The organism is Hymenobacter amundsenii (assembly GCF_002204745.1).
GTDB classification, from domain to species: Bacteria; Bacteroidota; Bacteroidia; order Cytophagales; family Hymenobacteraceae; genus Hymenobacter; species Hymenobacter amundsenii.
Map to the genome: position 1 here is coordinate 57,672 of NZ_NIRR01000011.1, position 47,765 is coordinate 105,436.

General features: G+C 57.8%; 48 protein-coding genes (1 of these 48 only partly in view). 32 read left to right on the plus strand and 16 right to left on the minus strand.

Translation table 11 applies throughout. The features are described from left to right. The 8 genes from CDA63_RS08810 to recJ form a co-directional block, all read left to right on the plus strand. Nucleotides 1-1,835, plus strand: the 3' portion of a protein-coding gene (locus CDA63_RS08810; RefSeq protein ID WP_088464082.1) for a pseudouridine synthase. Its footprint begins 64 nt before the window's first position; only the last 1,835 of its 1,899 coding nucleotides appear in the window; the start codon falls outside the window, past its left edge; its stop codon occupies nucleotides 1,833-1,835. A gap of 188 nt (nucleotides 1,836-2,023) precedes the next feature. Further along, nucleotides 2,024-2,767: a type III pantothenate kinase gene (locus CDA63_RS08815; RefSeq protein ID WP_165768246.1), complete on the plus strand. Its 744-nt coding sequence runs from the start codon at nucleotides 2,024-2,026 to the stop codon at nucleotides 2,765-2,767. After that, nucleotides 2,754-4,112 (plus strand): OmpP1/FadL family transporter, encoded by a 1,359-nt coding sequence (locus tag CDA63_RS08820; RefSeq protein WP_088464084.1) that lies wholly within the window; start codon nucleotides 2,754-2,756, stop codon nucleotides 4,110-4,112. The genes CDA63_RS08815 and CDA63_RS08820 overlap by 14 nt, the downstream gene beginning before the upstream one ends. Nucleotides 4,113-4,125: 13 nt before the next feature. Next, nucleotides 4,126-4,710 (plus strand): LPS export ABC transporter periplasmic protein LptC, encoded by a 585-nt coding sequence (gene lptC / locus CDA63_RS08825; RefSeq protein WP_088464085.1) that lies wholly within the window; start codon nucleotides 4,126-4,128, stop codon nucleotides 4,708-4,710. A 9-nt stretch (nucleotides 4,711-4,719) separates the two neighbouring features. Beyond that, complete coding sequence (locus tag CDA63_RS08830; protein WP_088464086.1) at nucleotides 4,720-4,995, plus strand: hypothetical protein; 276 nt, start codon at nucleotides 4,720-4,722, stop codon at nucleotides 4,993-4,995. Between the two features lie 316 nt (nucleotides 4,996-5,311). Next, a complete protein-coding gene (locus CDA63_RS08835) occupies nucleotides 5,312-7,441 on the plus strand; it encodes a peptidylprolyl isomerase (protein WP_242434615.1) in 2,130 nt (709 codons plus the stop codon). A gap of 150 nt (nucleotides 7,442-7,591) precedes the next feature. After that, nucleotides 7,592-9,427 carry a tetratricopeptide repeat protein gene (locus tag CDA63_RS08840; RefSeq protein WP_242434616.1) on the plus strand — a complete coding sequence of 612 codons (1,836 nt, stop codon included), beginning with the start codon at nucleotides 7,592-7,594 and terminating at the stop codon, nucleotides 9,425-9,427. Nucleotides 9,428-9,477: 50 nt separating this feature from the next. Next, on the plus strand, nucleotides 9,478-11,208 hold the full coding sequence (gene recJ, locus CDA63_RS08845) for a single-stranded-DNA-specific exonuclease RecJ (protein ID WP_088464088.1): 1,731 nt from the start codon (nucleotides 9,478-9,480) through the stop codon (nucleotides 11,206-11,208). Between the two features lie 151 nt (nucleotides 11,209-11,359). Here the strand turns inward: recJ and CDA63_RS08850 are convergent, their stop codons facing one another. Together CDA63_RS08850 and CDA63_RS08855 are read right to left on the minus strand one after the other, a co-directional pair. Next, the gene (locus tag CDA63_RS08850; RefSeq protein WP_088464089.1) at nucleotides 11,360-11,896 is read right to left on the minus strand and encodes a hypothetical protein; all 537 of its coding nucleotides are present in this window, start codon (nucleotides 11,894-11,896) and stop codon (nucleotides 11,360-11,362) included. 111 nt (nucleotides 11,897-12,007) lie between these two features. Further along, entirely contained in the window at nucleotides 12,008-12,367 is a 360-nt protein-coding gene (locus CDA63_RS08855; protein ID WP_088464090.1) for a DoxX family protein, read from the minus strand. Nucleotides 12,368-12,506: 139 nt separating this feature from the next. On the opposite strand from CDA63_RS08855, the gene CDA63_RS08860 reads away from it, so the two are divergent. From CDA63_RS08860 to CDA63_RS08875, 4 genes are all read left to right on the plus strand, one after another. Next, nucleotides 12,507-14,345, plus strand: a complete 1,839-nt coding sequence (locus CDA63_RS08860) for a M61 family metallopeptidase (RefSeq protein WP_088464091.1) — start codon at nucleotides 12,507-12,509, stop codon at nucleotides 14,343-14,345. Nucleotides 14,346-14,448: 103 nt separating this feature from the next. Continuing rightward, nucleotides 14,449-15,180, plus strand: coding sequence for an LPS export ABC transporter ATP-binding protein (gene lptB, locus CDA63_RS08865; protein ID WP_088464092.1), 732 nt, complete (start codon nucleotides 14,449-14,451; stop codon nucleotides 15,178-15,180). Nucleotides 15,181-15,375: 195 nt separating this feature from the next. After that, nucleotides 15,376-16,902: a GH3 auxin-responsive promoter family protein gene (locus CDA63_RS08870; protein ID WP_088464093.1), complete on the plus strand. Its 1,527-nt coding sequence runs from the start codon at nucleotides 15,376-15,378 to the stop codon at nucleotides 16,900-16,902. 32 nt (nucleotides 16,903-16,934) lie between these two features. After that, nucleotides 16,935-17,450, plus strand: coding sequence for a toxin-antitoxin system YwqK family antitoxin (locus tag CDA63_RS08875; protein WP_088464094.1), 516 nt, complete (start codon nucleotides 16,935-16,937; stop codon nucleotides 17,448-17,450). Nucleotides 17,451-17,865: 415 nt separating this feature from the next. Here the strand turns inward: CDA63_RS08875 and CDA63_RS08880 are convergent, their stop codons facing one another. The 6 genes from CDA63_RS08880 to CDA63_RS08905 form a co-directional block, all read right to left on the minus strand. Further along, the gene (locus tag CDA63_RS08880) at nucleotides 17,866-18,648 is read right to left on the minus strand and encodes a TIGR00266 family protein (RefSeq protein WP_088464095.1); all 783 of its coding nucleotides are present in this window, start codon (nucleotides 18,646-18,648) and stop codon (nucleotides 17,866-17,868) included. A 101-nt stretch (nucleotides 18,649-18,749) separates the two neighbouring features. Then, nucleotides 18,750-19,115 carry a hypothetical protein gene (locus CDA63_RS08885; RefSeq protein ID WP_088464096.1) on the minus strand — a complete coding sequence of 122 codons (366 nt, stop codon included), beginning with the start codon at nucleotides 19,113-19,115 and terminating at the stop codon, nucleotides 18,750-18,752. A gap of 158 nt (nucleotides 19,116-19,273) precedes the next feature. Then, nucleotides 19,274-20,818, minus strand: a complete 1,545-nt coding sequence (gltX, locus tag CDA63_RS08890; RefSeq protein ID WP_088464097.1) for a glutamate--tRNA ligase — start codon at nucleotides 20,816-20,818, stop codon at nucleotides 19,274-19,276. Between the two features lie 140 nt (nucleotides 20,819-20,958). Beyond that, nucleotides 20,959-21,570 carry a pentapeptide repeat-containing protein gene (locus CDA63_RS08895; protein ID WP_088464098.1) on the minus strand — a complete coding sequence of 204 codons (612 nt, stop codon included), beginning with the start codon at nucleotides 21,568-21,570 and terminating at the stop codon, nucleotides 20,959-20,961. Beyond that, entirely contained in the window at nucleotides 21,570-21,764 is a 195-nt protein-coding gene (locus CDA63_RS08900; protein ID WP_088464099.1) for a hypothetical protein, read from the minus strand. The genes CDA63_RS08895 and CDA63_RS08900 overlap by 1 nt, the downstream gene beginning before the upstream one ends. 80 nt (nucleotides 21,765-21,844) lie before the next feature. Continuing rightward, nucleotides 21,845-22,237, minus strand: coding sequence for a RidA family protein (locus CDA63_RS08905; RefSeq protein WP_088464100.1), 393 nt, complete (start codon nucleotides 22,235-22,237; stop codon nucleotides 21,845-21,847). A gap of 67 nt (nucleotides 22,238-22,304) precedes the next feature. On the opposite strand from CDA63_RS08905, the gene CDA63_RS08910 reads away from it, so the two are divergent. Continuing rightward, on the plus strand, nucleotides 22,305-22,970 hold the full coding sequence (locus CDA63_RS08910) for a 3-hydroxyacyl-CoA dehydrogenase family protein (protein ID WP_088464101.1): 666 nt from the start codon (nucleotides 22,305-22,307) through the stop codon (nucleotides 22,968-22,970). Nucleotides 22,971-23,102: 132 nt separating this feature from the next. On the opposite strand, the gene glmS is transcribed toward CDA63_RS08910, so the two are convergent. The 3 genes from glmS to CDA63_RS08925 form a co-directional block, all read right to left on the minus strand. Next, a complete protein-coding gene (gene glmS / locus CDA63_RS08915) occupies nucleotides 23,103-24,941 on the minus strand; it encodes a glutamine--fructose-6-phosphate transaminase (isomerizing) (protein ID WP_088464102.1) in 1,839 nt (612 codons plus the stop codon). A gap of 111 nt (nucleotides 24,942-25,052) precedes the next feature. After that, entirely contained in the window at nucleotides 25,053-26,594 is a 1,542-nt protein-coding gene (locus CDA63_RS08920; RefSeq protein WP_088464103.1) for a DUF4270 family protein, read from the minus strand. Next, on the minus strand, nucleotides 26,578-27,390 hold the full coding sequence (locus CDA63_RS08925; protein ID WP_088464104.1) for a glycogen/starch synthase: 813 nt from the start codon (nucleotides 27,388-27,390) through the stop codon (nucleotides 26,578-26,580). The genes CDA63_RS08920 and CDA63_RS08925 overlap by 17 nt, the downstream gene beginning before the upstream one ends. A gap of 120 nt (nucleotides 27,391-27,510) precedes the next feature. Here CDA63_RS08925 and panC point away from each other — a divergent pair, with 120 nt between their 5' ends. From panC to CDA63_RS08960, 7 genes are all read left to right on the plus strand, one after another. Beyond that, entirely contained in the window at nucleotides 27,511-28,362 is an 852-nt protein-coding gene (gene panC / locus CDA63_RS08930; RefSeq protein ID WP_088464105.1) for a pantoate--beta-alanine ligase, read from the plus strand. 61 nt (nucleotides 28,363-28,423) lie between these two features. Further along, nucleotides 28,424-28,771 carry an aspartate 1-decarboxylase gene (gene panD / locus CDA63_RS08935; protein ID WP_088464134.1) on the plus strand — a complete coding sequence of 116 codons (348 nt, stop codon included), beginning with the start codon at nucleotides 28,424-28,426 and terminating at the stop codon, nucleotides 28,769-28,771. 105 nt (nucleotides 28,772-28,876) lie between these two features. Beyond that, complete coding sequence (locus CDA63_RS08940) at nucleotides 28,877-29,926, plus strand: lysylphosphatidylglycerol synthase transmembrane domain-containing protein (protein WP_088464106.1); 1,050 nt, start codon at nucleotides 28,877-28,879, stop codon at nucleotides 29,924-29,926. Nucleotides 29,927-30,034: 108 nt separating this feature from the next. Beyond that, on the plus strand, nucleotides 30,035-30,514 hold the full coding sequence (gene rfaE2, locus CDA63_RS08945) for a D-glycero-beta-D-manno-heptose 1-phosphate adenylyltransferase (protein ID WP_088464107.1): 480 nt from the start codon (nucleotides 30,035-30,037) through the stop codon (nucleotides 30,512-30,514). 71 nt (nucleotides 30,515-30,585) lie between these two features. Further along, on the plus strand, nucleotides 30,586-31,272 hold the full coding sequence (locus CDA63_RS08950) for a zinc metallopeptidase (protein ID WP_088464135.1): 687 nt from the start codon (nucleotides 30,586-30,588) through the stop codon (nucleotides 31,270-31,272). Between the two features lie 213 nt (nucleotides 31,273-31,485). Next, nucleotides 31,486-32,625 carry an acyl-CoA dehydrogenase family protein gene (locus CDA63_RS08955; protein WP_088464108.1) on the plus strand — a complete coding sequence of 380 codons (1,140 nt, stop codon included), beginning with the start codon at nucleotides 31,486-31,488 and terminating at the stop codon, nucleotides 32,623-32,625. A gap of 157 nt (nucleotides 32,626-32,782) precedes the next feature. After that, entirely contained in the window at nucleotides 32,783-33,706 is a 924-nt protein-coding gene (locus tag CDA63_RS08960) for a helix-turn-helix domain-containing protein (RefSeq protein WP_088464109.1), read from the plus strand. Between the two features lie 145 nt (nucleotides 33,707-33,851). Here CDA63_RS08960 and CDA63_RS08965 read toward each other — a convergent pair whose 3' ends face one another. From CDA63_RS08965 to CDA63_RS08975, 3 genes are read right to left on the minus strand one after another with little or no spacing between them, the layout of a single operon-like run. Further along, nucleotides 33,852-34,679, minus strand: coding sequence for a geranylgeranylglyceryl/heptaprenylglyceryl phosphate synthase (locus CDA63_RS08965; protein WP_088464110.1), 828 nt, complete (start codon nucleotides 34,677-34,679; stop codon nucleotides 33,852-33,854). Further along, a complete protein-coding gene (locus CDA63_RS08970) occupies nucleotides 34,657-35,406 on the minus strand; it encodes a hypothetical protein (RefSeq protein WP_088464111.1) in 750 nt (249 codons plus the stop codon). Before CDA63_RS08970 ends, CDA63_RS08965 begins: the two co-directional genes overlap by 23 nt. Before the next feature lie 7 nt (nucleotides 35,407-35,413). Further along, on the minus strand, nucleotides 35,414-35,800 hold the full coding sequence (locus tag CDA63_RS08975; RefSeq protein ID WP_088464112.1) for a phage holin family protein: 387 nt from the start codon (nucleotides 35,798-35,800) through the stop codon (nucleotides 35,414-35,416). A gap of 143 nt (nucleotides 35,801-35,943) precedes the next feature. On the opposite strand from CDA63_RS08975, the gene CDA63_RS08980 reads away from it, so the two are divergent. From CDA63_RS08980 to CDA63_RS09030, 10 genes are all read left to right on the plus strand, one after another. After that, the gene (locus CDA63_RS08980) at nucleotides 35,944-37,158 is read left to right on the plus strand and encodes a J domain-containing protein (RefSeq protein ID WP_126546788.1); all 1,215 of its coding nucleotides are present in this window, start codon (nucleotides 35,944-35,946) and stop codon (nucleotides 37,156-37,158) included. 138 nt (nucleotides 37,159-37,296) lie between these two features. Then, entirely contained in the window at nucleotides 37,297-37,626 is a 330-nt protein-coding gene (locus CDA63_RS08985; protein WP_088464114.1) for a hypothetical protein, read from the plus strand. 273 nt (nucleotides 37,627-37,899) lie between these two features. Then, a complete protein-coding gene (locus CDA63_RS08990) occupies nucleotides 37,900-39,144 on the plus strand; it encodes a site-specific integrase (RefSeq protein ID WP_088464115.1) in 1,245 nt (414 codons plus the stop codon). Nucleotides 39,145-39,150: 6 nt separating this feature from the next. Next, entirely contained in the window at nucleotides 39,151-40,065 is a 915-nt protein-coding gene (locus CDA63_RS08995; RefSeq protein WP_088464116.1) for a hypothetical protein, read from the plus strand. A 138-nt stretch (nucleotides 40,066-40,203) separates the two neighbouring features. Next, nucleotides 40,204-40,566, plus strand: coding sequence for a helix-turn-helix domain-containing protein (locus tag CDA63_RS09000; protein ID WP_088464117.1), 363 nt, complete (start codon nucleotides 40,204-40,206; stop codon nucleotides 40,564-40,566). A gap of 1 nt (nucleotide 40,567) precedes the next feature. Continuing rightward, complete coding sequence (locus CDA63_RS09005; RefSeq protein ID WP_088464118.1) at nucleotides 40,568-40,966, plus strand: hypothetical protein; 399 nt, start codon at nucleotides 40,568-40,570, stop codon at nucleotides 40,964-40,966. Nucleotides 40,967-41,048: 82 nt separating this feature from the next. Beyond that, a complete protein-coding gene (locus CDA63_RS09010) occupies nucleotides 41,049-42,080 on the plus strand; it encodes an AAA family ATPase (protein ID WP_165768247.1) in 1,032 nt (343 codons plus the stop codon). Nucleotides 42,081-42,088: 8 nt separating this feature from the next. Next, nucleotides 42,089-43,138 carry a DUF6371 domain-containing protein gene (locus tag CDA63_RS09015; RefSeq protein ID WP_088464120.1) on the plus strand — a complete coding sequence of 350 codons (1,050 nt, stop codon included), beginning with the start codon at nucleotides 42,089-42,091 and terminating at the stop codon, nucleotides 43,136-43,138. A 20-nt stretch (nucleotides 43,139-43,158) separates the two neighbouring features. Next, the gene (locus tag CDA63_RS09020) at nucleotides 43,159-43,533 is read left to right on the plus strand and encodes a hypothetical protein (protein WP_088464121.1); all 375 of its coding nucleotides are present in this window, start codon (nucleotides 43,159-43,161) and stop codon (nucleotides 43,531-43,533) included. 1,055 nt (nucleotides 43,534-44,588) lie between these two features. Continuing rightward, nucleotides 44,589-45,056 carry a hypothetical protein gene (locus CDA63_RS09030; protein ID WP_126546789.1) on the plus strand — a complete coding sequence of 156 codons (468 nt, stop codon included), beginning with the start codon at nucleotides 44,589-44,591 and terminating at the stop codon, nucleotides 45,054-45,056. Nucleotides 45,057-45,176: 120 nt separating this feature from the next. On the opposite strand, the gene CDA63_RS09035 is transcribed toward CDA63_RS09030, so the two are convergent. Next, nucleotides 45,177-45,491: a hypothetical protein gene (locus CDA63_RS09035; protein ID WP_088464124.1), complete on the minus strand. Its 315-nt coding sequence runs from the start codon at nucleotides 45,489-45,491 to the stop codon at nucleotides 45,177-45,179. A gap of 201 nt (nucleotides 45,492-45,692) precedes the next feature. Here CDA63_RS09035 and CDA63_RS09040 point away from each other — a divergent pair, with 201 nt between their 5' ends. Both CDA63_RS09040 and CDA63_RS09045 read left to right on the plus strand, forming a co-directional pair. Continuing rightward, complete coding sequence (locus CDA63_RS09040) at nucleotides 45,693-45,989, plus strand: hypothetical protein (RefSeq protein ID WP_126546790.1); 297 nt, start codon at nucleotides 45,693-45,695, stop codon at nucleotides 45,987-45,989. Nucleotides 45,990-46,445: 456 nt separating this feature from the next. Then, nucleotides 46,446-46,862, plus strand: coding sequence for a hypothetical protein (locus CDA63_RS09045; protein ID WP_126546791.1), 417 nt, complete (start codon nucleotides 46,446-46,448; stop codon nucleotides 46,860-46,862). Nucleotides 46,863-47,088: 226 nt separating this feature from the next. On the opposite strand, the gene CDA63_RS09050 is transcribed toward CDA63_RS09045, so the two are convergent. Next, nucleotides 47,089-47,667, minus strand: coding sequence for an ATP-binding protein (locus CDA63_RS09050; protein WP_242434618.1), 579 nt, complete (start codon nucleotides 47,665-47,667; stop codon nucleotides 47,089-47,091). Nucleotides 47,668-47,765 lie beyond the last annotated feature (98 nt).

Here is a 47,765-nt window from a genome sequence, read left to right on the forward strand (position 1 = left end):
ACCGCCCCTTCAACAAGGACAAAGACGCGGGCAGCAAATTCATTCAGCCCGGCCAAGAGCGCGCCAACCGCGCTACCGGCAACAGCCGCTTCGGCGCCGACCGCGACAACAACCGTCGTGATGACAACCGCCGCGACGATTCGCGCCGTGGTTCAGACCGACCTTCGTTTGGCCGGCCCTCGGAGGGTGGCTTCGGTGGTCCCCGTAAGTTTGGCAGCGGTGGCGGCAGCAGCCCCGGCGGCCCGCGCAAATTTGGCACCGGCGGCGACAACCGCTTCGGCCGCGATGCCCGCCCCGCCCGCGACAACGACCGCCGCGAGGGAGGCTTTGGCCGCGAGAGCCGCGATGAGCGCCCGGCCCGGCCCGTGCGCGATTTCGAATCGAAGAAGACTTGGCAGGGCCAACCCTACCGCCGCGAAGACGGTGAGCTATCAGTACCCAGGGGCTTACCCGGCGAGCGGAACCGCAAATTCGTGAAGCAGAATCCGAATGCTGCCGATGAGCCGCGCCCGGAGGCGCCACGTCCGCGCCCGGAAGCCGACTACCAGGGCTCGAAGGACTACGGTCCGGAGCGTCCGGTACGTCCGGCCCGGGCTTTCGACCCCAACCGCCGGCCCGAGGACCTGGCCCCTCAGCACCCCGATTTCTCCGACGACAAAACCTACCGCACCACCCGCCGGGCCGAACAGGCCGGGGAGGAGCAGCGGCCCCGGGAAGAGCGCAACAGCTCCGACGACCGCCGCAGCACGGGCTTCGGTGGCGGCGCCAGCGGTGAGCGGCGCGGCAGCCGCGCCGGTAGCTTCGGCACCGACCGCCCGGAGCGGCGCGAGAGCACCGACCGCGACGACCGTCGCCGCGAGCGGCCCACGGGCTCGGACCGGCCGGAGCGCCGGGGAGCCTTCGGCGACGACCGCCGCCGTGATGACCGTAGTGCGCCCGAGCGCCCCCGCCGGGCCTACGATGAGCGCCCCAACCGTGACCGGCCTGCCCCCGACCCAACCCGGGCCGGTAAGCCCCGGCGCGGCGAAGTAGCCGGCGAAGCGCCCGACTATCAGAACCTGCGCCATTACGAGGAAGACAAGAACCGCGGCAACAAGCGCCGCCGCGATGAGGAGCCGGAAGAAGCCGGTACCACGCGCCTGAACCGCTACATCGCCAACGCCGGCATCTGCTCACGCCGCGACGCCGACGCCCTGATTGCGGCCGGCGAAATCAAGGTGAATGGCGAAGTGGTGACGGAGATGGGCTACCAGGTGCAGCCTTCCGATACTGTGCAGTACGGCAAGACCAACCTCAGCCGCGAAAAGCAGGTGTACCTGTTGCTCAACAAGCCCAAGGACTTCCTGACCACCACCGACGACCCCGAAGGCCGCCGCACCGTGATGGAGCTCATCAAGAGCGCCTCCAAGGAGCGGGTGTTCCCGGTGGGCCGCCTCGACCGTAATACTACGGGCCTGCTGCTATTCACTAACGACGGCGAAGTAGCCCAGAAGCTTTCCCATCCCTCGCACCGCAACAAGAAAATCTATCAGGTGGAGCTTGATAAGCCCCTGACCGAGGAGCACCTGCGCCAGATTGCGGCCGGCGTGGAGCTGGAAGACGGCAAGGCCGAAGTAGACGATGTGGCCGTAGTGGCCGGCAACCCGCACTTCGTGGGTGTGGAAATCCATATTGGCCGTAACCGCATTGTGCGCCGCATTTTCGAGCATTTGGGCTACGACGTAGTAACGCTGGACCGGGTGCAGTACGCAGGCCTGACCAAGAAGGACCTGCCCCGGGGCAAGTGGCGCTTCCTGAGCGAGAAGGAAGTCATTCGCCTCAAATATTTCATGTAGGCACGCAACCGCCCGGGGGCCAGAGGGCTCCCGGTAGTGTTGTTAGTTAGAACGTCATTCAGAGCGAAACGAAGAATCTCGCATGCTGATGTTGATAATCATTTCAACGGTTGGCGCGCGAGATTCTTCGCTTCGCTCTGAATGACGTTCTTTTCTCACTTCTCACTTCTCACTTCTCACTTCCCCGCTTGCGTACCCTCGCCCTCGATATTGGCAATACGGCCGTGAAATACGGCTGCTTCGAGCAGGATACGCTGTGCGAATCGGCTAGCGGGCAGACGACAGCGCAGGTGCTAGCGGCCGTGCAACGGCTCCGGCCCGAGCACGTGGTGCTGGCTTCGGTGGCCGAACCCACCGCCACCTGGGCCGCCGAGTTGCGGGCGCTGGTACCGGGCCGGGTGCTCGAATTCGTGCCCGCCACCACACCGCTGCCCATCGCCAATGCCTACGCTACGCCCCAGACCCTGGGAGCCGACCGGCTGGCGGCGGCGGTGGGGGCGGCCTGGCTGCTCCCGGGCCGCGACGTGGTGGTGGTCGATGCCGGGACGGCCATCAAGTGCGACTTGGTGGAGGCTGCTGGCGGTTTTCGGGGCGGTAGCATTGCGCCGGGGTTGGCGTTGCGGTTTCGGGCGTTGCACGAGTTTACGGGGCGGCTGCCACTGGTAGCGGGCCTACCCGACCCCACCGAAGCCGTACCGCTGACCGGCACCGATACCGCCAGCGCCATCCGAAGCGGGGTGCTGAACGGGGCCACTGCCGAGGTAGCGGGCCTACTGGCCGATTACGCCGCCCGTTACCCTGGGCTGGCCGTGGTGCTGGCTGGGGGCGACGCGCCTTTTTTTCGTGCCCGATTGAAAGGGCCTATCTTTGTTGTGCCGGAGCTGGTATTGATCGGGCTCCATCGAATTTTAGTACATCATGTCGCAACCTAACTTCGTCGGCCTAGCCGGCGGTCTTTCGCTATTGGGCCTGCTGGCTGCTTCTTCGGTGGCGCTGGGCCAGGGCCAGGGCCTGGGCAACTCCCCTTATTCGCGCCTGGGCCTGGGCGATGCCAGTCAGAATCTGGGAGGCGTCCGGCAGATGGGCATGGGCGGCGTGGGCGTGGCGGCCCCCAACGGTGTCAACGTCAACGAGCTCAACCCGGCCCTGCTCTATTATACTACCCGCACCACCTTCGAGGCGGGCTACACGGGGCAGTTCAAGCGGCTGGAAAACGACAAGGCCAGTGAGCGGACCGGTACCGGCACGCTGGGGTATGTGGCGCTGTCCCTGCCCATCAACCGCAACTGGGCCGCGGCCATCGGCCTCAAGCCCTACAGCACGGTCGATTACAAGGCACAAAGCGTTGATAAAAGCGTTATCAACGACACCGAGGCCCAGCTCGAACGGCAGTATACGGGCAGCGGAGGGCTGTCGGAAGCATACATGAGCCACGGCATCCGTTTGGCCAAGGGCCTGGCGATTGGGGTGTCGGCGAGCTACATATTCGGGAGCATCGACCAGGAAACCAGCACCCGCATTGGTACCGCGTTGTTTCCGCTGAGCGTGGCCAACCGAGAAACCTACCAGCAGCACATCCGGTATTCCGATTTTGCCTTCCGGGGCGGAATTCATTACCGGGGCAAAGTCACTGACAAAATCAACTTCAACGTGGGCGGCACGCATAGCTTCCGCACCCAGTTCAGCGGGGAGCGGACGTTGAGCCAGCTGCGCGAGGATGCCAATCAGGTGCAGATCGGTACGGTGGTGCTAAACAGCGACGAGACGGGCACGGCTCAGGTGCCGGCTCTTACGCAGCTAGGGGTGAGCTTCGACAACAACCGCAACTGGAGCCTTAACCTCGATGGCGCGTTGCAGCAATGGTCGCAGTTCCGGGCCTTTGGCGAGCAGGGGGGAAGCTCGGGCGTGCCCCTGAGCAACACTTACCGCATGGGCCTGGGTGGCGAGCTGACCCCCGATGCTACGTCGGTCGACCATTACCTAAAGCGCATTACGTACCGGGCGGGCCTGAGCGTGGCCCAGATGCCCTACCGCCCCGGCGGCAACGTGCTTTACGACCGGGGCGTGAGCTGGGGCTTTGCTCTGCCGCTGCCCACCGCTACCGCCCTCGATGCTACCACTGTCAGCCTGGGCTTCACCTACGGGCAGCGTGGCAACACCGATGTGCAGACGCTCGACAACGGCAGCATCGAGCGCAACGTGAAGGAGAACTACCTGCGGATGCAGCTGGGCGTCACGCTCAACAACCGCTGGTTTATCAAGCGTCGGATTGAGTAATCCGCGGCCTGATATGAAACGAACGAGCTGGCTGGCAACCGGGCTGGGCGCGGTGCTATTGCTGGCCGGCTGCCGCAAAAGCACCGACGAAGTGGTGGCCAAACCCATCGACTACAAAGGGCCTACCATCGAAACGCGCAACGTGCTCATGCTCGTGAGCGACTCGGCCCGATTGCGGGTGCGCTTGAAAACCCCGCTGGAGCAGGATTTTGAGTCGGGCGACCGGCTGTACCCCGAAGGTGTGGAGCTTACGTTCATGGATGCCGATGGCGAAACAATCATCAATACCATCACGGGCAAGTACGGGCGCTTCGAGCGTAACAAGAGCCTGTATACTCTGCGTGGCGACGTGCGCGTGACCAACGTGCCCAAGCAGCAGCGCATGAACACGGAGGAAGCCTTCTACGACCAGAACAAGGCCAGCATCTACACCAAGCCGGAAACCGAAATCCGGGTCACGACGCCCACCGAGGTGCTTACCGGCCGGGGCCTGACGGCCAACCAGGATTTCTCGCGCTACCGCATCCTGACGCCGACCGGCGTTTTCACCCTTCAGAACGCGCCCACCGCTGGCCCCGCGCCGGCGCCTGCCCGTTAACCTTGCCTTATGAAACGATTCTGGGACCCCGGCATCAGCCAAACCATACTGTTCGTTTTTGGCGTATTCACGTTCGTAATTGCCTCCTACGGGACGCTGGTTAAGGGGGGTATTGAGGGACTCTACGACAACTACCTGCTGTTCATGATTTCGTTTGCCTGCATTCTTGGGCTACGCTACCTACGCCAGCGCGACAAGGAGGCCGCTGCCGAAGCCGCTGCTGCCCGCCAGGCCGAGCTGAAAAAGGCCTCGAAGCCGACTAAAAAAGGTAAAAAGCGGAAGTAGCGGGAGTTTTAAAGCTTGAAGCTAAAATGTAGCTCCCCTCCTTGGAAAGGAGGGGCCGGGGGTGGTTGATGTTATATGAACAGTTTTTTAGGCTAGTTTCTAATTATCGTTTAAACGTCGTCCACCACCCCAACCCCTCCTTTCCAAGGAGGGGAGCTAGTTCTAGTACTAACGACCTTTGGCGTTTCAAATCATTACTTAGGCTCGCCCCAAGCGCTGCCAAGGGCTATCTGACAGAGAATCTACTTAATGACCATCTTTTTTGGTTATTTTGCGCCTCATTCACCTTTTTCTACCCGCGCTTTTTTTCAAGTACATGGCATTAATTAACACGATCCGGGAAAAATCGGGCTGGGCCGTCGGGGCTATCGTCATCGGCTTGCTCCTGTTTATGGTGGGCGGCGACCTGTTTACGGGCCAGAACAGCTTTTTTGGCCGCGACGACCGCTCGGTGGGCGAAATTGCCGGCCAGAAGGTAGAATACGACGAGTTCAACGCCTCGCTGGAACAGGCCAAGCAGGCCTTCATTCAGCAGCAGGGCCGCCAGCCCGACGAGCAGGCCATGGGCTACCTGCGCGAGCAGGCCTGGAACCAGCTCCTCTACCGCATCGCCTTCCAGAAGCAGTTCGAGAAGCTGGGCCTGAAAGTATCGGACGATGAGCTGACCGACATGGTGCAGGGCAACAATATCCACCCCAGCATCCGCCAGGCCTTCACCGACTCGACCGGCCAGTTCGATGTGCTCAAAGTGAAGGAGTACCTGCGCAACCTCGACAAAATGGACCCGCGCAACCAAGCCGCCTTCGCCTCGTTCGAGCAGAACCTGCGCCCCGAGCGCCTAAGCAGCAAGTACACCAATCTGCTCAAGATGAGCACCTACGTAACCTCGGCCGAAGCCAAGCGCTTCAACGAGGCCCAGCAGGCTCAGGTGAACCTGCGCTACCTGTTCGTGCCCTACTTCGCGGTGTCCGATTCGAGCATCAAGGTAACCGACGAGCAACTACAGGCTTACATTGATAAAAACCAGGGCCGCTACAAAGTAGAGGATGGCCGCAGCATCGAGTACGTGGCTATTCCGGTTACGGCTTCGGTGGAAGACAGCAGCGAGGTGCGCCAGACCGTGAATCAGCTGGCTACCCAGTTTGCCTCGGCTCCCGCCGATTCGGTTTTCGTGAAACTCAACTCCGATAACCCCACGGCGCCCGCCTATCTCTCGGCCGCCGATATGCCCGAGAAGCTGCGCGAGCAGCTACCGTTGCAGGTGGACAAGGTGTATGGCCCCTACGCCGAAAACGGCACGTTCTCGCTCTACAAAGTAACCGGCGAGAAAACCGGCGAACAGGCTGCCGCCCGCGCCAGCCACATCCTCATTAAGGCCGACGGCACCACGCCCGAAGCTGATGCCGCCGCCAAAGCCAAGGCAACCGACGTGCTCAACAAAATAAAGGGCGGAGCCGATTTCGCCGCTATGGCCCGCCAGTTTGGTTCCGATGGCACCACCGCCACCGGCGGCGACCTGGGCTGGTTCCAGCAGGGCCGCATGGTGCCCGAGTTCGAGAAGGCCGTGTTCGGCGCTTCCTCGGCCGGCCTGCTGCCTAGCCTCGTCAAAACGTCGTTCGGTTACCACATCATCAAGGTAACGGCCGCCCCCACCAAGAAAACCTACCGGGTAGCCACGGTGCAGAAGAGCATTCAGCCCACCGACGGCACCCGCGACGCGGCCTACAACCAGGCCCAGCAGTTGAAGGGTGCCGCCGCCGACCTCGAATCGTTCCGTAAGGCCGTAGCCGCCGATAAGAGCCTTCAGAAAGTGGAAGCCAAGAACCTCGGCCGCGCCGACCAAGCCGTGAACAACCTGCAAGGGGCTCGCGCTGTGGTGCGTTGGGCCTTCGGGGCCGACGACTCGGAAGGTGCCGGGGCTAAAGCCGTGGGCGACGTATCGCGCGTGTTTGAGATTGGCGACAGTTACGTAGTAGCTGTGCTGACTGGCGAGCGGAGCAAAGGCACCGCCGACGTAGCCAGCATCAAGCCCGAAATCACGGCGCAGGTGCGCAACGAGTTGAAGGCCGAGCAGATCAAGCAGAAGCTGGCTTCTGCCAAGGGTACACTGGAGCAGATGGCCCAGGCCTACGGCGCCAGTGCCCAGGTAAAAACGGCCGATAACGTGATCCTCAGCCAAGGTATGATTGCCGGTGTGGGTAGTGAGCCTACCGCCGTAGGTCGCGCCTTCGGCCTGAAAGTGGGGCAGAAGTCGGAGCCGATTGCCGGCGACCAGGGCGTGTTCGTGGTGGAACCTACCAGCATCCAGCCAGCCCCGCCCACCACCGACCTGAAAGCCGCGCAGCAGCAGCTGGTGGCCCAGCGCACGGCCCGCGCCGATGGTCTCATCTTCGAAGCCATTAAGCAGCACGCCAACGTAAAAGACAACCGCACGAAGTTCTTCTAGGCCACCAAAGCCGGCTTCCCAACAAGCAAAAGGGCCGTACCTTCGGGGACGGTCCTTTTTTTGTGGCTGAGTAACTCGGTGAACGTCATTTACCGAGTCACTCCTTCACCACTCCGGCACTTTCCGGCCGCTGTTTTTCGTTAACTACTCATGAAAAAATCGTTGCGTGGAATGATGGGCGGGGCCGGGCTGCTGGCGCTGCTGGCGGTGGCCCCGACAGCCCGGGCCCAGACGGCGGCGGCCGAGGATGGCAGCATTCAGCTGGCCCGCGAGTACGAGCGCAAGGGCGAGCACGAGAAGGCTGCCTACCTGTTCGACCGGTTGCGCAAGGACGAGCAGACGGCCCCCAACGTGCTGCCCAACTATCTGGCCGCATTGCAGGCGCTGGGCAAGTACAAGGATGCCGAGAAGCTGGTGAAGCGGGCCATCAAGCAGCGCCCCCAGGACCAGGCGTTGGGCGTGACGCTCGGGCTGGTGTACGCCAAAAACGGCGACCAGCCGGCCGCCGACAAGCAGTGGGAGCGGGTGGTGGAACTGCTCAGCCCCGAACAGGTGGTGCCAGTGGCCAACGAGTTTCAGCAGGCCAACCTCGCCGATTGGACCGTGCGGACCTACCTGCGCGGCCGAGCCATTGTGGGTACCGACACCGAGTACGCTCCCCAGCTCATCCAGCTCTACACCCAGTCCGGTCAGCGCGACAAGCTGGTGCTGGAAACCCTACGCCTCGTGCGCGACGATGAGCAGCAGTTGCCCTTCGTGCGCAATATGCTCCAGAACAGTCTCCAGGAAGAAGCCAGCTTTGAGGCGCTTGAAAAAGAGTTGCTAACCCTGGTGCAGCGCAACCCCGACAGGGCCGTGTACAGCGAGCTGCTGCTCTGGTTGCAGGTGCAGCGCCGCGACTTTACCGGGGCGCTGGTGCAGGCCAAAGCCCTCGACCGCCGGGGCCGCACCGAGGGCCAGCGGGTGCTGGAAGTGTCGGAAATTGCCCGCCGCAACAAGGATTACGAAAGCGCCATTGCTGGCTACCAGTACCTGACCCGCGAGTACGCCGGCCGCGGCTTCTACGCCCTGGCTCGCCAGCGCCTGGTGCAGACCCGCGAGGAGCAGGTACGCACTACCTACCCCGTGGATATAGCCCAGCTGCGGAGCTTGCTTCAGGAGTACCAGCAGGTGCTCACGGACCTCGGCCGCACGCCCGAAACGGCCCCCGTGCTGCGCAGCATGGCCGCGCTGCTGGCCTTCCAACTCGGCGAACAGGCGCCAGCCATGAAGCTGCTGGAAGAGGTAATTGCCATGCCCCGCGCCAGCAGTGATGTGGTGGACCAGGCCAAAATAGACCTGGCCGATATTTACGTGTTGCGGGCCGAGCCTTGGGAAGCCACGCTGCTGTATTCGCAGGTCGAGAAGTCGCACAAAGACACGCCGCTGGGCTACGATGCTAAGCTGCGTAACGCCCGCCTGAGCTACTTCGCCGGCGACTTCAAGCTGGCCAAGTCCCACCTCGACATCCTCAAGCAGGCCACGACCCGCGAAATTGCCAACGATGCCATGCAGCTCAGCCTGCTCATCACCGACAACACGGCCATGGACACGGCCGGCGTGGCCCTGCGCGACTACGCCGCCGTCGAGCAGCTCGTGTTCCAGAACAAGCTGCCCGAAGCTCTGCGCGGCCTCGATGCACTGCTGGTGAAGTACCCCGGCCACGCCCTCCAGGACGAAGCCTGGTACCTGAAAGCCCAACTGCAACGCCGCACCAGCGACTACGCCGGGGCCCTAAGCACCTTGGAGCGCATCACGACCAACCCCAAGTACGACGTGCTTAGCGACGACGCGCTGTTTCTGGCTGCCACCATTCAGCAGGAAAACCTGCAGGACCGCGACAAAGCCCAGCAGCTCTACCAGCAAGTCATCACCAAGTACCCCGGCAGCATCTACGTGGCCGAAGCCCGCAAACGCTTCCGCCAGCTGCGCGGCGATGCGCTATAATCCGCGATAATGGGTACTTTTGAATAGATGCCTATTCAGGGCCCAAGCTGATGATTGAGAAACGATGGATTCGGAAGGACGCGCCCGACGCGGAGCAGGTGGCACATCTGGCGGGGGCGTTGCGCGTGAACGAGGCCATCGTCCGGCTGCTGTGCCAGCGCGAAATCGGGACCTTCGAACAGGCCCGCGCCTATTTCCGCCCCGATCTGAGCCAGCTCCACGACCCGCTGCTGATGCGCGACATGGACCGCGCCGTGGACCGCCTCGTGCGGGCCCTGCACGCGGGCGAGCGGGTGCTCGTGTTCGGCGACTACGACGTGGACGGCACGACTTCGGTGGCCCTGGTGTACAGCTACCTACGCCGGTTTTTCGGTCCCGAGCGCATTGACTATTACATTCCCGACCGTTATAAGGAAGGCTACGGCGTATCGGAGGCGGGCATTGACTTCGCTAAAGCAGAAGGTTTCCAGCTCATCATCGCCCTCGACTGCGGGGTGAAATCGGTGGACAAGGTGGCGTACGCCAACGAGCGGGGTGTCGACTTCATCATCTGTGACCACCACTTGCCCGGGGCCGAGCTGCCCGCCGCCGTGGCCGTGCTCGACCCCAAGCGGGCCGACTGCGCCTACCCGTTCAAGGAGCTTTCGGGCTGCGGAGTCGGCTTTAAGCTGATGCAAGCTTTCACCGAACACCAAGGCCTGCCAGAAGCCGAGCTGCACGAACTGCTGGACCTGGTGGCCGTGAGCATTGCGGCCGACATTGTGCCGATTTACGGGGAGAACCGGACGCTGGCCTTCCACGGCCTGCGACTGCTCAACGACAAGGCCCGGGCCCAGCGGCCCGGCTTCGAGGCGTTGCGCGAGCTGGCCGGCTTACGCGAGTCGGAGCTAAACGTGAGCAGCCTCGTGTTCGGCTTCTCGCCCCGTATCAACGCCGCCGGCCGCATGGGCGACGCCAAGCGGGCCGTGGCCATGCTGCTGGCCGACAGCGCCGAGCAGGCCAAGGAAAAGGCCGGCGTGGTCGACAAAACCAACCAGGAGCGCCGGGGTTTTGATACCAGCATCACGAAGGAGGCGCTGGCCATGATTGAGGACGACGCCGCGCTGCGCGCCGCCGCCAGCACCGTGTTGTTCAAGGAAGACTGGCACAAGGGCGTGGTGGGCATTGTGGCCTCTCGCTGCATCGACAAGTACTACCGGCCCACCATCATCCTCACCGAAAGCAACGGCAAAGCCACCGGCTCGGCCCGCTCGGTGGTGGGGTTCGATGTGCACCAGGCCATTGAGGAGTGCGCCGATCTGCTCGACCAGTTTGGGGGCCACATGTACGCCGCCGGCCTCACGCTGCCACTCGAAAACGTGCCCGCCTTCCAGGCCCGGTTCGAGCAGATCGTGGCCGGCCGCATCAAGCCCGAGCAGCTTATCCCGCCCGTCGATATTGACTGCACGCTGCCGCTGAGCGACATCACGCCCTCGTTTTACAAGCTCCTGAGCCAGATGGAGCCCTTCGGTCCCGGCAATACCAACCCAGTGTTTGCCTCCGAAAACGTGTACGCCGCTCCCGATTCGGCCCGTATCGTGGGCAACTCCCACCTCAAACTCGCCCTCACCCAAGACGGCCACCACCGCCTCGACGCCATCGGCTTCGGCTTCGGCGACTACTACGACCGGATTCGGGAGGGCCAGCCGTTCAGCGTGTGCTATACCTTGGAAATCAACGAATACCGCGGTACCAAAACCCTGCAGTTGCGGGTTAAGGATATTCGATGGGAAGAGGCTTGATAGTCAGGGCGCGGCCGAAATACCCGAAGCACAGCGTGGCTAACCGATCCGGCACCAAGCCTCTGAACCGTTCAAACGCAAAGCCCCTGACGTGCGTACGTCGGGGGCTTTGCGTTTGAACGGTCGGTCCAAAAAGTGGGTGGGCTGGCTCTTACCGCACCTGCTGCACATGCAGGGCTTCGGGCAGCAGGTAGTTTTTGCCGTTCCAGTTAATGTAGCCGCCCCGGGCATAAGTGCCGTTGAAAACCGCCGGACTCAGGGGTGCCGCTAATTTTAGGTCCTGCGGTCTTCTCAGGCGGATCCAGAGTTCCGACCCATTGAGCCACCGTTCTTCCAAAATGGTGCGGTTGTTCAGGTAAGCGGTATACTTCTCCTGTATTCGCCCGTTACGGCGATAAATGGTGCGGTGCTGCCAGATCAGCGTCTTTTTCCGTCCGTCGGAATCAGTCTGCTTAGCGTTTGCAGCATAGCCTCTGATGATATGTCGACGGGTTCTGTTAGGCGTTTGCAAGTCAACCCAAGTTTGCTCGGCCAGCTCAAAACGGGTGGCGGCGGCCATTTTCAGCAGGGAGTCGCGGGCCGCTAAGGCGCGGGCCGCCAAGGGGCGGGCAGGTTCCGTAGTCAGTTGCGCGGAAGCCAGAAAAGGGCCGCCAGCCAGTAAACCAGTGAGGATAATTCTGCTAAGCATAAGAGGATGCAAAAGGAAGAAAAAAATGGTTGAGATGCCGTATAACAAGCTGCGTGGCGGCTTGTAGCAAAATAAAGACCGTTTTTAACCCTTCGCGGGAACTATTTTTCTCTAGCGCCGCACCCACCATGCCCAGCCGATAAGCACCAGTTGCAGCGGCAGGCGCAGCCAGAGGGCCCATTCGGGCACGGCTATGCCTGCGCCGTGGCTTTGCAGCATGTACACATTGGCCGGAAACACGGCAATCAGCAGCGCAATCAGGCCCCAGGCGGCCAGGCGGCGGGTGGCGGGTACCAGCAAACCCAGTGCTCCGGCAATTTCGGCGGCCCCACTGAGTTGCACTAGCAGCAACGGGTTGGGCAAATAAGGAGGCACAATGCGCACGAACCCATCGGGCCGCAGAAAGTGCATGAGGCCGGCTGTGAGGAAAAACAGGGCCAGTACGAGGCGTGCGGGTTCTTTTAAATTCATAAGTCGGAGCTACAAGCTGTCAGCCACAAGCTGCAAGCTAGGCAGAGAGTAAAGGAACGTCATTCAGAGCGAAGCGAAGAATGACGTTCACACACTACGTACCTTCGTGGGGGCGTTAGCCTGTCATTCTAATTGCTATATGAAATCATTCCCACTAGCCTTCGGGCTTAGCTTGGCTGCCGCCACGACGGTAGTGGCCCAGCAACCCGCTGGCTACCGCATCAACCTCGATTTAACGCACGTCAGCAACGACCGGGTGAAGGTTGTTATCAACACGCCGGTCATGCAGGAAGACCAGGCCACGTACGTGATGCCCTCGGTGGTGCCGGGTTCGTACTCCAAGAAGGATTACGGCCGTTTTATATCGAGCTTCAAGGCGTTCGATAAGAACGGCAAGGCGCTGAAAGTCAAGAATGACGGTCCCAACCTGTTCGTCATCAGCAACGCCCGCCAGCTCGCCCGGCTCGAATACCTCGTCGACGACACCTGGGACGCCAAGCAGGACGACCAGTTCATCTTCCAGCCGGGCGGCACCAACATCGATGCCGGCCGCAATTTTACCATCAACCACTACGGTTTCTACGGCTATTTCGAGGGCTACAAGCTGCTGCCCTACGAGGTGAGCGTGGAGAAGCCCGCCGACCTGTACGGGGCCACCGCCCTGGCCGTGCGTCGCGAGTCGGCCACCCGCGACGTGCTGACGGCTCCCGACTACGTGACGCTGGCCGACGGCCCCGTACTGTACGCCCGGCCCGACACGGCCAGTTTCAGCACCGGCGGGGCCCGGATTTCGGTGGCGGTGCGCTCAGAAACCGGGGCCGTGAAGGCGGCAGACATCAGCCAGATGCTGCGGCCCATGTCGGAGGCCCTGACCAAATATTTTGGGAAGATGCCGGTGCCCCGCTACCAGTTCCTGTTCTATTTCCCCAGCCTCGATTCACCTTTGAGTAGCGAGAAAGGCGGCTATGGCGCTATGGAGCACAGCTACTCCTCGCTCTATTTCCTGCCCGAAATCCCGGATTCGGCCCGCTTGCAGAGCATGGTGCTGGAGGTGGCCTCGCACGAGTTCTTGCACATGCTGGCCCCACTCAACATCCACTCCCGTGAAATCGGCGACTTCGACTTCCGGAGCCCCAAAATGTCGCAGCACCTGTGGCTGTACGAGGGCGTGACCGAGTACGTGGCCCAGCAGGTGCAGGTGCAGGCCGGCCTGATTACGCCCGCCGAGTTTCAGGACCGGATGAAGCAGAAAATCGACAAGGCCGACACCTACGGCCCGGCGGTTTCGTTCACCGAGATGAGCAGGCGCATTCTGGAGCCGCCCTACAAGGACATGTACGAAAACGTGTACAACAAAGGGGCGCTGCTGGGTTTGCTGCTCGATATTCGGCTGCGCGAGCTGAGCCAGGGCCGCCAGACCCTGCGCGACGTGCTGCTAGCCCTGCGCGAGAAGTACGGCCCCACCCGCTCCTTCGACGACGACGCGCTCATCCCCGAAATCGTGGCCCTCACGAACCCCGAAATCGGGACGTTTTTCCGGCGCTACGTGCAGGGGGCCGAACCGCTGCCGCTGGCCGAGTATCTGGGCAAAATAGGCTGGGTATACCAGCCCACGGCCCAAAGCCGCATTAAGGCCTTTGGTAACCTGGGCTTCGCCTACGACCAGAGTCTGAATCAGTTTCGGGCCGCCCAGACCCAGCCCGAACGGAATGCCTTTGGCCTGGCCGAGGGCGACGTTATTGTGGCCGTCGATGGGCAGGCCCTGACCATGCAGAACGCCGAGCAGCTGCTGCGCCCCCTCGTGGAGCCCGCCACGGCCGCTGCCGTGCGCCTAAAATTCCGCCACGGTACCGGTCCGGTACAAGAGCGCGAGGCCACGCCCCAGGAGTTCGACGTACAGGTGAAAAACCTGGTCGAATCGGTGCCCCGCCCTACGCTCACCCAGCAAAAGCTTCAGGATGCGCTGCTGAAAGGGTAGGGGATGAGATAAATCTGTTATCCTTCGCTCGGCGGACACCAGATGAAGGATGACAGTATCTTTGTTCTGTTCAGCCATTCGGCTATTCACTTTTCCTGCCCCCATGATCCTACGCGCCGAACACTTGGTAAAGAAGTACAAGGCCCGCACGGTGGTCAACGATATGAGCCTGCACGTGGAGCAAGGCGAAATTGTGGGCTTGTTAGGGCCCAACGGCGCGGGCAAAACCACGTCGTTCTACATGACGGTGGGCATGGTGAAGCCCAACGCGGGCAAGGTGTTTCTCGACGACCGCGATATTACGAAGCTGCCCATTTACCAGCGCGCCCGCCTCGGTATCGGCTATCTGGCCCAGGAGGCGTCGGTTTTTCGGGATTTGACGGTGGAAGAGAACGTACTGTCGGTGCTCCAGATGACGGATATGCCCAAGCAGGCCCAGCGCGATAAGGTGGAGGAGCTGCTCAACGAGTTCAGCCTAACCCACGTGCGCAAGAACCTGGGCCGGGTACTGAGTGGCGGCGAGCGGCGGCGCACCGAAATAGCCCGCGCCCTGGCCGTCGACCCCAAATTCGTGCTCCTCGATGAGCCCTTCGCTGGCGTCGACCCCATTGCGGTGGAAGAAATCCAGGGAATCGTGGCCAAGCTCAAGCACAAGAACATCGGCATCCTCATCACCGACCACAACGTGAACGAAACCCTCAGCATCGTCGACCGGGCCTACCTGCTCTTCGAAGGCAAGCTGCTCAAAGCCGGCACCGCTGAGGAGCTGGCCGCCGACGAAATGGTGCGCCGCGTGTACCTGGGCAAACATTTCGAGCTCAAGCGTAAGGTGTGATTTTAGAGCTTCCTTGTTAGTGCTTAGCCGTTGAACGTCATTCAGAGCGAAGCGAAGAATCTCGCGTGCTAATCGTTGAATGATAACCGGACAACGACAACACGCGAGATTCTTCGCTTCGCTCTGAATGACGTTCTTTGCTGACCGCTGACAACTATCAATCAAGCTCTTCAACTAAGCACGAAGCTCTAAACAATGATTGGCACCGTTCTGACCTGGGCCGTGCAGCGCCGGCTGGCCAGCATCGAGCATTTCCGCCAACACCCCCACGAGGTGCAGGAGCAGCTGCGGCGCGAACTGCTGCGCACAGCTCGCGCCACCGACTGGGGCCGTCGCTACGGCTACGCCGATGCACCCTCAGCCCGCGAATTTGCCCAGCGCGTACCCGTCAGCAGCTATGAGGAGCTATACCCGCAGCTGGAGCGGGTGCTGCTCGGCGAGGCCGACGTGCTCTGGCCCGGCCGGGTCGAGTGGTTCGCCAAAAGTAGTGGCACCACCAACGCCCGCAGCAAGTACATCCCCATCACCCGCGAATCGTTGTATGAGGGCCACTACCGCGCCGGCCGCGACATGACGGCTCTGGCCACCCTGCACTACCCCGAAACCGACGTGCTGGGCGGCAAAACCCTCTCGCTCGGCGGCACCCACGGCCCCAACCCCCTGCGCCCCGAGGCCGCCAATTCCCGCGCCGGCGACGTGTCGGCCGTGATTATGCAGAATCTGCCCGCCTGGGCCGAATACATTCGCACCCCGCCTCTGGAGCTGGCTTTGCTCGATGAGTGGGAAGACAAGATTGAGCGCATTGCCCGGCATGTGCTCACGGCCGATGTGCGGGTGCTGGCCGGGGTGCCCACCTGGATAATTGTGCTGCTGCGCCGGGTGCAGGAGCTGGCTGGCACCGACAACCTGTTCGAAGTCTGGCCCCGGCTGAGCCTGTTCCTGCACGGGGCGGTGGCCTTTGGGCCCTACCGGGAGCTGTTTCGCCAGCTTCTGCCGAGCCGCCAGATGAACTACCTCGAAATCTACAACGCCTCCGAAGGCTACCTGGGCCTCCAGGATGAGCCTGATTCCGAGGACCTGCTGCTGCTGCTCAACCACGGTATTTACTACGAATTTCTGCCCCAAAGCCAATGGGATGAGCCCGAACCCCAGGCCATTGGGCTGGAGGAAGTGGAGCTGGGGTGTGCCTACGCCCTCATCATTAGCACCAACGCGGGCCTGTGGCGCTATAAAATCGGCGATACGGTACGCTTTACTTCCCTGGCACCCTACCGCATCCGCATCTGCGGGCGCACCAAGCACTTCCTCAATGCCTTCGGCGAAGAAGTAGTGATTGAGCACGCCGATGCCGCATTGGCGGCCGCCTGCCACGCCACCCACACTACCGTGCGCGACTATACCGCCGCCCCCATCTATTTCGCCGAGGCCAGTGGCAATTCCCGGGGTAGCCATCAGTGGCTGGTCGAGTTCACGCACCCACCCGCCAATACCCACCACTTTACGCAGGTGCTCGATGATACGCTACGCCAGCTCAACTCCGACTACGATGCCAAGCGCCACCGCGACCTGGCCCTCACGCTACCTACGCTCACGGTGGCCCCAACCGGCACCTTCGGCCGCTGGCTGGCTGGCCGGGGCAAGCTCGGGGGCCAGCACAAAGTGCCCCGGCTGAGCAACTCACGCGAACTACTGGACGAAATCCTTTCCCAACTAATAAAATAGTTGTAACTATCGGGAGGCTGATTATCCTTCCCATGCGCGGTTACTCTTTCCTCCTGATTTCCCGGGCGCTGCTGCTGAGCACGGGCTTAGCCACCGCCGTCGGGTGTGCGCGCGGCCCGGTGGGCTTCTGGTCGCGCAACCGCTTCGACCGGAGCGGCGACCACCGCCACGGCCCCTGGCGCGGCTACCTCGATGCCCGGCAAAAACAGCAGTTGCTTAGCAAGGGCCGTTTCCGCCACGGCAGGGCGGTGGGGCGCTGGCAGTATTTCAGCCCCACCGGCGAACGGGAGCGGACCGAGCAATTTCACCGCCATCCGGCCGGGCTTATTACGCTCACTATCTACCATTCCAATGGGCGGGTGGCCCGGCGCGGACAAGCCCGCTACGAGTCGGATGCGGCTACTGACCGGTTCTTCTGGTTTGGAGAGTGGCGTTGCTACAATGCGGCAGGGAGGCCGCTACCGCCAGAGCATTACGTAAATGGTGTTAGGACTGATACCCAACTCGTGGCACCTACCCAGCTAAAAAGTAAGGATAAGCCAAGATGAGGAACATATAAGCTCAGTAGTACTATTCGCCGATGGGCTCTTAGGCAGCCTAAATCTGCCGGTAATTCACCTGTCGTACGTTAGGCAGATAGCCGACTGCCTAGTCCGCTATACTAAGTTAAGCTCCTGTAGATTTTTATGAGATAAATCCTTGCATTCTGCCCCGTTCCGATCATAAAAATTCCCACCCATGCCTACGCTCACAACTTCAACCTCCCGTGTCGGTGGCCGTCGTCGTCGCCAAAGCAATTATAACAGGTTGGAAGCTAAAAAAAAGGCCGAAGTCCGTTCTAAATACGTTACGGCCGTCGTGATGGGCCTTTTACTACTGGTGCTGTTAGCCAGTTTGGGCGTAATTGCCTTCAACTTGAGCAGCTGATTACGGAACGCAATATGGGCTTCAGCCTTCGGCGGCTTACTCGTCGAGAATCCCGCCAACCAGGCCGCCGAGCATGCCGCCGCTTTCCTTGCGCGAGTTGCCGCCGCTGGGAGCCAAGGCCTGGATGAGTTTCTTGACCGGCATCGACTGAAGCCACACCCGGCCCGTACCGCGCAAGGTGGCCAGCAGTAATCCTTCACCCCCAAAAATCATGGACTTGAGGCCCCCGGCGCGGGCAATGCTGAAGTCGATGCCCGGCTCGAAGGCTACTACGCATCCCGTATCTACGCGTAGCAGCTCGTTGTTCAGCCGCTTTTCGATAATGGTACCGCCGGCGTGCACGAAAGCCCGGCCGTCGCCGGTTATTTTTTGCAGAATGAAGCCTTCGCCCCCGAAAAAACCCGCGCCCATTTTCGAGTTGAGGTGGAGGCTAATTTTGGTGCCCCGGGCGGCGGCCAGAAACCCGTCCTTCTGCACAATAAGGCCCTGGGGCAGCTCGCGCAGATTAAGGGCGATGATGGTGCCGGGATAGGGGGCCGAAAAAGCCACATGCGCCTTGCCCACCCCGCCCCGGTGGGTGAAATGGGTCATGAACAACGACTCGCCCGTGAGCAGCCGCGAGCCGGCCGAGAATAGCTTGCCCATCAGGCCCTGGTTCACTTCCGACCCGTCGCCCATCTTGGTCTCGAAGGCAATATCCTCGGTCATATACACCATGGCCCCGGCCTCAGCAATTACGGTTTCGTTGGGGTCGAGCTCTACTTCGAGCACCTGAATATCGTTACCAAGAATTTTGTAGTCGATTTCGTGGGACTGCATAGCGAGTGATTTTGGCGGCTTGGAGTGAAGGGTAAGTATAGCAAAAGCCAGCTATATGCTGGCAGGGGTATTGCGTTGAATGGGACGGAGAGTCGTCAGGGTTAGTCGTCCTCTTCGTCGGTTGCTTCGTCCTCGTCCACCTCTTTGCCTTTCGCATCGGCCTTAGGCTTCTTGTTTTTAGCCTCGGTGCTGCTGCGGCGCACAAAATCCTCCTCCGACTCCTCTACCTCCTCAATGGGCAGGTCGTCCTCTTCGTCCTTCTCACCGAAAGCGCCGTCGCGGTTCACGAGCTTCTTGTCGCGCACGTGGCGGTTGAGAAACTTATTGATTTCCTCAATAGAGTAATTGGAAGTGATTTCGCCGAGCGGATTCACCTTGATTTCGAAGCCTTCCAGTTCCTTATGAACCCGGGCTTTCTTCTCGGGTTCTTCCTTATTGCTTTTCGGTTTAGTGGGTTTTTTAGCCATGATGCGGGAGCAGGAAGTAAAATGAAGCGCGCTGACCCAAGGCCCACGCCTTATAGGTACGCAGCCCTCGCTACTAAAGATATCCTGCTTTCCGGTACGCAAAAAGCCCGCCCCACAAAGCGTCGGGCGGGCTTTTACATGTTGGTAAACCAGAACTGCTAAGCGGTGGGCAGCGCGGCTACGGCCGCCTGAATCCGCTCAGCTGTTTCCTGGGCTCCGAGAATATGCATGATGTGCATCAGGTCGGGGCCGGCAGCAGCCCCGGTTACGGCCACGCGCAGTGCCTGCAGCACTTGCCCGATTTTCAGGCCTTGGGCTTCCACCACCTGCGTTAGCAGCGCCTTAATAGCGTCGGGCGAAGCATCCGGAGCTGTGGATAGCTGAGTCGCGAATTCTGCTAGTGCGGCGGCTACGGAAGCGTTCCACTTCTTGCTGATCACCTGCTCATCGTAGCTGCTGGGGCGCTCGAAAAACAGTTGTGCCTCGCGGGCCAGATCGGCCGGGAACGTAGCGCGTTCCTTCACTAAGGCAACAATCTGCTCGGCTTTATCGGCCGGCACGTCGCGGCCCTGGGCCGTGAGGTCCTCCAAGAGGTACTGGGCCAACTCGGCGTCGGGCTTGGCCCGCAGGTATTGCTCGTTGTACCAGCGCACTTTGTTCTGGTCGAAGCGGGCCGGCGACTTGCTCACGCGCTCAATCGAGAAGTTCTCAATCAGCTCATCCATCGTGAACAGCTCCTGGGTCGTGCCAGGGTTCCAGCCCAAAAAGGCCAGGAAGTTGATAAATGCCTCAGGCAGGTAGCCGGCCTCGCGGTAGCCACTGCTCACGGTCGGCTCGCCGGTCTGGGCGTCGGTGCCGTGGAATTCGAGCGGGAACACCGGGAAACCCAGCTTGTCGCCGTCGCGCTTGCTGAGTTTGCCGGTGCCATCGGGCTTGAGTAGCAGCGGTAAGTGGGCAAACTGAGGCATGGTATCTTCCCAACCCAGGTAACGGTAGAGCAGCACGTGCAGCGGCGCCGAGGGCAGCCACTCCTCGCCCCGGATAACGTGGGTAATTTCCATCAGATGGTCGTCCACGATGTTGGCCAAGTGGTAGGTCGGCATCCCATCGGACTTCATCAGCACTTTGTCGTCAATAGCCGACGAATGCACGACCACCCAGCCCCGGATCAGATCCTGGAAGCGTACTTCCTCCTTACGGGGTACTTTCAGGCGGATAACGTAGGGCGTGCCGGCGGCCAGCAGCTGCTCGGTTTCCTCAGCCGGCAAAGTCAGCGAGTTGCGCATCTGGGCCCGCGTGATGCTGTTGTACTGGGGGTTGGGCACCTTGGCGGCCGTCAGGCGGGCGCGCATGGCGTCTAGGTCCTCGGGCGTATCGAAGGCGTAGTAGGCGAACCCATCCTTAAGTAGCTGGTCGGCGTACTGGCGGTACATGGGCTTCCGCTCGCTCTGGCGGTAGGGGGCGTGGGGGCCGCCCTGCTCAATGCCTTCGTCAATCTCGATGCCGCACCAGCGCAACGAGTCCATAATATACTGCTCGGCGCCGGGCACGAAGCGGTTCTGGTCGGTGTCTTCGATGCGCAGCAGCATCTTGCCGCCCAGCTTGCGGGCCAGCAGGTAATTATACAGCGCAGTGCGCACGCCGCCGATGTGCAGCGGTCCGGTAGGGCTGGGCGCAAAACGCACCCGTACTTCTCTTTCCATAAGGCAATTGATTTGCGGCACCGTTGGGGGTGAAAACCGCGCCGCAAAGGTACGAAAGGTGAAGGAGTGAGTCGGGGAGTGCGTGAATCATTGTCGTGCGGTAGCAAAACAGCAGTTCATGCATTTACCCAGCCGCTCGTTTACTCCACTAGCAGCCCATATTTGCCCAGCAGGCCGGGCAGGCTCGTCAGGGCAAACTGCGCCTTCTTCAACTCGTTCTGGTCGGGGTCGAGCACGATGTTTTGGGCCGTGCGGAAGTCAGCGGCCAACAGGCAGGTCTGGCTGAACACGGCTCCCTGGAGTTGGCACTCGTCGAACACGGCGTTGGTGAGGTCGGCCCGGGTGAAATCGGCTTCCTGCAGCGAGCAGCCCACAAAGCGAGTGTTGGGCATGGCCTTGCCCCAGAAGGAAGCATAATCGAGCTGGCACCGGTCGAAATGCACATCAAAGAGCATGTCGCGGCAGGCCGTGAACTGCAGGCCCAGCAGTTTGCAGCCATCAAAGGCTACGTTTTGCAGGCTGGTATTAGCCAGCGTGGCCCCGGCCAGGTTGCAGTTCTCAAACCGGCACTCACTGAACCGCCGTCCCGACAAATCTGCCTGCCCCAAATCGAACCCAATAAAGTGGACCTGCTCGAACTCGCGCTGGCCCACTAGTTCCGGCGGCAACACGCGGGTGAGGACGTTTTCGAGTGGGAAACGAGTGGGCTTGGCCAGTGCTTTGACCGGTTTGCGGGTGGTTGGTTTACGCATTACTGGCGGTTTCTGAAGCCCAGCCAGAGCCCCAGGCCCAGCAGTACGGCCCCGCCCTTAATGGCCCAGGCCACGGTCGGCCCCCAATTGTAAATCCAGTCCAGCAGCGGAAACCGGAAGTTGGCCGGCAGCAGGTAGGGGGCCAGCAGGGCAATCAGTCCCGCACAGAATAGAAAGATGCCTAGCTCGCGCATAAGAAGAGATATAGATTAAAATAGGAACTGGCGGAATAATGGGTTTGACGTGCTGTTAAACCCATAATCCTACCAGCTCACTACTCACTGTCAACGGCCACGCAGGAAATTTCTACCTGCACGTCTTTGGGCAGGCGGCTAACTTGCACGGTTTCGCGGGCGGGGGCGTAGTCGGCGTCGAAATAGCTGCCGTAAATGTCGTTAATGAGGCCGAAGTTGCCGAGGTCCTGCACGAAAATACCGCACTTCGCTACGTGGCGGAACGTAAGGCCAGCCGCCGCCAGCACGGCCTGCATATTGCGCATTACCTGATGGGTTTCGGCGGCTACGTCGCCGTCGCCCACGAGCTGGCCGGTGGCGGGGTCGAGGGCAATCTGGCCCGATACATACACGGTGTTGCCGGCCCGGATGGCTTGGCTGTATGGGCCGATGGGAGCAGGGGCGTCGGGCGAAAAAACGATGGTGTGGGCCATGCGGGAAATTGAAAGTGGGGTGGGTAAACGAAAGAGCTATCTTTGGGCTAAAGTAAGCTGAAAAACTATGCATCTACTGATTGTGGGTGGCCAAACCATCGAAGCTGAGCTGCGCCGCAAGTTTGGCGAGGCCCACAGCTACGATTTCTGCCCCGCCGCCGCGACCGACCTCACTGCCCGCCTCGCCGCCGCCGATGTGGCCTTCGACCTGCGCGACTGGCCCGAGCTACACTACGAGCAGCCCCGGCAGCCCCTGTTCTACGACACCACCGCCCGCAGCCTGGCCCAGATTTTTGAGGGTGAAAAGCCGCCTTTTGGCCCCGTGTTCGGCTTTTGTGGCCTGCCCACCCTCCTCGACCGGCCTCTGTTGGAAGTATCGCTCCATGACCCCGCCACGGCCGACGAGCTGGCCGCCGTCTGCGCCAAGCTGGGCACCGACTACCGCCTAATAGCCGACCGCGTGGGCCTCGTGACGCCCCGGGTGCTGTGCATGATTATCAACGAAGCCTGCTATACCCTCCAAGAAGGCACTGCTTCTGTTGCCGACATCGACCAAGGTATGAAGCTGGGTACCAACTACCCGCATGGCCCCTTCGAGTGGGCCAATCACATCGGCGTAGCCCGGGTCTACGAAACGCTGGAATGCCTTTACCAGGACACCCACGAGGAGCGTTATAAGGTCTGCCCACTACTTAAATCCATGTATCTGCGCGGCGAGTCATTCGCGCTGTAGCGCAACGACTGAGCTTCGCCTCAAACATAAACTGCCGCCCCGGAAGTTTTCGGGGCGGCAGTTTATGTTTGAGGTTTTTTTCAGCAAAAAAGCCAATAGCTATAAGCTGATGGCTAGTAGTTCCAAAAGAATCTACTCTACCGTCACCGATTTGGCCAAGTTGCGGGGCTGGTCGACGTCGCAGCCGCGCAGTACGGCAATGTGGTAGGAAAGCAACTGCAGTGGCACTACCGATACCAACGGCATCAGTGCTTCGCTGGTAGCCGGTACCTCAATTGTGAACTCGGCCATATCTGGAATTACAGTGTCGCCTTCAGTTACAACCGCAATGATGCGGCCTTTGCGGGCCTTCACTTCCTGAATATTGCTAACCACCTTCTCGTACGAGCTATCCTTGGTCGCAATTACTACCACGGGCATGTTCTCGTCGATAAGAGCGATGGGGCCGTGCTTCATCTCGGCGGCCGGATATCCTTCGGCGTGGATGTAGCTGATTTCCTTGAGCTTGAGCGCACCTTCCAGCGCTACTGGGAAGTTGTAGCCGCGGCCCAAATAAAGGAAGTTGGTCGAGTCCTTGAAGATCTCGGCTATCTGCATGATTTCCGTGTTCAGCTCCAAGGCTTTCTCCACCTTGGCCGGAATAGTTTCCAGCTCTACCATCAGCTCGCGCAAACGGGTATCGGTGAGGGCGCCGCGCTTGTGGCCCACAATCATGGCTAGCAGCGTGAGCACCGTAACCTGGGCCGTGAAAGCTTTGGTTGAAGCCACACCAATTTCGGGCCCAGCGTGAGTGTAAGCACCGGCATCGGTGGCGCGGGCAATGCTGGAGCCCACCACGTTGCAAATACCAAAAATGGTAGCGCCACGGCTCTTGGCTAGTTCCAGGGCAGCCAGCGTGTCGGCCGTTTCGCCGCTTTGCGAAATGGCAATCACAATGTCTCGCTCCGTAATAACGGGGTTGCGGTAGCGGAATTCCGAGGCGTACTCCACTTCCACCGGAATGCGGGCTAAGTCCTCCAGCAGGTACTCGGCCACCAAACCAGCATGCCAGGAAGTGCCACAGGCCACGATCAGGATGCGGTCAGCATTCACGAATTTGCGCTCGTAGGCTCGCACGCCACCCATGTTCAGGTGGCCGGCTTCCAGCTCCAAACGGCCCCGCATGGAGTCGAGGATGGAACGAGGCTGCTCAAAAATTTCCTTCAGCATGAAGTGCTCGTATCCGCCTTTCTCAATGCGGTCGAGCTCCAATTCCAACTTCTGGATATATGGTGTCTGCTTCACGTCCTCGCGGCTGCGCAGGTCCATTTCGCCGTCTCTGATGACGACAAGTTCGTAGTCGTTCACATACACCACATCGCTCGTGTACTCGATGATGGGCGTAGCGTCGGAGGCCAAGAAGAACTCATTTTCACCAATGCCTACCACCAGCGGTGAACCTTTGCGGGCTGCAATCAACTGGTTGGGGTTGTCTTTGCTCAGCACCACAATGGCGTAAGCACCTACCACCTCATGCAGAGCCAAGCGCACAGCCTGCTCCAAGGAACATTTGTTTTGCTTTTGAATCTCCTCAATCAGGTTCACGAACACCTCCGTGTCGGTGTCGGAGTGAAACACATGCCCCTGCTGCTGCAAATGCAGCTTGAGGGCAGCGTAGTTCTCAATGATGCCGTTATGGATGATAGCAATGCGCTCCGACGTAGAATAATGCGGGTGGGCGTTGGCATCATTTGGCTCACCATGAGTAGCCCAACGGGTATGGCCCATACCAATATTGGCGTGGGTATTTTTGCCAGCAATAAAAGCCTCCAGTTCGGCTACTTTGCCCTTTTTCTTATATACACTAAGCTCGTCACCGTCGAGCAGCGCTACGCCCGCCGAATCGTAACCCCGATATTCGAGCCGATGTAAACCTTTGAGAATGATAGGGCAAGCCTCACGGTGCCCGATGTAAGCAACAATTCCGCACATAGCAGTTGAAGTGATTCAGAGAATTTCCTGAGAAAAAGAAGGCAAAAATAGGGCGGCAGCGGCAAAAGCCGTGCCGCCCTGTCCGGCAAACCAGAGCAGGTACCCTAGGGTCTACTGAAGTTTGGAGTAGTATACGCGCAGTCTGATGTTGTTGGCATCGATCTGAGCCCGATTCAGCGTCAGGTTCGATACGGCACTTATCAGTGCCGACTGTTGCAGTGCGGAAGCATTGCGTAAAATCGGCGACAGTAGCAGTCCGGTTGGTAAATCCCCGTCGAGCCGATTCTGCAAATAAGCCTGCAGATATTCGGTAATGCTAACCGAATAATACTGCGCTGGCGTTTGGCCGAACGGGACGGTCGCCGACGCCGGAAAACCTGCCGCTGTGGCAATAGTCCGGACGGTGGCATTGCCATTGTTTATGGTTGCCAAACCTTCCTGTTGCACCAGCCGGTCGGCAGTAGTTGCCCCAGACGTGCGGGTGAGTATTTGGTTGGCATCGTTTACCTCGTAAAGAAACAGCTGATTGGGGTACGGGAATACCCCGTTGGTGAGCGGCTTGATTGGAATCAGCAACTCGGCTCGGTTGATAGCCAGCGTGGAATTGTTGCGTAGGCTTTCGAGCCCTTGAAACTCTATGCGGGTACTAAGGCCGAGGCCCTCCTGCACATATGTCAGGCCGTTGGTGGCTGCGGCGGGCAGTGGCTTTTGGGCTGTTAAGCCCGCCAATGCCCCGCCCGCCAAATCAGTCGTGATCTGGGTGAAGAACAACCCATCAGTGAAGTTGCTGCTCGGCAGGATGTTGGCGAGGAAAATAGAGTAGGAGCGGTTGGGCTTGGCCTTACCAGCAGCGTCGGTGGCGTGGAAGTAAAAGGTAATGCGGCCAGCCGTGCTACCCGATGACCGGGGGAAACCCACCACGTTGGCCGTGTGGCCCGCAGCCGGCTGTAAGGCCACGCCCTGCCAGATGGCGTTCAGCGTATTCTGGCTGAACGATTCGCTCTTCATGGCCGTGAAAACGGCATTCACCAGCGAGGAGGCTCCGGAAGAACGCAACAATGGCACCCGCACTATCCGATCAGGTATTACCGTCGTAATACTGTCTGTCGAACCGGCCACTAACGTCCGTACCTTTCTGTCTCGGTTGAGTGGGGCCGCATAGTTAGTCACCAACGGACTGCCCTTGGCTACCGGAGTAGTAGCGTTGTACAACGTCCGGCTGTCGAGGGGTTGCTGCAGCGGCAGCAGGTCGAAGCGTAGCGGCTGGGCTGCCGACCCATACACTTGGTCGAAAGGCAGGCTGAAAATGACCGAGTCGAGGACCGAGGTAGCGAACTTAGCAGGCAGTGAATCGCTGAGTGTCACATTAGGCAGCACCAGCAAATTCATCACGGCAGTCGCCTCGGTCGTGCCCACTTGCGCATCGCGCAGCCGGCCTACCAGTACGCTGTTGCCTTTCACCGTCTGCACTGGCGATTGTAGCACAGTTGAGGCGCTTACCGGCAAGTCGAGGAAGGTGGCAGAAATAGGAGCGGCGCCGGGTAATTCCAACCCGAGGTCGTTGGTTTTCTCGCAGCTGCTGAGCATGGTCAGCAGGGCAGAGCTTAACAGGGTAACCGAAGCAAATCGGCTGGCGCTAGTTGGCCAATTCATTGTAGAGCGCGTAGTAAGACGTCAGCAGGTCGTCGTCGGCGGCTACCTGCTCAATTTGTTTGTCGATGGAATACTCCGTGAACAGCTTGTTCAGGTTCTCACTGAACTCCTCATCGGACTTCACCACCGTATCGGCATACTCCATCCCAATTTTGATGAAGCCCCCAAAATCAGCCGTTTTCAGCGACGAGAGCATGCTGTCATCAATATCGAGCATCTTGGCTTTCTCCAAAATATCGTCGCCGAATTTGAAGTCAAACTCGTTGTTGTACACGGTAAACACCGATTTGGCGTCCTTGAAAATAGGGTCCTTCTTATAGGTCGTTTTCAGGTACATCGGAATCAGGCCCGTCATCCAATCGTTACAATGCACGATATCGGGGGCCCATCCAAGCTTTTTCACCGTTTCGAGTACACCTTTGCAAAAAAAGATGGCCCGCTCGTCGTTGTCGGAATGAAATTTATCGTTCTTGTCAACTAATACCGACTTGCGGTGGAAGTAATCTTCGTTGTCGATGAAGTACACCTGCAGCTTGGCGTTGGGGATAGAAGCGACTTTGATAACCAACGGTTTTTCATCTTCGCCCACTGCAATGTTGATGCCCGAAAGGCGCACTACTTCGTGCAAACGGTTCTTGCGCTCGTTAATAATGCCAAAACGGGGGACAAAAATGCGGATTTCCATCCCCATTTCCTGCATTCCCTGCGGCAACCGCCGCAAAAACTCCGCTACCTTGGTGGTCTGCAAAAACGGGTCAATTTCCGTGGCAGCATAGAGTATTTTCAACTTCGACATATAAGGTCAGTTGGGGTTATTAGGAGGAGGCAACACTTAGGGATGCACAAAATTAAGCATTTTTGAGGGAAATTTCAATCAGGTCCGCCTTCCAGTCCGCCTGCGGGCTGCATTTACTTTATGGAGATACTCACAACTGCCGCCGCGTTGCAAGCCCACACCGAAATATGGCGCCGTAATGGGCAACGCATTGGGCTAGTGCCTACTATGGGCGCCCTGCACGAGGGGCATTTGCAGTTGGTGCGCGCCGCCGCCCGCGAGTGCGACGTAGTGGTGGCGAGCATTTTCGTAAACCCCACCCAGTTCAATAACCCCGACGACTTTCGCCTTTACCCACGTTTGCCGGAGGCCGATGCTGCTTTGCTGGCACCGGCCGGCTGCACCGTACTATTTCTGCCCCAGGTAGCAGAGATGTACCCGCGCCCTACGGTGCTACAAGTAGATTTTGGCCCGCTGGAGCGGGTAATGGAAGGAGAGCACCGGCCGGGGCATTTCAACGGCGTGGCCACGGTGGTAAGTAAGCTGTTTCACTTGAGCCGCCCCCATCGGGCGTATTTCGGGCAAAAAGACTTCCAGCAAGTGGCCATTGTGCGTCAACTTATCAGCGACCTGTCGTTTGATCTGGAGCTGGTAGCCTTTCCCACGGTGCGCGAACCCGATGGGTTAGCCATGTCGTCGCGCAACCGGCGGCTGAATGTGGAAGCCCGGGCGCTGGCCCCATTCCTCTACCAGAGCCTGCAACGAGCCGAGCAATTGGTGCGAGCCGCCGAGTTGCCGCCCGCAGCCGTGTCGGCCACCGTGGCCGACTTATTGGCCCAGGTGCCGGGCCTGGAGCTGGAGTATATGGCCGTCGTGGACGCGCACACGCTCCAGCCCTTGGCCGAATGGGACCCCGCCCGCCCGGTGGCCTTGTGCCTGGCGGCTCACCTGGGCGACGTCCGCCTCATCGACAATGTGGTGGTAGAAAGGTAAAGGGACTCCCATTTCACCTTTGTTATCTTTGCGGGCCAAACGCTACCCGTTTTTTTATTCCATGCACATCGAAGTTCTCAAGTCCAAAATCCACCGCGTGAAGGTTACGCAGGCAGAACTGCATTATGTGGGCAGCATTACCATTGACGAAGACCTGCTGGACGCGGCCAACATGGTGGAAAACGAAAAGGTAACCATCGTCAATATCAATAATGGCGAGCGATTCGAAACCTACACCATTAAGGGGGCACGGGGCTCGGGCATGATTTGTCTCAACGGGCCGGCTGCCCGTCGCGTGGCCGTAGGCGACATCGTGATTATTATCTCCTATGCCCTCATTGACTTCGCCGAAGCCAAGGCCCACCAGCCCACCATCATCTTCCCCGATCAGCATAACCGGGTAGCCTAAACCGCCCGGACCGGTGCTGGCTTCCAGTAATGGCTGGCTGTTCGTGCTCCCGGACAGCCAGCCATTGCCGTTCTGGTACTTATCATCGCGCCGTCAATTCAGGATATGAAACAGGTATTAAACGTCGTAAAATACGCGCTGCTACTCGGTGTGTCGGGCCTGCTGATGTGGTACGCCTTGCAGGGGCAGGACTTGAGCCGCATCGGCCAGTACATGCGCGAGGCCAACTATTGGTGGTTGCTGCTGACGATGGTGCTCTCGGTGCTGGGCTACTTCAGCCGCGCCTACCGCTGGAAAATGCAGATTGAGCCGACCGGCTACCATCCCGCTTTCTGGGACGTGTACCACGCCATGATGGTGGGTTACTTGGCCAACCTAGTGCTACCGCGCATGGGCGAGGTTATCCGATGCTCGGTGCTGCGGCGTACCAGTCAGGTGCCGGTGCAGGTGGCGCTGGGCACGGTGGTTACTGAGCGCGTTATCGATGTGCTGGTGCTGCTGACCCTCCTTGGAACCACGCTGCTACTCGATTTCAATACCTTCTGGAGTTTCGTGACCGACAAGGTGCTGGCAGGCCGCTACGATGCGTTGGCGCGGAACCCGCGGCCCCTGCTGCTGGCCTTGGTTATTGCCGTGGGGCTGCTGCTGGGCTTAGGCTACGCCGTGTTCCGCAACTTGGAGCGCCTGCGGCAAAACGCGTTGTTCAACAAAACTATGAGCTTCGTGAAGGGGGTGCTGGCCGGGGCTTTTAGCATCCTGAAGCTGGAGAACAAGGGCTTGTTCCTGTTCCATACCTTTTTTACCTGGGCTGTCTATTACCTCCTGGACTACCTCGCCTTCTTCGCCTTTCCCGAAACCTACGACCTTGGGATGCGGGCGGGCTTGGCCGTGCTTACGTTCGGGGCCTTCGGTATGGCGGCGCCAGTGGCGGGTGGTATCGGGCCTTTCCACGTGATGGTGCAAGGTATTCTGCTAGCCTATGGTATCAGCAAAGAGGCCGGTATTGCTTACGCGCTGGTCGTGCATGGTTCCCAAACGTTGCTGGTCGTGCTCATGGGCGGTATCAGCTTCGCTGCCAGCATGGTGAAATCGGGCCGGAAAGTATCAGCGGTAAGCCTGGACTTAGAGCTGGAAAGGGAGGCAGCTAGCCGGTAGCTGCCAGAAAGGCTATTGGCTTTTTTCACTCGTAGCAGCCTTAAGTTCAGTTAAAACGCCCTCAACCGACTTTCTGTCATTCTGATTTTCAACCTTTTCGACTACCCTATGTGGGCCAAGGATAAAATTATGAGTCGCGAGGCCCTGCTGCCAGTGGTGGCCACCTGGCAAGCAGCCGGCGAGCAGGTGGTGTTCACCAACGGCTGCTTCGATTTGCTGCATCTGGGCCACGTCGATTACCTCGAAAAGGCCCGGCACCTGGGCCAGCGGCTGGTGGTGGGGCTTAACACCGACAGTTCGGTAAGCCGCCTTAAGCCCGGCCGCCCCTTGCAGGACGAAGTGTCACGAGCCCGGGTACTGGCCGCCCTTTTGTTTGTTGATGCCGTGACGCTCTTCGACGAGCAAACCCCGCTGGCCCTCATCGAAGCCGTGCAGCCCGATATTCTGGTGAAAGGTGACGACTATGCCATCGACCAGATTGTGGGCCATGAAGCGGTGCTGGCTCGCGGTGGCCGGGTACTGACGGTGTCGCTGGTGCCAGGCTATAGCACCACCCGCATCGTCGAGCGCATCAGCCAATCCTCTTAGCGCCGGCCGGCACGAAATCCAGCAGTTTCTTGTTTCACTAGCACACCCGTTTCTCTGCCATCATGTTCCAAATGACTCCCGCTTATATTATCGTGCTAATTGCCATGGTGGCCAGCTGGATTATTCAGCGCCGCCTCAAGAGCAAGTTCGAACAGTACTCTCAGGTGGGTCTCCAGAATGGCCTTTCGGGCAAACAGATTGCCGAGCTCATGCTCGCCGATAACGGCATTACCGATGTGCGCGTCATCAGCACCGAAGGCCGCCTGACTGACCACTACAACCCCGCCGACAAAACCGTGAACCTGAGCGAGGCTGTGTACTCGGAGCGCAACGCCGCCGCCGCCGCCGTAGCGGCGCACGAGTGCGGCCACGCCGTGCAGCACGCCACCGCCTATAACATGTTGAAGTTCCGCTCGGCTATGGTACCGGCGCTGGGCTCGGTTTCGCGCTTTATGCCTTGGATTCTGCTAGCCGGCATCCTGATGATGCAGACGACCAAAGTGCCGCTGGGCATCGGTATCGTGCTGTTTTCGCTTACCACGCTGTTCTCGTTCGTCACGCTGCCTGTCGAGTTTGATGCCTCGAAGCGGGCCCTAGCCTGGATTGACAAGCGTGGCATCGTAACGCCCCAGGAGCACGCCATGGCCAAAGACGCACTGTGGTGGGCGGCTATGACCTACGTGGTGGCCGCGCTTAGCTCCCTGGCAACGCTCCTTTATTACGTGAGCCTGTTTATGGGTGGCCGCCGCAACAACTAGTCCGGCGTCATCCAACGCTAAAAGCCGTTTCCGGACTCCCGGAGGCGGCTTTTTATTTGTAGAATGAGGGAGATAGGGACAGACTGCCAACTCTTTGCGCGGGTTTTGTGTTAGAACGCCACGGACCAACGTCCGATTGCGTAATTTTGTCCGCCCGCGGCCTGCCCGCGCTGGCCCAACTATCCGATTTTCCCACCCCACCCAACTTCCCGCATGGATTTCCAGCTTACCGAAGAACAACTAGCCGTACAGGCCGCCGCCCGCGAATTTGCCCAGAACGAGCTGTGGGCCGGCGTAATTGAGCGCGACGAGCACCAAAAATTTCCCGCCGAGCAGATCAAAAAAATGGGCGAGCTGGGCTTCATGGGCATGATGGTAAGCCCCGAGTACGGTGGTGGCGGTATGGACACCGTGAGCTACGTGCTGGCAATGGAGGAAATCAGCAAGGTTGATGCCTCTTGCTCCGTTATCATGTCGGTAAACAACTCGCTCGTCTGCTGGGGACTGGAGAAGTACGGCACCGAGGCGCAAAAGCAAAAGTATCTGCCCGGTCTTACGTCGGGTGAAATCATCGGTGCTTTCGCCCTTTCGGAGCCCGAAGCTGGCTCCGATGCTACCATGCAGCGCACCACGGCCGAAGACAAAGGCGACCATTACTTACTCAACGGCACCAAAAACTGGATTACCAACGGTACCACGGCCTCCGTGTACTTGGTAATTGCCCAGACCAATGCCGAAGCCAAGCACCGCGGCATCAATGTGCTCATCGTGGACAAAGGCATGGAAGGCTTCGTGACCGGCCCCAAGGAAAACAAGCTCGGTATCCGGGGCTCCGACACCTGCTCGCTGATGTTCACCGACGTGAAAGTGCCCAAAGAAAACCGGATTGGTGATGACGGCTTCGGCTTCAAGTTTGCCATGAAAGTGCTGTCTGGCGGCCGCATTGGCATTGCTGCCCAGGCCCTGGGCATTGCCTCGGGTGCCTATGAGTTGTCGCTGAAGTATGCCCAGGAGCGTCAGGCCTTCGGAGTGCCTATTTCTCAGCATCAAGCTATTCAATTCAAGCTGGCCGATATGGCCACCAACATCGATGCTGCCCGTCTGCTGTGCCTGCAGGCTGCCCACGACAAGGATGCTCATCAGGATTATACCAAGTCGGGAGCCATGGCCAAACTGTTCGCTTCGAAGGTAGCCATGGATACGGCCGTAGAAGCGGTACAGGTACACGGCGGGTACGGCTTCGTGAAGGAATACCACGTGGAGCGCCTGATGCGCGACGCCAAAATCACCCAGATTTACGAGGGAACTTCGGAAATTCAAAAAATTGTAATCTCGCGGGAAATATTAAAATAGAAAGCGAATTGCCTAAAAGTCAGAAGTGTTGCACAAAACCCAGCCTAGTTTCGGCTGGGCTTTGTGTTTTTGTGAATTTTTATATGTTATTTTGCATTAGATAAGTCCGGGATGCCATTCCCGGCAGCAAGCATCCAACCTCACTCGCCCCCTAAAGATGGAAGATTATAATAAAGTGATAGAGTCGCTGGGTGTCCGGTACATTAAAGCGAAGAACTTGGTATTGCAGCAGCCCTTCACGGTGCGCAATTCCTATGACGTAGGAAATAACCTCATCCTGCTGCACAAAGGCCATATTTCGTTTGGCGACGAAGAACAAGTGGTGGAGGAAGGCGAAATGCTTTTCATCCCCGGCGGCCGTGCTACCAAGGTTACTTATGGCGAGGCCTCTAGCAAGAGCATCACCAATGATGATCTGATCACCAACAAGGACAAGTTCTTTCACTCCAACTCCGACCTCGACCTGATCGGTGATGCTGAAGAAAGCCATTCCTTCGTGAGCTTCGAGGCCAAGGTGTTCGATTCGGTGAATTTCTTCGCTTCCCTCGACGTCCCGGCGTTCCTGATTACCAATAATTCCAAGCTGGCCAACCTCATCATTAAAGTGGTAGAGGAGAGCCTGCAGGAACTGCCCGGCCGCGAACGGCTCATCACGATTTATACCGAGAACATCGTGGTGGAAATTGTGCGCTACATTCTCAAGAACAAGATGTTCGTGGAGCAGTTGGCTACCAACAGCACGTACTTCAAGGACCCGCGTCTGATCGACTTGTTCAACTACATCAAGGAGAACATCGGTGGCGACCTCTCCAACAAGGTGCTTTCGGGCGTAGCCAACGTGAGCGAGGACTATGTGGGCCAGTATTTCAAGATGCTGACGGGCATCAATCCCCAGGACTACATCGAGTACCAGCGCATGGAGCGGGCCGTATTCTTGCTTCGTACCACCAAAAAGAGCATCCGCGACATCGGCAAGGAAGTGGGCTATAAAGACACGGCCTATTTCTGCCGCCGCTTCAAGATGATGTTTGGCATCCCGGCCGGCAAAATGCGCCGCCGCGAATCAGCCATGAATATCTAACCACGGATTAGAGAGGATTCTACGGGTTTCGTGAACAAAAATAAAAGCCACCTCAGTTGAGGTGGCTTTTATTTTTGGTAATATGATGTAGGAAAAGATGACAGATCCATCAAATTGGATTGAGCCGTTTACAGAATCTGTGGAATTAATTAGGCCCTGCGCTAACCCGTGATTTGTCCACAACATCAGGCGAATCGGTTAAATGTTGCGCTAATCCATACTCCTGATTGAACTGCCGCACGGTGCGGGCCATGTCGGCTAGGAAGCTCGGCTCCTTTTCAATCTGATTGCCGATGACGATGACGTCGGCACCCGCTTGCAGGGCGGCCTGGGCCTTTTCGACGGTATTAATGCCGCCCCCCACAATGAGCGGCACCTCAACGGCTTGGCGCACCGCCCGGATCATGGCTGGGGATACCGGGTACATGGCTCCGCTACCGCCATCGAGGTACATCAGGCGTAGGCCAAGCTGTTCGCCGGCCATAGCCGTGCAGGCCGCAATAGCCGGCTTGTCGTGGGGGAGGGGCGTGGTACCGCTGATGTAGCTGGCCGTGGTCTGTCGGCCGGTGTCAACCAGCATATAGCCGGTGGGCAGAATCTGGAGGTTACTCTGGCGCAGCAGTGGGGCTGCAATAACATGCTGGCCAATCAAGAAATCAGGGTTACGCCCCGAAATCAGTGACAACAAGAGGATACCATCGGCCTGATGGTCGAGGTGCAAGCTGTGGCTAGGAAATAATAGTACCGGTACGGCCGACCGGCTCTTGATAAAATGAATGAGGGCAGCCTGGCGCGAACTCAGCACCAAACTGCCACCCACAAAAAAGTAATCGACCGAATGCTGCTCGCTTAGTTCCAGCAAATGCCGACAGCCTTCTTCCTCCAAATTATCCGGGTCCAGCAAAATGGCCAGCGACTTCTGGCCACTTTTCCGGCGGCTACTTAAAGTATCATGCAGGCTGTTTAGGCGCATCCGCGTCGTCGTCGTGGTAAGTAAATTCGATATCCCGGGTTTCTGGTTCCTTTTGGATACCACCCGAACCCGCAAGGTCGGCATTTTTGAGAATTGGCAAGTACTCACCAGCCTTTTTGGCCACAAAAGCCAATACTACCGCCGAGGCTTGCGCTACGAGCAACTTGCCCGTATCCGACTGCATAAAGGCCTTGAAGGTCGAAGCCATGATCGAGGAAGCCTCCGACGAGCTGTTGCCGTTGTCAGATTCATCCGTTTCGGTAGCTTGGTATTGGGCAACCGGATACCGCGAGGCCTTAGCATCAGATGCAGTAGTGGCTGGGGCGGGCTGAAATGGGTCCGTTTCGGAGGGGCGGGCGGCTGTAGTACCAGTGCGCCCTTGCCGAACCCGGCCAGCTCCAAAACCCAAATCGTCGGCCACGGCCGTATCGACGTTGGTGGAAGGATATGGACGTCGAGCATTGCTCTTCAACTGGCGGTCCGCTTGCTTGTCGGCTGCTTTAAGCGCCTTCTGGTTTTTTGGAGCGGATTTCTTGCCGCTGAGTGCTTTAGAAATCAGCCAAATGCCGCCCAATACGCCGGCTCCAATAGCCGCATATTTGCCCACTTCCAGCGTTTTGGCTTTTATTTCAGCTACGTCGCCGCGCAATGCGCGCTCGTACTCCAGCTTCTGACGTTCCAGAAACTCTTTTTCGTCTTCAAACAAGGGGTTGTGCAGATCGGCCATTGGTGTATTAAGCTTGGCGTTTGTCGGATTTGTAAATCTTGTTACTCAGTAGCTTGTCGGCTAAGCCCTCGAAGGCTTTCTTATCGACGCCCATTACGAACACAATCAATAAGATCAGGTAGAAGCCAGCCACGATACCAAACCCCCAATAGGTGCTGTCGAGCAAATCGTTGAGTAACAGGGCTAGAAACAGATTCAGAAACAAAAAGAACAGCAGCCCTATAAAGGCCAGGGTTAGTCCGTGGGCAGCACCAACAAAGGCTTGCTTGGTCTTTTCCTGAATTTCGAGCCGGACCAAGTCGATGCGGGTATCGAGGTAACCCATCAAATTACCTACAAGGGAATCGGTCTGGGACGTTTTAGAGGAGTCTTCTTCGGTGGAGAACAGGCCCATAGGGGAGACTTTTACGGGAGAACAATGTTACAGAACGACGCCCTGGCAAGTAGCGTCGTGGCCTAATATACGTTAGTCGTTGCATACGGAAAAGGCGGCGTTGCGTCTGAAATTGATTTACTTTTACCCTTTCTCGCCTTATTTTGAACCAGAACCACTACCAGCTACTAGGAATTTCCGCTGCTGCTTCGGCTCAGGCTATCAAAATGGCCTACAAGCGCTTAGCTGTGCAGTATCACCCCGATAAGCATGGTGGCAACCCTATTTATGAGGAGCTATTCAAAGCCATAGCCGCCGCCTACTATGTGCTGGGAAATGAGAGTCGCCGGGCCCATTACGACCAGCAACTGCGTGCCGTCGAGCGCCACCGCGACGAGGCTCGTCGCCAGCAGCACTTCCGCCAGCAGGGCCAGCATATTTATGGGGCGCCCATGCCTCCACCGGCTCCGCCGTTGCGTACCCGCCGGCCCGCCGGAGCCCATGAGCGGCACTACCAATCTATGCCGCGCCAGCGAGCAAAGTTCACACGCCGCGACTACTGGCTTACGGCCATACTGGGGCTGGGGCTGCTGCTGTTCGTGGTGTCGGTCAAGATTACGATGGACTATGTTTCGGGTACCCGCAATTACAGCCGTGGGCTGCGGGCTTATACCCGGGGCAACTGGACCGGGGCCCATAGCTACCTGACCGATGCGCTGCATTTCCGCCCCGGCTACTATCCGGCGCTTCGGCGGCGGGGCGAAGTTTCCCAGCTTGGTCTGCGCGAGTATGAGGCCGCCCGCTCCGACTTCCGGGCTGCGCTGGCCGAGGCCCCAGCCAACAGCCGGAGCGAGCGGGGCCGGTTGTGGCTGCGTATTGGGCAGTGCGAGTCGGCACTGAACCGGCCGCTAGCCGCCCAAGTGGCTTACCAGCGGGCGTTAGCCCTCGATAGTACCCTGGCCCGGGCCTGGCTGCGGCGGGGCGAGGCCATGCTGTTTAACCGCCAGCAATTTGGGGTAGCGGCCCGGCTTTTCTCGGCCGGCTTGCGCTACGCCCCCGCCGACTCGCGGCTGCGCGGGCAGCTGCTTACGTTCCGGGGGCTGGCCCGCTACAAGCTTCGTCGCTACGAAGCCGCCCAGCGCGACTATTGGGATGTGCTCAGCATTACGCCCCGCAGTGGCCAGATTTATTTCCTGCTGGGGCGGGTAGCGCAGCAGCAGCGCGACCAGGAGAGAGCCTGCGAGTATTTCGGCCGGGCCCTAATACAGGGTTACGAGTACGCACAGGTGGCCCGCGATACTACCTGCTCCTCACGGGCAACGCTGGCCGGCCAGCTGAATAAAGCTACTGGCACCAAACCCAAGGTAGGGCGGAAGTAGGAGGGAGGGTGGGCACCCGGTTGCTATGGGTGTCACAAAAGGGGCTTGCTGCGCCTTGCGCATAGAGTATTGGGCGGCCAACTTGCAGACCAGCTACGGCGTTGCCGCAGCCCCTCTCTGCCTCCTAGCCACCCGTGTATGCCTCCTTTCAGCGTCAAAGATGCCAACCTGCGTCAGTTAGGTTTCCAGCCGCTGGCCTCTTACGCCTCCTGGGATTACCCGGTTGAGCAGCACGAGCCGGGCTTCCTGCCCATTTCCGACATCCGGTACCTGCACTCCGAGCCCGCCGCCGATAACACCCGCCTCTATGCCTATGCCTGGGTCGATGGCCCCGGGCTTTTGCTGGCTACTGAACGTCACATTTCCACCAATCAACACATCGTGGCCGAACTGGAAACAGACGACCCGCTGGCTTTACGCCAGGTGGTAGAGGCATTTTTCCGCCAGCACAATCAGCCAGAGGGGTAATCCTGCCGTGCCGGCTTCACGCTTGGTATTCCCTGGAAAAACAAAAAGCCCGATTCTGAGGCAGAATCGGGCTTTTTTGTGGTAATGATTGGAATCGAACCTTTTGTATTCGTTGGTAATGTGTAGGTGTTATAAATGCCCTTATAAGCGCTTAAAGGTAGTCTATGAATTGAGAAGTGAAAGCAATGCCAATATACTTTCACTAATCTGTACCCCGAGCTGTACCCTAAAGCTTTCTTGTCGTATCTTGGATGAGCAATCAAAGACACTGACATGGCAACCGTTTCTTTCCATCTAAAAGAGCCGAAAGCAGACAAAGCGACGGCTATCTTCATTTTGCTCAACGGGGATGGGCAGCGGGTGAAAATATACACCGGGGAGCGGATTGCCCCAGAGCAGTGGAGTAAGGCCGAACAGAAGGCCAAGACGAGGGGCCGGGGTATAGAATCAGATACCAACGCCACTATCAACAGCAGCCTAGCCAACATGGCAAAGCTGTTGGAAACCTACTACAGCAAGCAACGAGCGGTCGGCATCATTCCCAGCCCGGCATCTCTTCGGGCTGTTGTAGAGCCGCAACCGGAAGAGAAGCAGGAGCGCCCAAGGCCACTGCCGGATTTTGCTGACTACTTAGAACGCATAGCCCTCACCCGCCGCCCAGCCACCCGCCGGTCAATTGGAACTACATACAACCACTTGGTAGCGTATGAGAAGGTAACCCGCCGCTCATTAGAGTACGATGACCTTACGGCTACCTTTCATGATGGCTTCACGCGCTACCTGCTGGAAACGGTCGGGCTTACCGATAACTCGCTGGCCAAGCAGGTAGGGATATTGAAGAGGTTTCTCTCCGACGCGGTGAATAGGGGCCGCACTAACAAGCAAGACTTCAAGCGGTGGAAATGGGGTAAGCGAGACCCGGATATCTTGTCCCTCACTCGCGCTGAACTGCAACTGCTGGAATCCATCGAGCTACCAGAGGGCCATTACCTGAACAACGTGCGAGGGCTATTTCTACTGGGCTGTTATTCGGGGCTAAGGTGGTCTGATGTGGTAGCCTTAAAGCCAGAGCACGACCGGGGCGACCGGCTGGTGCTGGTAACAAAGAAAACCAGCCAGCAGGTAACAATTCCCCTGCACCCCAAGGCCCGGCCGCTACTTGATATGCTTTGGGCGGGTCGGCTACATGCCATCCTGAATCAGCCCTTTAACCGCTTTATAAAAGAGCTATGCAAGAGGGCCGGAATAGATACTCCTACCGAGCGTAACAGCTACCGGGGTGGGCAACGCATTACTACTACGGTGCCGCGCTGGCAGCTTATAACTAGCCACTGTATGAGGAAGAGCTTTATAACGCTGGCACTAGAAAGCGGCTTGCCTTGGGACGTGATTATGCGTGTATCTGGGCACACCGATTTCCGCTCATTTAGGCGCTACGTGCATACGACCGACGCCCGACAGGTTACGGAGTTCGCCCGCGTGTGGGCACAGGAAAGCGCCGACACACAAGAAGCATAAGCAGCTATGATGACCCCATATATCGAGGAATTTAATCGGAGGGTGCAGGAAGCCGCTGCCTTCGACAAGCAGATGATAGACAGGTTTGGTACCTCTGATTCGCTTGCTTGGCGGGATGATACTATTGAAGCGCAAGAGCCGGGAAACCCCGCACTCCATTCCGCAGACCCACGCTGGCTTTCACCGAAGCCGTACAGCAGCAGATACCTATTCGTCTTCGTCTCTATTGTAGGGAGCCCTGCGCTGCCCCTTACAGCCCTTACCTGCGCCATGGAATCAATGCTTACAGGTGACCAGATAGACGTTGACTATGTGCGGGCCTTGCTGGGTCAAATGGAAGAAGCCGGTCTCATGGAGGATGATGCCGTTATCCTCATGAATGGAGAGGGGTTGACGCCGGAGAGGCGCAAGGGTGCTACGGATACTGGCAAGCTCAAAGAAGAACAGGTCCACCACACTGTCTTTGAAGGTGGCACCCATTACCGAGTCAGAGCTAGGCTGATTGAAAAGTGGCTGGAACGCAAGGAGCGGGAATTAATACCTATTGTTGTAACCCCCGATCTACAGCAACCAAAACCTTTGGTCCCATGCCAGTTAGTTGGGCACTTGATAAAAGAAATACTCCTGAAGGTGGAGGGAGGCAGCAAGTCTTTGGATCTGCTAGCCGCACACATGGGATTCTCTTCACCATATGAAGATTTTAAAAGGAACAAGAATCCTTCTAGCAACATGCTGGCAATGGTATTCGCCTTGAAAAAAAAGAATTTGCTTACAGCGGGCGATATGAAAGCTGCCTTTATAGGCATTGCCTGTAGATATGGGTATAAGTACAATAGGCTCTACGACCCTAAAGGCAATCCAACATACAGAAGAGCGGAGGAGAAAGCAGTTAGCTTGCTTGAGAGCTGGCGTTTTAGATAAAAAGCGACATAAAACATGTAATTTTTATGTTGGAAAAACGTAAAAGCGTTATAAAACGCGAAGCAAAATTCAGGCTGCTTTAAGGTAGGGCATCTTTGTCGGGCAAGGGAATAATCCCTCTTTATAAACCCACAAAGTATGTGTGTGCCAACCACAGTGCAGCCCTCGTTAGTCTCGCCAGACTTCCTCACATGGCTGCAAAATATCAGTGAAGAGGCCGGGGCCGCCGCCGCCCGCGCCGAATTTGCCCGCCTGTCTAGTGCCAGTAAGCCCGACCCAGATAGGCTGACACCACGCGCCGAACTGTGCGCCGAGTTGGGGATTTGCGCCCAGACGATTATCAATTGGGAGAAGACTGGTATCGTAACAGCCCATCGGATTGGCCGCCGGGTGTTCTACCGCCGCCCCGAGGTGATGGCAGCCCTGACAACCAACGGCCTGGCCCAGCCCGATGGCACCCGCCGCAACGCTCGTCGCGGTAAACAACAAAAAACCCGTTAGGATGCTAGAACATCTCAACGGGTTAGAAGTACAGGGTTTGGTTGGAGACCAGCCCAAAGATACGAAGGCTCAAGTACTTGGCAAGAAATACCCGAAAGTATTTTACCTACTTGACGCCGCGCCCCTGTTTGCCTTTTCGGAATCGGGGCTTGCCAACATCTGCAAGCGGTTCGGCGTGAGCCGGGAGACGTTGGAAGATTGCATTAATACCTACCTGCGGCCCGGCGAATCGCCCGACCGTGACGAGCACATGGCCCAGGACGTGGCCCGGCTCCTAACGGTGACGCCTGAACTGCTGGATACAATCGCTAAGGCAGTAGGCCCAAAGACCCGCCCACGCAAAAAGGTCGCTGCCAGAACTCGCAGTAGCAAAGCCAAGGAGGGGCGGAAGAATGGGTAACATAGCAGACCTCCAAGCCCACGCGGTAGAATTAGCCGCCACCACGTTTCATGTTTCACCGTCCCAAACCCTATCAAATGGGATGGTGAAACAGTCGGAGCAGACTACGTTTACCTTAACGGAGCTACTAGCCCGGCCTAATACCAGTATTCCACAGTTGGTAGATGGGTTGCTGCCTGCTCAAGGGTTGGCAATGCTGGGCGGGCCTAGTGATAGCGGCAAATCTTCCATTCTTCGGCAACTCGCCTTAGCCGTTGTCCTGAAAGATGCCAGCTTTCTAGGCTTCCCCATTAATGCTACCCACCACCGGGCCATATGTGTCAGCACGGAAGACGGCGATGGGGCTGTTGCGCCACTACTCAAAAAGCAATTAGACGGGCGAACTGTATTGCCCGATATGGGCGACGGCTTGCGGTTCGTATTTGATTCGGAAAATTTGGTTGGACGGCTCGACCAGATGTTAGCTGCACAGCCTGCCGACCTTGTAGTAGTTGATGCCTTCGGAGACCTTTATGAAGGCAACCTAAACGCATCCAACGAAGTCCGGGGATTCCTCTCAAAATACCAAGGCATAGCGGTTCGGCATAATTGCCTTGTGCTGTTCATGCACCACACTGGGAAGCGCACTGAAGAAAGGGAGCCATCCAAGCATAATATGCTGGGCAGTCAGGGGCTAGAGGCCAAAATGCGGGTAGTGTTTGAATTGCGACCAGACCCAGTAGACCAATCTATTCGGCACCTCTGCGTCCTGAAAGGTAACTACCTCCCTGCCGAAGCGAAAGGCCAAAGCTATGCCCTGGCTTTTGATAACAACTTGCTGTTTCACAATACCGGAATGCGTAGCAGTTTCGGCGACCTTATAAAGGGCCCACCCGAATCAGCAGACGAGCGGGAGATGTGGGAGCAGGCATTAGCCATGCACCGAGCGGGAGATTCTTTGTCAAGAATCCATACCCAGCTTAGCCCAGTAGCACAGGATGCGGGAATGAAGCCTCCATCTCGCAGCACAGTAGACCGCCGGATCAAGGCAATGCTAAAGGTCGTTTCACCATCCCATAACATAGGGGTTGAAACGGTGAAACGTGAAACGGATGAACCACGGGCAGCGGCCTGATGCTGGATATGAGTAGAACAGACTATCGATTCACCCTGGTAAAGTACAGCGGCAAAAGCAGCCGCTGTACTTGCCCCAATTGCGGCCGCCCCCGACGTTTCACCCGTTACCTCGACACGCATACTAACCAGCAGTTGCCGGAGGAATATGGTATATGCGACCGGGCCGACCAATGCGGGTATCGGCTCAGCCCCTACGAAAAAGGCAGGTTCGGCCAGAGTTACGCCGACCAATTGAAGGAGGACCGTCCGTCCTCCAGTCACTGCCAACAGTACCGCAAACCTACTCCCGCACCTCCTGCTATCGTAAGCCCACCAGACGTTGTATTCAAGGCCACATTGGGCCACTACGAGCACAACTCTCTTGCCCGACTGCTACGGGAACATTTTGGATGGACGGTGGCGGACGAGCTACTATCTCGCTTTCAAATAGGCACATCGGTTCATCAGCCGGGAAGCTGTGTGTTCTGGTACATTGATGAGGCAGCCCGAGTTAGAGGCGGTAAAATCATGCTTTATGATGAAACCTTCCATCGGATAAAGGAAGGACTAGGACGACCAGACTGGATGCATACAGTGTTGCCAGCCATCTGCCGCCGACAGAGCAAACCTGTCCCTGGTTGGCTGTCGGCTTACGCGGCGCCTAGCAATGAGAAAAGCCCCTGTCTGTTTGGCTTGCCCCAACTGGTCGCGTCCTCTGGAAACCAGCCTATTGCTATCGTAGAAAGCGAGAAAACTGCCATTCTTGCCACGCCCTATATGCCGGGCTTCCTCTGGATGGCAACGGGTTCACTTGTCAACTTGACCGAGGCCCGGCTTTCTCCAATTAAAAGCCGCCGCATCGTTCTGTGGCCGGATGCTTCTGTCAACGGGAGAGCTTACCAATTATGGGCTGACAAAGCCGCCGAACTGCGCGGTCGAGGATACGACATTACTGTGTCGAACCACTTGGAAAAAACATTGACCGAGCAGCAAAAAGCCGCCGGCTATGATTTGGCAGACCTCATTCTCAATGATTGGCCCGGCTACCCGCCGAGCTGGGATAACACTTCTCTTTAACCTTCAAAAACATCACACAAATGCAATTGCCTACCCTCGAACTCCAAGGCTTAACTCGCGCAGCGGCCTATTCCAACGCACTCGCAGAGGCAGCAAAGCAGCACGACCTAACCGCCGACCAGGTACAGACGCTGTTAGTCCTTGCCTATCTGCACCGTACTGGGAAAGCCAATGTTTCCCCTAGCCAGATAAATGACTTTTACACCACATACGAGCCAGACGCCTTAGAATCAACTAAGGTCAATGTCGGGAAACTGGCCGAGGCCAAACTCGTGGTTTTATCCGCAGACCAGGAAGCGCGTCTTTCATCTAAAGGGGTGCAGTTGCTGAAAACGCTTCACAAGCTGCATGTAAAATGGGCCGCCGACGCATTTGGGCTACTGCATTTCGTGTAATCGCGTCAAGATTCAGGAACAACAGGACGCCTCTTTCGTGAGGCGTCCTAAATTTTGTAGCGAGAGAGCTGGAGACAGGCAATAGGCATATCAGCCCTAAACGCCTAGCTAACAGCCGCAACCGAGCGAGCCCCTAAGAATATAAAAACCATGATATTCAACCAGTTAAAGATACTCTCCGTTTGCCTGGGCGTCCCGGCTACCTTGGAGGGGATTAGCACCAAAAACGGGCTTAAACCGGCCCACCTACGGGCACTTTGGGCCATCCGAGCGATGATGGGCCACTGGGGCACTACCGTTACCATAGCCGAGCTATACGCCAGCGGCCTGCAAGCGCCGACGCGACTACGGGCCTGCGTAAGTGCTCTGGTGGCAAAGGGGTTCGTGAGCCGTCACCGTTGCCGCCCACGTCAGCACCTACTACGGCTCACCCCGAAAGGGGAGCGGCTTCTACAAGATTCGGTGATGCGCCTGCAAGAGCAAGCGTGGCGGTAGTCTGGCGGTCCCCACTTTTAGAGAGCGAACTACGCGGGGACACCTCACAGTAGATTACCCCCCTCCCTTGCCTTTCCACCGAAACCGCGCACCCGAACCGGGTACCCCCAACGAAGCACCCCCGCCCACTACTGGATACCGCTGGTGATACCTGCGCCCCCGTGCAGGCAGTCCTGGCCCCTAGCTGGTTTCGGTTCTCGCGGCCTGCTACTGGTCCAGACCTAGGCGAGAAATAATGAACTCGCTGATGCCAAGGCCTGCTACGTCGGCCAACTCCTTCAGCTTCCAGTACTCTGCATCAGTCATCGAGACACCCCGGTTCCGCTTGTGTTTAGCCGGGTCTTTCCTCGGTCGGCCTTGCTTGGGTTTCTGCTCCATATATCAAACATAGCCCCGGTACTTTACCCCAACAAAATAAATATGCGAAAATGTTTTTCTTGTTGGGATTAAGTGCCTAGTTTGGGTTGTACAAATGAGAAGAGGCCACCCCCGGCAAGGAGTGGCCCCTATCTCACAATCGGGCCAGCAAGCCCAATCATTCACTGTTTCACCCCAAACATATGCAAACTCTATCAATGCCCGCCGTATGTGCCCCCAACAGCACCACCGCCGACGAACTGTTAGCCCAGCCCACCACCTACAACGACGGCCCCGCCTCTGATTTGCTCACGCCAGCGGAAGTAGCCAGCGGCTGCCGGCTCTATGAAGTTCCGAATAGCCACCTAGCCCCCGCGCTCCTCAAAGGTGACTACGTAGTGTGCCAGCCCCTGAGCGTGGCACATTGGGCCGCAATTGCCCCGAAGAGCTGCTGCCTGATTCTTCGGCAGTACGAAGCCGCCGCCGATGGGAGCTGGCCCACCTTCCAAGGCCACAGCCTGGGCCATATAGTAAGCAACGGACTACGCTACGGCGGGGAACTGTTGGCGCTCCAAGACGATGGGCACAGCGACGCCTTAATCCCCAGCGGCATACCGGCTGAGGAGTTGGTAGGAGTTTGCAAAATTGTTCGCTCTATCCGCTTCCTGTAGCCCGCTAAAGTATTACCGAGCCTCCCAAGGCATGACAATTGAAACGGCCCACGTACATACGTGGGCCGTTTCAGCTATAAGCAACCTACGGCGACAGGGGCCACCGACTTACTTGCCCAGTTAAGAGGTGAAGTAGATCCTGTCTCGCCCACCTGCTGTAAACTCGTAAGTCCGGCCCTGATAAACAAAGGCGCAGAGCTGATCGCCCAAATGCCCATATAGCGCGGCAAGTTCAATCCCATCCACGAAGAAGTTCTGACCAAGATTATAATAGCCCACATCAGGAGTGGTCGGCCCTATATTGAACTTGATTTGAGTACCTACCCTGCCGATGAAGGACGCGGGGAAGGTTGGGTGGTCGTCGGCCCGAGTCAAGCCGGTGGCGGTGATTACATCCAGCCCTTGGCCGGAAAGTGCGGTGTTAAAGCTGGCCATGAGTAAGTAGCTAGTGTTACAGGTGGAATGCCTCTACAAATTTACCCATTCGGCCCCGCATCTCATGAAATGGCCTGTTGAATAAAAATCGGCAGAACAATATGATAATCAGTTTTTTGCATATATAAAACAGCATTCCTTGAGGGATATATTCGCAGCTTTACGGCAGTCAATCACCCTCTAAAAAACCATTCGATGGCTGTGGAAGTCGTAACCAAGGAAGAGCACGAGAAAATGGTGCAGGAATTGGCCGCATTGCGCGGTGAGGTACAGGAGCTGCGCGAGCAAATTGGCATCACGTGGATTGACCAGAAGGCTGCCGAGGCGCTGACCGGCCGAAGCCCGAGCTGGTTCTACGCCCGCCGCACGGACGGCACCCTGCCGATTGCCCAGATGCCCCGCGACCACGGCAGCCGCCGCAACAAATACTCCCGCGCTGACTGTGTGAAGTATGGCCGGGAACATGGAGTCTTGCCGCCTGCTGGCTTTCAGAGCTAGACGCCTCAATTTTGCGGAGTCCTCGATGGGTTGAAAATTCAGCCCATTGCAAGCTTCATCCTTCGCTGGGTGGGGCTTGTTTGCTTTTAGAGGCTGAGGGTAGTGGGCGAAAGTTCGGTCGGTAGCTTGTATGCAGTTGGCCTTGGTGCCATATTGCTGGCTCACTATCTCTTATCCAAAGATGAAGAAGCTACTCGGGCATTTAGCCCTGTTGCTGGTCCTTGCGTCAGCGACTCCCGTTGCCGTATCTCACCCCAGCCCCGAAGCCAGCAGCGGCGTAGAGCTGCGCAAAGCTACTGTGGTGTATATGTGTAGCAACGGCAATACGGAGGTATATCACGGTGGCCGCGACTGTGCGGCCTTACGCCGTTGCACCTACGAGGTGAAGGGATTGACACCCAGCCAAGCCAAGGCAAAAGGGCTACGTGGCTGCATGAAATGCTATTGATCTTTGCTATGAAACAATTGCGACCAAGCTATGTCCTATTTTCCAGTATGCGAGACACGCTTTTATATTGGACGATACCGAGTGGACTTTGGTATTTGTTTATGCTCCAATTCAACGCTTACGACGGCAATGAATGGGCAAGTGAGGGTATAATGATTACCCTCTTTAACCATGCGACGCTTCTTTTAGGTATAATATTCCTTTTGGCCATGCCAGGAGCCTTTTCATTAGTTGCAGGTGAGAAGCAGCCCATGTACAGCACTAGAAACAAGCTGGCAGTACTGCTCCTAAATATGGCTTCTGCATTTATAGCTCTTATTGAAAGCTTTCGCCATCCACTACCATATGGTCTGATTAGTGTCGGCTTTCTCGCTGCTGCATATCGCTCCGCTAAAGCATACGATAGAGTGTCATATCCCGAGTAATGTAGTCCGACAGCAAGAAATTCGCCTCGTAATCAAAATAAGTCCCTTGTAGTCAGTGTTATTATGATACTATACAAACATATAACCGTCAGCAATACCGTCAGCATATAGACTATTGAATACACCATCCTCGCCTAAATAATCGAGCACGATTGTAAGCGTATTACTGTGGCAGTTCAGACACAACTCAGACACAACTCAGACACAACTTAGACATGTGTCTGAGTTACTCATTCCATACATAGATTCCATAGGCAACCTGCTCGATATATGCTTTGGACTTAAGGGCAATAAAATCACGACTAACAGTTCTCGCTGTAACTCCTAGTAGTTGCGCCATTTCTACTGCGGAATACAGACCTCCAGATCTAAACAATTCAAGCTCTTTAACGAGGCGTTCTTGTACAGTGCTGACCACAGAGAGTTCCTTCGCAATCTGATGCAAGGGATCAGATACAGTATTATCTGTTGGGGCAGAAGTTGAGTCTTTTCTTTCGGGTGTTTCTGCTAAGCCAAGAACAACTTCTTGAGAAGTCATATCGGCTTGTTTATAGAGTATAACAGTGACTGAAGCGTCAGTTATACGGAATTCTGGCTCTTTCAAGCCTACTTTCTGCATCTCTTGAAACATGCGGGGTACACCTTCATTTAGCTCTCTGACATAGTCAGTCATTTCTGCTAGAATTCGAGCTACATGTGGATTTCTTGAGAAACGGACTTTCTGAATGTTCTCAACTCTAACTAATCCAGGTAAGCGTCCTGGACTTTGTACTTCTAGTCGGTCGGAGAATTGGCGTACGTGTATTGAGGTGGTCTAGGCAAGACGGACAGAAGAAGGACGTATATTTCTTCTGTTATGGCAACAAAATCAAGCGGGACGTCGCCCGACAAACGGCGTAAATA

Coding starts and splice junctions, on each gene's coding strand:
- CDA63_RS09035 (WP_088464124.1), bottom strand. CDS start 45,491: ATGGCCAGCTTTAACACCGCACTTTCCGGCCAAGGGCTGGATGTAATC.
- CDA63_RS08860 (WP_088464091.1), top strand. CDS start 12,507: ATGAAATCATTCCCACTAGCCTTCGGGCTTAGCTTGGCTGCCGCCACG.
- lptC (WP_088464085.1), top strand. CDS start 4,126: ATGAAACGAACGAGCTGGCTGGCAACCGGGCTGGGCGCGGTGCTATTG.
- panC (WP_088464105.1), top strand. CDS start 27,511: ATGGAGATACTCACAACTGCCGCCGCGTTGCAAGCCCACACCGAAATA.
- CDA63_RS08955 (WP_088464108.1), top strand. CDS start 31,486: ATGGATTTCCAGCTTACCGAAGAACAACTAGCCGTACAGGCCGCCGCC.
- CDA63_RS08975 (WP_088464112.1), bottom strand. CDS start 35,800: ATGGGCCTGTTCTCCACCGAAGAAGACTCCTCTAAAACGTCCCAGACC.
- rfaE2 (WP_088464107.1), top strand. CDS start 30,035: ATGTGGGCCAAGGATAAAATTATGAGTCGCGAGGCCCTGCTGCCAGTG.
- CDA63_RS08850 (WP_088464089.1), bottom strand. CDS start 11,896: ATGCTTAGCAGAATTATCCTCACTGGTTTACTGGCTGGCGGCCCTTTT.
- CDA63_RS08985 (WP_088464114.1), top strand. CDS start 37,297: ATGCCTCCTTTCAGCGTCAAAGATGCCAACCTGCGTCAGTTAGGTTTC.
- lptB (WP_088464092.1), top strand. CDS start 14,449: ATGATCCTACGCGCCGAACACTTGGTAAAGAAGTACAAGGCCCGCACG.
- CDA63_RS08835 (WP_242434615.1), top strand. CDS start 5,312: ATGGCATTAATTAACACGATCCGGGAAAAATCGGGCTGGGCCGTCGGG.
- CDA63_RS08895 (WP_088464098.1), bottom strand. CDS start 21,570: ATGCGTAAACCAACCACCCGCAAACCGGTCAAAGCACTGGCCAAGCCC.
- CDA63_RS08995 (WP_088464116.1), top strand. CDS start 39,151: ATGATGACCCCATATATCGAGGAATTTAATCGGAGGGTGCAGGAAGCC.
- CDA63_RS08885 (WP_088464096.1), bottom strand. CDS start 19,115: ATGGCTAAAAAACCCACTAAACCGAAAAGCAATAAGGAAGAACCCGAG.
- CDA63_RS08840 (WP_242434616.1), top strand. CDS start 7,592: ATGAAAAAATCGTTGCGTGGAATGATGGGCGGGGCCGGGCTGCTGGCG.
- panD (WP_088464134.1), top strand. CDS start 28,424: ATGCACATCGAAGTTCTCAAGTCCAAAATCCACCGCGTGAAGGTTACG.
- CDA63_RS08950 (WP_088464135.1), top strand. CDS start 30,586: ATGACTCCCGCTTATATTATCGTGCTAATTGCCATGGTGGCCAGCTGG.
- CDA63_RS08900 (WP_088464099.1), bottom strand. CDS start 21,764: ATGCGCGAGCTAGGCATCTTTCTATTCTGTGCGGGACTGATTGCCCTG.
- recJ (WP_088464088.1), top strand. CDS start 9,478: ATGATTGAGAAACGATGGATTCGGAAGGACGCGCCCGACGCGGAGCAG.
- CDA63_RS08910 (WP_088464101.1), top strand. CDS start 22,305: ATGCATCTACTGATTGTGGGTGGCCAAACCATCGAAGCTGAGCTGCGC.
- CDA63_RS09045 (WP_126546791.1), top strand. CDS start 46,446: ATGAAACAATTGCGACCAAGCTATGTCCTATTTTCCAGTATGCGAGAC.
- CDA63_RS08880 (WP_088464095.1), bottom strand. CDS start 18,648: ATGCAGTCCCACGAAATCGACTACAAAATTCTTGGTAACGATATTCAG.
- CDA63_RS08905 (WP_088464100.1), bottom strand. CDS start 22,237: ATGGCCCACACCATCGTTTTTTCGCCCGACGCCCCTGCTCCCATCGGC.
- CDA63_RS08920 (WP_088464103.1), bottom strand. CDS start 26,594: ATGAATTGGCCAACTAGCGCCAGCCGATTTGCTTCGGTTACCCTGTTA.
- CDA63_RS09020 (WP_088464121.1), top strand. CDS start 43,159: ATGCAATTGCCTACCCTCGAACTCCAAGGCTTAACTCGCGCAGCGGCC.
- CDA63_RS08940 (WP_088464106.1), top strand. CDS start 28,877: ATGAAACAGGTATTAAACGTCGTAAAATACGCGCTGCTACTCGGTGTG.
- CDA63_RS08990 (WP_088464115.1), top strand. CDS start 37,900: ATGGCAACCGTTTCTTTCCATCTAAAAGAGCCGAAAGCAGACAAAGCG.
- CDA63_RS08855 (WP_088464090.1), bottom strand. CDS start 12,367: ATGAATTTAAAAGAACCCGCACGCCTCGTACTGGCCCTGTTTTTCCTC.
- CDA63_RS09005 (WP_088464118.1), top strand. CDS start 40,568: ATGCTAGAACATCTCAACGGGTTAGAAGTACAGGGTTTGGTTGGAGAC.
- gltX (WP_088464097.1), bottom strand. CDS start 20,818: ATGGAAAGAGAAGTACGGGTGCGTTTTGCGCCCAGCCCTACCGGACCG.
- CDA63_RS08830 (WP_088464086.1), top strand. CDS start 4,720: ATGAAACGATTCTGGGACCCCGGCATCAGCCAAACCATACTGTTCGTT.
- CDA63_RS08960 (WP_088464109.1), top strand. CDS start 32,783: ATGGAAGATTATAATAAAGTGATAGAGTCGCTGGGTGTCCGGTACATT.
- CDA63_RS09000 (WP_088464117.1), top strand. CDS start 40,204: ATGTGTGTGCCAACCACAGTGCAGCCCTCGTTAGTCTCGCCAGACTTC.
- CDA63_RS08925 (WP_088464104.1), bottom strand. CDS start 27,390: ATGTCGAAGTTGAAAATACTCTATGCTGCCACGGAAATTGACCCGTTT.
- CDA63_RS08820 (WP_088464084.1), top strand. CDS start 2,754: ATGTCGCAACCTAACTTCGTCGGCCTAGCCGGCGGTCTTTCGCTATTG.
- CDA63_RS08965 (WP_088464110.1), bottom strand. CDS start 34,679: ATGCGCCTAAACAGCCTGCATGATACTTTAAGTAGCCGCCGGAAAAGT.
- glmS (WP_088464102.1), bottom strand. CDS start 24,941: ATGTGCGGAATTGTTGCTTACATCGGGCACCGTGAGGCTTGCCCTATC.
- CDA63_RS09010 (WP_165768247.1), top strand. CDS start 41,049: ATGGTGAAACAGTCGGAGCAGACTACGTTTACCTTAACGGAGCTACTA.
- CDA63_RS08970 (WP_088464111.1), bottom strand. CDS start 35,406: ATGGCCGATCTGCACAACCCCTTGTTTGAAGACGAAAAAGAGTTTCTG.
- CDA63_RS09015 (WP_088464120.1), top strand. CDS start 42,089: ATGAGTAGAACAGACTATCGATTCACCCTGGTAAAGTACAGCGGCAAA.
- CDA63_RS09030 (WP_126546789.1), top strand. CDS start 44,589: ATGCAAACTCTATCAATGCCCGCCGTATGTGCCCCCAACAGCACCACC.
- CDA63_RS08870 (WP_088464093.1), top strand. CDS start 15,376: ATGATTGGCACCGTTCTGACCTGGGCCGTGCAGCGCCGGCTGGCCAGC.
- CDA63_RS08875 (WP_088464094.1), top strand. CDS start 16,935: ATGCGCGGTTACTCTTTCCTCCTGATTTCCCGGGCGCTGCTGCTGAGC.